Consider the following 56259-nt stretch of genomic DNA (forward strand, 5'->3'; position numbering starts at 1 on the left):
GACGACGAGGGAAAGACGTGGTCGCCCAGCCAGGGTGGCGGTCTCAACTCCGGCGTCGACCACCAGACGGTTGGCGGGGAGCGACGTCAGCGTCGCGGTGCCCGTCACGCTCTGCGCGAGCGGCGCGTACGGCACGACGCGGACGGTGTAGTCGCCGCTCGTCGGCGGCGCCACGATCACCTCGGGGTCGGAGCTGGATGCGGACGAGGCCAGGACGGCACCCTGCTGGTTCAGCAGGTACACGTCGAAGTCCGCAGCGGAGTTGGCCCACCCGACCTTGATGGTCAGCTGATGTCCGTCGCCGTAGCCACTGGGTGTCGAGACATGCAGCGCGAAGTCGTCGCACAGGCCGGGGCCACACGTGACCGCCCCGGTCGTGCCCGTGACGTTCGGTGCGGCGAACGGACCGGCGGTCCACTGCGTGCTCGTGCTGGTGTCGGACAACGATCCGGAGGACGGCGTCGCCGCGAGCGCGGGGGCGGCCGCCGCGACCGCCGCCACAACGGCGGCCGCAGCCAGGACGGGGACAACACGCGAACGTGGTCTTCTGAGCAAGGTGGGCAGCATGCGCGCAGCTCCTGGTTTCAGTGAAGGAGGACACCCCCGAGGCATCCGGTCGAGACCGTGGAGCGACGACAGGCGTCCTCGCTCACCTGGCCAACGACCAACGCAGCACGAAGGCTACGAACTGGCTGGTCAAGAGATCGTCAAGTGACTCTGGGATTTGACTGGGTGTGAGCTGGGGGTATGCCCGGATCCGCAGTGCCCGGCCGCGCCCGGCGTGAGCCATCAGACAGCACCGTTCACCCGGTAGCGGGGCGGTACGGCGCAGTACCGACCTACCCTCGGGTCATGGAGTTCCGCTCCTCACGTGTCGAGCCCTCGACGGCTCACGAGGTCGACCGCATCAGTCCCAACGACCTCACCACGCTGGTCAGCGACCGAGGGCCGGCGCCCATGAACATCGCGGCGGTGCTCGTCGTCGAGGGTGGCGGCCGCCTGCGCACGTCGGACGTCGTGGGCGCCCTCGAGGAGGGCACGCTTGCCGTGCCAAGACTCCGACAGCGACTGCGCTCCTCACCACCGGGGTGTGGTCGACCGTACTGGGCTGACGATCCCCACTTCGACGTGCGCCGCCACCTGACCTTCGCGACGGCCGGTGACGAGGAAGCGCTGCTGACGTGCGCCGCCGAGCAGGTGTGTCTCCGCCTCCCGCCGGACCGGCCATTGTGAACGGCCACCTGGGTGACGGGCCTGTGCGCCGACCGCTCGGCCCTGATCGTCGTCGCCCACCATGTGCTCTCCGACGGCATCGGGGGCCTCGCGGTGCTGGGCGCCCTCACCGACCCGTCCGGCGCCCAGCCCTCCCGCCCGCGTCTTGTCGGCCACCCGACGGAGCCCAGTGTTGCCCTGCTCGCGGCCGACGCCTGGCGCTCTCGGATCCGGGGGTTGGGATCCCTGCCGCGGCGCGCCCGCCTGGCCCGGGCCGGCGTTCGGGCGCTGCGGGGCGCAGGCGACGGCAACGACCCTGATGCACCTGGGCTGGACCTTGGCCGGCGTGAGCGGCTCTGCCCGAGCACGTCGCTCAACCGCCCGACCGGTCCTCGTCGGCGGCTGTCGACCGTAGAGCTGCCGCTGGGAGACGTCGTGAGCGCCGGGCACCGCGTGGGCGTCACGGTGAACGACATGGTGATGTGCGCCGTCGCGCAGGCGGTCGCCGCGACGCTTCACGACCGTGGGGAGTCCGCCGAGTCGATCGTGATGTCGGTGCCGTACTCCGGACGATCGGCTTCCAGCGCGGCCCGGCTCGGCAACGAGACCGGAGTCGTGCCGTTCCGCATCCCCCTCGATCTGGACGACTCGACCCGGCTGCAGGTGGTCGCCCGCCTGTCACGCGACGCCCGGACGCATCCACGTGCGGCGTCGGCGCTCCCCCTCGGGGTCGCCTTCCGTGCGCTGGCGAGGGTGGGACTGCTGCAGTGGTTCGTGGACCACGAGCGACTGGTCAACACGTTCGTGACGAACGTCCGCGGCCCCTCGGAGCCATGGCGCTTATGCGGCTGTGTCGTCAGTCGCGTGGTCCCGGTCGCCGTCACGCCCGGCAACGTGGCGGTCACCTTCGACGTGCTGTCGTATGCCGGTCAGCTGGGCATCACGGTCGTCGCGGACCCCGACGTGGTCCCCGATCACGGGCAGCTCGCGCGCCACCTCCAGGACTTGCTCTCCGGCTTGGTGCATTCGTCGCGCTGACGCACGACCGCCGACACCGGCGCGTGTCGCTCGTGGCCAGCCGCTCGTCACCGTTTCGTGTTCACCAGGGACCGGGCGGCGGCCAGGATCGCGTCAACGGAGATGTCGATGTCATGCTCGGCGGTCGTGGCGTTCGACACCGACACCCGAATGAGGCGCATTCCGTGCCACGTGGTTCCGCCCACCCAGCACGTGCCGTCACGCTGAACGGCCTCGATGACCTCGTCAGTGCGGCTCGGGTCGCCCAGGCTGACGAGGACCTGGTTGAGCACGACGTCGTTGAGGATGGTCGCTCCCCCGGCCTCGAGCCGAGCGGCCATGCGGCGGGCGAGTGCGCAGGAACGGTCGACCAGGTCTGCGACCCCGTCGGACCCGAGCTCACGCAGGGCCGCCCACACTGCGAATCCCCTTGCCCTCCGCGACGACTCGGGCGTCAGGTCGCCCAGGACATGGTCCGAGCCCGCGCCCGACCCCGTGAGGTACGCGGCGGCATACGACATCGTCGCCGCGTGCAGCGTGGCGTCGGCGCAGAAGGCGAGACCGCAGTCATAGGGCACGTTGAGCCACTTGTGCGCGTCCGTGCCCCACGAGTCTGCGAGCTCGATGCCGTCGACGAGGTGGGCCGTGCGCGGACTGGCCGCCGCCCAGAGTCCGAACGCACCGTCGACGTGAACCCAGGCATTGCGTTCCTTGGCCATGGTGGTCGCGGTTCGCAGGTCGTCGCAGGCGCCCGTGTTGACGTTGCCTGACTGCAGACAGACGATCACCGGCCGGTCGCCGAGTCGGTCGAGCGTGGTGCGGACCTGCTCTGTGTCGATGGCGCCCTGATCGTTCGCGGCGACGGGTTGGATGGCGCTCGTGCCGAAACCGAGCAGGCGAGCCGCGCGGTCGATGGTGGCGTGGCGCTCCTCGCTCGCAACGATGGTCACGCGCGGCGCCTCGAAGAGACCGTCGCGTGCGACGTCCCATCCGGCGTCGGCGAGGACCCGCTGGCGGCCGACCGCCAGACCGACGGTGTTCGCGGCCTGGGCGCCGGTCACGAAGCCGACGCTTGCCGTGGGCGGCAGACCCAGCAGCTGCTTCGTCCAGGCGCCCGCTGCTCGCTCGGCTGCGGCGGCGGCCGGCGAGAGCACCTCGTTGTAGGCGCACTGGTCCCAGTCGGTGGCAACGATGTCCGCCGCGGTGGCCGCTGGCGAGGCGCCGCCGATGACGAAGCCGAAGAAGCGCGGCCCCACGGTGCCGACGATCCCGGGCGATGCGGCGGTGACGAGGTCCTCGAGGACACGGTCTGGCGCTGTCGGCTCGGCCGGGAGCGCCCCGCCGAACGCTGCAGCCAACGCCTCCCGGTCCGGCGGCGGATGCACGGGCCTACTCCCGACCCTCTCGCGGTAGTGCGAGGCCTCCTCGGCGGCACGGGCGAAGAGCTGGTGCAGGTCGGCATCCATTCCCGCACGCTCCTCCCCCCGCGTTGCGGGCGCAAGGGTATGGCAGCGCGTGACGGGTCTGCTCGGGAGGGGGCGACCATGGTCGGGGCTGGCACGCTTGTAACGAGCGGCACTGTCTCCCAGAGGAACTCGCCCCAAGCTCCCCTTGACAGTGAAGTCGAACACGTGTTCTACTGGAGCATGGATGAGACACTGGCAGTGAGGAGCTCTCCTTCACGCGACGGCGCCCATTCATCCGATGCCGTGGTGGACCTGGACCACCTCTCCGATCTCTACCGGGCTCGCGTCCAGGGGCGCACCCCGGTGCACCAGCAGGATCTCTCACCGCTCGCACGGGCGCTGCGCAAGCAGGTGGCCGGGGCGGTGCTGACCCACGTGCTGCCCGCGCTCGTCGCCGAGCTGCTGGAGGCGGCCGCCGACGACCTCGCCGCTGCTTCGCCCGACCAGTCGCCGTCGGCGCTCGAGGCGCAGTCCGACGCCGACGTTCGCGTCGTCGAGGCCGTCGAGCGGTGCAAGGCCGTGCTTGACGCAGTGGGTCTGGAGGCGCTGGCCCGGCTGCAGTCGTCCATCGAGTCGAGCGAGCTGGGCCGCTTCGTCGAGCTCGGACGGCCGAAGCCACCGGGCTGGATCGGCAGCGAGGAGCTGACGGCCATGGAGGTGAGCACGGCCACCGGGCTAGGCATGCAGGAGATGCGTGCACGCATCGACCTCGCGACCGCGCGCACGCCCGGGGCCGCCGAGCTGCGCGCCCGCCTTCAGCAGGGCGCCGTGGCCCTCCACCGGGCCCGGACGATCCACGAGGAGCTCCGCACCCTCCCGGCGGAGTGCGGGCCAGCCGTGGTCGACGCGGTGCTACGCCCCAAGGACGGAGCGCCGCCCTCCCCCACGCTCTTCCGCCAACGTCTCACCCGCGCGTGCCTCGCCGCCGACCGCGGGGCGGCCGAGCGGCGGCGATCGGCACGCCGACGTCGAGGTGCGCACGCCCAGATCGACGGGGACGGCCTCGGCGTGCTCACCGTCGTCAACGACGCCGACAAGATCATCGCCGCCATGGAGCGCGCTGACTCCGTCGCCCGAGCGGCACGGCATGCGGGTGATCCACGTGACCTCGACTCGCTGCGCGCAGACGTCATCACCGACACACTGATGTTCGGCTGGCCGGAGACCGGTCTCGCCGGACCGGCAACAGCCTCCCCCCTGACCGGCGCCGCTGACGTATGCCGTTCCGACAGTGAGTGGTTCACCCGCCTCGGCCGGCGGCCGGCAGCCACCGTCACCGTGGTGGTGCCGTTCACGACGGCAGTAGGCCTCACCGACGCGCCGTGCGAGGTGCCGGGCTATGGCTGGGTCGCGGCCGACCATGCGCGGCAGATCATCCTCAACGACGACTCGACGTGGCGGCGCCTCGCGGTCGACGCGGACACCGGCGCCGCCATTCATGTGGAGACCCAGGCCTACCGGCCGACGGCAGCGATGCGCGCCCACGTGGAGGCGGTCGACGGCACGTGTCGGGCTCCCGGTTGCACCGTCTCCGCCGCAGGGTGCGACCTCGACCACGACATCCCATGGCCGCACGGCCCGACCGAAGTCACCAACCTCACCAGCAAGCACCGAGCACACCACAACGCCCACACCCACGGTCACTGGCTCGTGCGTCGTGACGGGGACCGAGTGCGATGGCGCACCAAGGCCGGCCGTGTCTATGACACGTATCCGAAGGACTGGCTCGAAGGAGTGCGTGACTCGACGCGTTCTGCCCCGGCGCACCTTCTTGCCTCGACGTCGCCCGACCAGCAGGTCGATCCCCCGCCGTTCTGAGCACCGCCCATCCGCCAGCCCGAAGCAGCTCGACGAGCACTGCCAGGTCCTTGCCGGGCCGCACGTCGTGCATCAGGATGGGCTGGATTCCGGGGTCCTCGGCATCGTGGGCCATGCAACCGACACACCCGACGGCACGGTCGGCGTCGCCGATGATCACGTCGATGACGTCGGCGGCCACGCGCCGGTTGGTCAGGGGAATCTCACTGGCCCAAGCGGGCAGGTCTCTGGAAGTGATGCCTGCCATGGTGATCCGACCACTTGCCACCTCGTCGAAGTTGTCCCCCGCCGAGGGTCGACGACCTCTTTGGGGAACGCTCAGCTGATCCCGAGCCGACGGGCGACCTGCTCTCCGCCGATCTCGCGGACAAGGCTGGGGTCGCCAACCACGACCAGCTGGTCGGTGGCCCGTGACATGCCGACGTAGAGCATCTCGCGGGCGCGGTCGCTGCTCTTCGCGTTGACGCAGAGCACCACCGCTCGTCGCTCCAAGCCCTTGCACCCGAGGACGTGGCCGTAGAAGACGTCGTCGAGTTCCCAGAAGGACCGCCAGTAGCCGACGTGCCCGTCGGCCTCCTGCCGTTCCACCTGCACCGGGTGGCGTGAGCCCATCGAGAGCAGGGCGACATGCTGCGGTTGCCAGCCCTCCTCGAGAAGGACGTTCACCTGGTCATCGGAACTGTTGATCGCCTCGTCGGTGGCACATGGCACGAAGCGGACGTCGGCCCCCTCTCCTCCTCGCAGGTGCATCCGCATCGGGGCCAGGGGTCCGAAGGCTCTCGCGATCTGCTGGGTGTTGCGGAGGTTGTGGTCGAGCACGAGCGGGACGAGCGGCACCGGGGGCTGGCCGAAACGGGCAAAGATCCTCTGGTTCTCGTCGGAGTAGACGTAGAGGCCACCCTCGTCCTCGTCCCGCAGGGCCTTCATGAGCGGGTGCCACCAGTGGTCGGCGAAGTCCTGGGCCTCGTCGACGATCACCGCGTCGAACTTCTTCCCGTCGGACAGGCCGGCGGCGATGGTGGCCATGCGAGCGGCGAGATCGCGCTCCCAGAAGTCTGCGTCATTGCGGTCGTGCGACGCTGTGTCGATCCCCCACTCGTTGGCGAGGTCTTCGAAGGATCCGACGAACGCCGGCCGGTGGTTGCGCGGCACCCCGGCCAGCTGCCGCTTGAAGTACTGCGAGAGCCCGATCGAGTAGCAGACGAGCGCGACGCGTTGCGCCTTCCGGTCCCCCTGGCCGCGCGTCAGGTCCTTGGCCTGGGTCAGCGCCAGGATCGTCTTCCCGCTTCCTGCGCCGCCGCGGATCTCCATCCGCCTGATGAGCCGTGTGACCGACAGCAGCGTGGCTTGCTCCTGGGTGAGCCGGTCCGCGGCAGCCTCGCGTTCCTCGGCATCATCGGCCCGGTCGTGGACGGGGAAGTTGCGCCCGCTGAGGATCTCGCGGACGAGGTCCACGTCCTCGGCGCTGGGCACGCGTTGAGTGTTCTGCTGCAGCTCGCACACGGCGCGCAGTCGCCCGGCGAGATCGTCCAGGTCACGTCGCCCGCTGATCATCCACCGCGGACATTCTGGCGTCGCGAAGTCGGCAGCGATGTCCGTGTAGGGCACCACGATGGCGTGCCCCCAGCGCACCCGGCTGTGCCGCGCCTTCCATCGCGGATCCTCTTCGACGAAGGCCCGCAAGGCGTACTTCCCGTCACGGCACTGGTCCACGGGTCGGATGCGGCTGCGCCGAGCGCCGCCGCCGGACCACCAACGTCCCTCGTCGTCGACCGAGACGCTGCCGCCCTTGACCTCGACGACGACGATGCCGACCTGAGGCATGATGACGACCACGTCCAGCTCGTGGTCCTTGACCGGCGACGTGAGCCGCATGTTGGGGATGAGCACGGTGTCGTCCGGAGCGGTTCGGCACAGCTGCTCCCAGACCACTCGCTCCGACTCATGCGCGAAGCGCGGCGCCTCCCCCACGACCCTGACCATGCCCAGACCGTAGCGCCGGGCGGTGGAGAACGGGGTAAGGCTGGACCATGAGCGCGGCGGGAGGCCACGCGACGAGGGGAGCGCGCGTGACCAGTGGCGAATCGGGCGGCGGCGACGTGACGTGGCGGGACGGCGTCACCTTCCACGCCGAGGCGGTCCCCGTCTACGACGGGGACCCCACGCTCGCGCACGTGGTCAAGCGAGGAGCCGACATGGCTCACGTCGCGTACCGGCCCTCGCACCCGAACCCGGCGGAGCACGGAGCGCGTGCGGGGCAGGGCACGAGCCGCTGCGTGTGGGTCAGCAGCGAGCAGGGAGCCCAGTCGGAGGGCATCAGCGAGAGCTGCCTGGAAGGGATGATCGACACGTGGCTCGAGCCGGGCGCGAGCATCGGCTGGCACCTGCACGACCGCTCGGAGGAGCTCTACTACCTCATCGCCGGGAACCTCACGGTGACGGTCGAGGACCTCGTCGGGCGGGAGCACGTCCTCCAGCTCGCGCCCGGCGACAGCCACCGCGTCGGCACCGGCATGAGCCACTCCTCGGTTGCGGGTGACGTCGGCGCGCGCTTCCTGTGCGTCATGCTCTCGACCACGGTGGACCACAAGGCATGAGGGCTGCGGTGGTCGGCACGGGCTGGGGGCGAGTCCACATCCGGGCCCTGCGCCAGCACGGCGTCGATGTCGTTGCCGTCTGCGGCTCTCGCCAGGACGCGGACCGCACCCGCGCGGTGGCGACCGAGGCCGGCATCCCGCTGGCCCTCCACGACGCCCGTTCGGTGCTCGACCTCGACGTCGAGCTCGTCTCCGTCGCCACGCCGGCGAGGACGCACGGCGAGCTGCTGGCGCTCTTCCGCGACGTCCCCAAGATCTGCGAGAAGCCCGTGGTGGGTGTTGCCGGCGACCTCCGGGACCTGCCTCAGGGCGGTGCGCCCACCTACGTCAACTACGCCTTCGCCTTCCTCGACACCGCGAGTGTCTTCGCGAAGGCTCTGGAGCGCACCGGCGCCCCAGAGCGCGTCAGCATCGACACGGCATACGACCTGCCCTTGCCGTTCCCGGGGCCCGAGTGGTTCCTCGAGGGCGCCAGCCACCCGCTGTCGTTCGTCGTCCACCTGCTGGGGGCACCGACGCTGGTGGCCGGCCACACCACGGCTGCCCCTCACGACGTCACCGTTCTGCAGCTCACCCTCGGCGCGACGCAGGTCGAGGCCACCTCACGGCACTTGCCCGGCCAGCGGGGCATGCGGCACACCATCCGCGCGAGCACCGCAGCCGGAGAGCTCGAGCTCACAGGAGAGTTCAGAGTCGGGGCGCCCTGGCGCTTCGCACCCGTGCGCCTCGACGGCGTGCCGCGCCAACGCCCGCAGCATCGGAGCGGCGCTCGGGGCGATGGGATACGTTGACGCAGGCGGAAAGCACACAGACACAAGGCTTTTCACGCCCGAGCGTGCTGCGTCGATCGACCGCTGCGTGCAAGAGGCCTTCGTCAGCGACAGGCCGGCCTGAGCGCGCACGCCCAGCGGTCGGCACGCGGCCGCTGTCCCGACGCCGGGACAGCGGCCACGTGCCGCGCGGTCAGGCGACGCGCTGCTGTGGCGCGGTCTCCTTGGTCTTGCCCGGATCCATCTCGACGATGTCGCCGAGCACGTCGTCGATCTTGCTCATGAGCTCCGGCTCGAGCTTGACCCCGGCGGCCTTGACGTTCTCGGCGACCTGCTCGGGGCGCGAGGCACCCACGAGCGCAGCTGCGACGTTGGGGTTCTGAAGCACCCACGCGACGGCGAGCTGGGCCATGGTGAGGTCCGCCTCGTCCGCGATCGGCTCGAGGTTCTGCACGCGCGTCAGCACGTCGTCGTTCATGAAGCGCTTGATCATGTCGGCGCCGCCCTTCTCGTCCGCAGCGCGCGACCCCTCCGGCGGCTGCTGGCCGGGCTGGTACTTGCCCGTCAGAACGCCTTGCGCGATGGGGCTCCACACGATCTGGCTGACGCCGAGCTCCTCACAGGTGGGCACGACCTCGCCCTCGATGACGCGCCACAGCATGGAGTACTGCGGCTGGCTGGAGATGAGCTGGAAGCCGAGCTCCTTGGAGAGCGCGACGCCCTCGCGAATCTGGTCGGCGGTCCACTCGCTGACGCCGATGTACAGCGCCTTGCCCTGGCGCACGATGTCGGCGAAGGCCTGCATCGTCTCCTCGAGCGGCGTCTCGGTGTCATAGCGGTGAGCCTGGTAGAGGTCGACGTAGTCGGTCTGGAGGCGCTGCAGGGAGCCGTTGATCGACTCCATGATGTGCTTGCGCGACAGGCCGGTGTCGTTCTTGCCCGCGGGGCCGGTCGGCCAGTAGACCTTCGTGAAGATCTCGAGGCTCTCGCGCCGCTCCCCCTTGAGCGCCTCGCCGAGGACGGTCTCCGCCTTGGTGTTGGCGTACGTGTCGGCGGTGTCGAAGGTACTGATGCCCGCCTCGAGCGCAGCGCGCACGCATTGGGTCGCAACGTCGTTCTCGACCTGCGAGCCGTGGGTCAGCCAGTTGCCGTAGGTGATCTCCGAGATCTTGAGTCCGCTGTTGCCGAGGTATCGAAAGTTCATCGTTCCACCGTATGCCGCTCGGCCGGCTGCGGAAGACGCGCCCCGTCCGCCGTGAGACAGGTGAATGGGGAACTCGACACGTGGGTACGAACGTTGTCCAGCAGCAGGCACTTGGAGGGTCAGGTGTCGGGAATCCTCAAGTTCACATGAACGTTGAAACGCTTGAGGCACGCGCGTGCAGAGTGCCGCGCTCGGACCCGAAGGGGGTGCACCATGAGGCGACGGAAGTACGAAGAGTTCGAAGAGGACAACGGAACCGTGCTGCGTTATGCCCGCCATGACAACGGGGGCGGCTTCGTCGAGTCGCATGCCCACGTCGACCCGACGGCCTACGTCGGTGAGTTCGCCTACGTCGACCGCGGAGCCGTCGTCGGCGAGGGCGCCCGCATCGCGAGTGGCGCCTGGATCGACCGCGATGCGGTCGTCTACGCCCGTGCCATCGTCGGCACCACGGCGCACGTCGCCACCGGTGCCGTCATCGGGCGGGACGCGAAGGTCGGCGCCCGCGCCAAGATCGGGCCCAACGCCCACGTCTGGGACGGCGTCCGCGTCGACAGCGACGAGCTCATCCCGGAGGCCGCGGTCGTCCGCGCCGGATCACGACGGCGTCACGCCGCCTGAGCGGTCTGCAGATGATGAGCGTCCCGCTGCGACCGAGCTGCCGTGGCGAAATAGCCAGGGACTAGGCGGAGCCGGCGACACTGCACACGGCGGCTGCCACCGCGGGCGCGACGCTGGAGTCGAAGACGCTCGGGATGATGAAGCTGGCGTTGAGCTCCTCGGGCCCGACGGTGTCGGCGATGGCGGTGGCTGCTGCCACCATCATGGCGTCGGTGATCTCGGAGACGTGGGAGTCGAGCAGGCCGCGGAAGAAGCCCGGGAAGACCAGGACGTTGTTGATCTGGTTGGGATGGTCCGAGCGGCCGGTCGCCACGACGGCCGCGTGTTCGCTCGCTGCCAGGGGGTCGACCTCCGGGATCGGGTTGGCGAGGGCGAAGACGATGGCACCCGGGGCCATGGCCGCGATGTCCTCGCCGGTCAACAGGTCAGGAGCCGAGACACCGATGAAGACGTCGGAGCCGACGAGGACCTCGCTCAGCGTGCCGCTCACGCCCCGGGGGTTCGTGTGGTCCGCGATCCACCGCCGGAAGGGTTCCAACCCGCCGTCACCCGACCGCACCGCGCCAGTGCGACCGCAGGCCACGATGTCGCGAGCGCCCTGGGTCAGCAGGAGCCTGATGATCGCCTGACCGGCCGCGCCGACACCGGACACGACGATGCGCACGTCGTCGATCGACTTGCCAACGACCCGCAGCGCGTTCTTCAACGCCGCCAGCACGACGATCGCGGTGCCGTGCTGGTCGTCGTGGAAGACGGGGATGTCGAGCAGCCTCCGAAGGCGCGCCTCGATCTCGAAACACCTCGGCGCAGAGATGTCCTCGAGGTTGATGCCGCCGTAGACCGGCGCGATGGCGCGCACGATCTCGACGATCGCGTCGGGGTCCTGGGTGTCGAGGCAGACGGGCCACGCATCGACGCCCCCGAACTGTTTGAACAGTGCTGCCTTTCCCTCCATGACCGGCAGGGCCGCGAGGGGCCCGATGTTCCCCAGGCCCAGCACGGCCGAGCCGTCGGTGACGACCGCCACGGTGTTGCGCTTGATCGTCAGGCGGCGCGCATCCTCCGGGTGGTCGGCGATCGCCCGGCAGATGCGGGCGACGCCGGGCGTGTAGGCGCGCGACAGGTCGTCGCGATGCTTGAGCGGCACCTTCGGGTTGACCTCGATCTTCCCGCCGAGGTGCAGCAGGAAGGTCTGGTCGCTGACCTTGCGGACGACCGCCCCGGGGATGGCGGCGATCGCATCGGTGATGAGCCGGCCGTGGGCCTCGTCCCTGGTGTCGCACGTGACGTCGACGACGAGTCGGTCCGTGCGGCTCTCAGCGACATCGAGTGCCGTGAGGGCGCCCCCGGTGGAGGCAACAGCTGTGGTCAGGGCCGCGGTGGCGTTGGCCGCCGCGGGCACCTCGACCCGGACGGTGATCGAGTACCCGGGACTCGGAGTGGCCATGACAGTCCTCTCACGCGGCGCGACAGTGCCGACCAGCCCATCCAACACCCGGCGACCCCTCAGCGGGTCGCCTGCGTCAGCGCGAGGAACTCCGCCCGCGAGCGTGGGTCGTCCCTGAGGCTGCCGAGCAGGCTCGAGGTGATGGTGGTGGTTCCCGGGGCCTGGACGCCGCGCAGCGTCATGCACAGGTGCTCGGCCTCGATGACCACCCCGACGCCGACGGGACCGAGCTGGGCGTTCAGCCACTCGGCGACCTGAACGGTCAACCGCTCCTGCACCTGGGGCCGTGACGAGAAGTGCTCGAGCACGCGTGCCAGCTTCGACAGGCCCAGGATGCGGTCGCCGGGGAGGTAGCCGACGTGCGCCGTGCCGACGAACGGCAGCATGTGGTGCTCACAGAGCGAGCGCACGGGGATGCTCCTCGCGACGATCAGCTCGTCGTAGCCACCGTCGTTGGGGAACGTCGTCATCTGGAACGGTCGTGGGCTCATCAGCTCCGCGATGGAGGCCGCCATGCGCTCGGGGGTGCGCCTCAGCGACTCGCTGTCCAGATCGACGCCCATTGCCTCCAAGAGGATTCGGGCCCCGAAGGCCGCGCGGGCCAGGTCGGGTTCGGTGACGGGACCAGTTCCGCTCCAGGTCTTCCGAGGTCGGTCAGGCCGTCCGGCGGGATTCGGTGAGAGGTTCACGCGTTCGTTCCTTCCCGGGCGCTCGCCCGTCGTGGTGGTGGAGGGCCAGGACGCCCACGTCACCCGAGGCCCGGGACGACGTCGAGCGGAGCCAGCGACGCGTGCTCTCGTGGGCCCGTGCCACGAGCGAGGTCGTCTGGCTGAAGTCGGCGGGCGAGACCGTCAGCGGGCAGAGCGGGGGCAGGACGTGCAACTGCGCGTCGCCCACGAAGCCGCGAACCTGCGCCACGAGCTGCCGGTGCAGCAGCAGGCTCAGCGCGGTCAGGACCGAGCCGACCGCCGTCCTCGGACCGGCCCCCGCGCACGGATAGCCGGCGGGCAGCAGGTAGATGTCCGTGACACCCCGGGCCGCCGTGTGGGCGAGCACGTCGAGCTCGCCGATGGCGCCGTCGACGAGCTTCCTGCCTTCGAGCACCACAGGCGGGAGCAGGCCGGGAACAGCCGCGCTCGCCCGCACCACACTCGCCGCATCACCCGCGGCCAGCACGACTCCGTGACCGGTCACAAGGTCCGTGGCGGTGACCTCGACCGGGATCGTGGCGTCCTCGAGGGCGTCGTAGCCCAGGTTGCTCCTGAGGAGGCGGTCGAGGCCTGCGCCGGCGAAGAGCGACGTCCGGGTGCCGCGCGCCGCCCCCAGGCACCGGCGTAGGTCGAGCGCGAAGACGTCCTGACGACGCATCCGCTGCCACAGCAGCACCAGCGTCTGCAGCCGCGCCTCGAAGCTCCCCGGGCCCGCGAGATATGCGGCGTTGACCGCGCCGACCGACGTGCCGACGAGCAGGTCCGGCTCGATCCCGCAGTCGCGCAGCCCCAGCAGCATCCCGACCTGCACCGCGCCGAGGCTGCCGCCGCCGGTCAGCACGAATGCCGTGCTCATCGTCAGTCCTGCCGGATCGGCCAGAGGACGGGCCGGGGGTCGAAGCGCGTGGCGAGCCGCTGCAGGGCCACCGCCGCCATGAGGAGCCCGAAGTCGCGCAGTGCCACGTCGTAGAAGCCGGGCAGGAGCAGGAGGTTGAGGATGATCCCGCCCAGCCAGGCGGCCACGACGATGGCGCCGAGGCGGGGGTGGAGAGCCACGACGAGGCCGGCGACGACCTCGACGACGCCCACGGCATACATGGCCTGGTGTGGTGTCACGGGTAGGGGTCGGGACAGCACGGGGGCAAGGTACTGGTCCCAGTGCACAAGGAGATTCGTGAACTTGTCCAGACCGAAGACGACGGGCGCGACGACGAACGCGGCGCGCAGCACGGCATACGCCTGGTAGGTGGCGTCACCCCTGGGGGGACGTTCGGGGTGCTGGACCCGGGTGGCGGTTGAGCTGGTGCCGATGGTGACCATGTGTGTCCTCCTGGACGGGTGACCGGATGTCCGTCCAGCCGCTCCGGGGACATCCGGCCGACCGGGTGGGACGCTGACGGGGTGTTAGTGCGTCCACGAGTCGCGGTTCTTACCGGGCGAGTCCAGGCCGGTAAGAGATGCGCCGCTGCACACCGCCAACAGGGCATGACCCCGCACCAGGCCCACCCCTCGGCCACGCCGCTCCCCTGCCAGTCCCCGGGACCGCCGCTCGACGTCGTCGAGTGGCGCCTGTGCCGACTGCGGGAGGCAGGCTTCCCGGCGACCTTGGCTCGTCACCTGGCCCGGGAGCACGTCGACCTGCACGCCCTCCTCGAGCTCGTCGACGCTGGTTGCCCGCCGGAGCTCGCGGCCCGCATCCTGTCGCCGGATGACGAGCTTGACGGGGCGAGCCGGTGACCGCCGTGAGCCGGGACGACCCGCGCTCGAACGCGGCCTCCTCGGCACCGGGCCCGGGGGCCGCTGAGTCGACGGACTGGGTTGCAGCGCTCCGCGGCTCCGGCCCCGAGCAGGTCGTGGCCCTGCGCCGGCTCCATTCAATGATGTGCCGGGCAGCCGCCCACCAGGTGTGGCGCATGCGCTCCGCGCTGGCCGATCCCTCGCCCGCCGCGGTCGACGTCCTTGCCAACCAGGCCGCGGACGAGGCGATGACGGCGCTGCTCGGCAAGCTGCACACCTTCGAGGGCCGCAGCCGGTTCACCACGTGGGCGTTCAAGTTCGCCATCCTGCAGGCCGCGACTGAGGTCAGGCGGTTGCAGTGGCAGCACCGCGAGGTCGAGCTGCGTGACTTCGACGTGCCGAGCGCGGCGGTGCAGGAGAGTCCCGAGCTGTATGCGGAGGGCAACGACCTCGCGGCCGCGGTGGCCGACGCCATGCGCCAGGTCCTCACGCCCTACCAGCGGCGCATCGCCATCGCACTGCTCGTCGACGACGTGCCGATCGACGTGCTCGCCGACCGGCTGGGCACCAACCGTGGAGCCCTCTACAAGACCCTGCACGACGTGCGTGTCCGCCTGCGGGCGGAACTCACGGCCACCGGACACCTGACCGTCCACCCAGCCGGTCCCGCTGGCCCGGCGACCACGGACAGCACCCCGCACGTCTCCCCCACTCCCACGGCAGGCACCCGATGAGCACCACACCCCAGCCCCGCCCCAACGCGCCGACCGGCCTGACAGCACGACACGTCGACGCACTCCTGCAGGACACGACCCCCTGGCTCTCGTGCGACGAGTGCTTCGAACGGATGGACACGTATGCCGAGGCGCTCGTTCGCGACCCCCGGCACCGTGAGGAGGCGATGGCCGCCCACCTGCGGGGGTGCGCGGCCTGCGACGAGGAGGCGCGTTCGCTCGTGCAGCTGCTCCAAGGCCGGTGACGGGAGCGCGACAGCGGGCGACGCCCGACCACGCCCCTCGTCATCGTCGACGGGGGGTGTGGTCGGGCCTCCGGGATGCTCAGTGGACCTCGCGGCTCAGGCTGAACCGTGCGGCGACCGCCGAGATCAGCAGCGCCCAGCCCGTCAGCACCAGGGCCGCGACCGTGGGGCTCGGCAGTCCCTGTGCGGCAGAGCCGACGCTCGTCAGGGCGATCGCGGCCCCGGCGGGCAGCCAGTGCGCGACGTCCGGAACGAGGTTGGCCAGGATGCCGACCTCGATGATCATGACCCAGGCGATGGCACCGATGATGGCAGCGACGGTGTTGCGGGTGAGGGCGCCGATCGCCACCCCGACCAGTCCGTAGAGGGCGGTGGCCACGGTCGCGCCGAGCCAGAGCTGTGGCAGGTCGACGGGCAGTGAGTGGACGCCGCGGAAGCCGTAGACGAGGACCGCCTCGGCATACGCGATCCCGAAGGTGACCGCCCCGAGGACGGCCCCGAGGCCGACGACCGTGGCGGCCTTCGCGGCGAGCACGCGTCCGCGGCGCGGCTCGCCGAGGAACGTCTGCGCCATCGTCCCGTGACGGTACTCGCCGGCCGCCACGAGGATCCCGATCGCGAGCATCACCATCGAGGTCAGGGCCGAGATCGAGAGCGTGTGGTTGACGTGGTCGGTGGAGCCGAACGCGGGGCCCCCCGGGCTGGGCACGAGCGCGTTGGACGCGACCGACGCCATGCCCAGGACCAGCGTGATGCCGATGCTGACCCACGCGGCGGGAGTGGTGCGGAGCTTGTACAGCTCAATGGAGACAAGGGTTTTCATGACCAGACTTCCTGGGTGTCGGTGGGGTGGATGAGGGTGTGGAAGACCGTCTCGAGGTCGGTGTCGTCCCCGACGAGGTCGTCGACGGGGCCGGCGGCGGCGAGCGTGCCGCGGTGGATGACGACGACGTCGTCGGCCACGGCTGCAACCTCGCTGAGCAGGTGGCTCGAGAGGAAGACGGTGCCCCCCGCGTCCGCGAAGGACCGCAGGAAGCGGCGCATGTCGCGGATCCCGTCCGGGTCCAGACCGTTGAGCGGCTCGTCGAGGATCAGGGCCGACGGGTCGCCGACCAGCGCAGAGGCGAGGGCGAGACGCTGCTTCATCCCGAGGGAGAAACCGCCCACTCGACGTCCCGCAGCGTCCCCGAGCCCGAAGCGCTCGAGGAGGCTGTCCGCCGTGTCGGTCGGGACGCCCGCCTGCATGGCGGTCAGCCGGAGGTGGTTGCGGGCACTGCGGTTCGGGTGGAAGCCCGGGTCGAGCACCGCACCGACGACTCGCGTCGGGTGCGGCAGGTCGGCGTAGCGCACGCCGTCGATCGTCGCCGTCCCAGTGGTCGGCTCGGCGAGGCCGAGCAGGATCCGCATGGTCGTGGTCTTGCCGGCGCCGTTGACGCCGAGGAAGGCGGTGACGCGGCCGGGCAACGCGGTGGCGGTGAAGCCGTCGAGGACGGTGACGGGTCCGTAGTGCTTGGTGAGCTGGTGGAACGAGAGGGTTGGCATGGTGTGCACTCCTGGGTCGGTGCTGTTCTGGCTGACACCAACGATCCGGCGCAGGGGTGGTTGCCGTCGTCGGCCGGGCGGCCGAGCCTGCAGGCGCACTTCACGGCGGGTCAGGGGCCCGCTCCGGTGCCGGCATACGCCCGTGGGCGTACGCCCCAAAGCCGATCACGCGCGGGCCCGGGCTCCCTACTGTTCAGACATGGACGTGCGCTCGCGCCGACGGACCCCGCGGATCGACCCGCGCGTCCTCGACGCCGTCGTGGCGACCGTGCTGTTCCTGCTGCTGGCGTTCTCCTTCGAGGCCCCGGTGCATCCCGGCCAGCGGCCCGTGGACCCGTGGACATGGGTTCTGGCCATCGGCCTCACCGCCCCGTATGCCGTCCATCGTCGGCGCCCGTGGGTCTCCCTCACCGTGGTGCTGGGATCGCTCGTCGTCTTCTCGCTGCTGCACTACGCGCCCTACCCGGGGCTCAGCGTGTTCGTCCTGATCTTCGGGCTGGCCCTGCACGGCCGTCGCAAGGACTCGCTCGTTGCCCTGGGTGCGACCGCCGTCGTGTTCGCGGTGGCCCTGGTCAGCCAGCCAGCGGGGGTGGTGGCGGTCAGCGACGTCATCTCGACGATGCTCGCGACCGCCGTGGCGTGGCTCCTGGCGGACAACCTGAGACAGCGGCGCCTGCGGTGGGCGGCCATGGAAGACCGCGCACAGCTGCTGGAGCGAGAGCGCGAGGACCGCGACCGCGTCGCCGTGGCGGCCGAACGGCTGCGCATCGCCCGCGAGCTGCACGACGTCGTCGCCCACTCCATGTCGGTCATCGCCGTGCAGGCGGGCATGGGTCGTCATCTCATCGACACCGATGCCGCAGCCGCGCGTGGCGCCCTCGAGGTGATCGAGTCGACGAGCCGGGCGGCGCTGACCGAGATCCGCGGCATGCTGGGGGTGCTGCGCCATGAGGACGAGTCGGCCGCGCTGCACCCGCTGCCCGGGCTGGCCGACATCCCGGCACTCGTCGCGGAGACGCGCCGAGCCGGCCTGGGGGTGACACTCGACGCGACGGGAGCGCACGGCGACCTGCCCACGGGCGTCGACCTGGCGGCATACCGAGTGGTGCAGGAGGCGCTGACGAATGTCCTCCGGCACGGCGGCCCCGTCGCGCACGTGCGGGTGACCTGTGCAGCTGAGCGCGTGGAGCTCGAGGTCGTCGACGAGGGGCGCCCGAACGGTGGACGCCCGAACGGTGGACGCCCGGGCGGTCGCCACCTGGACGGTGCGCCGGCGGCGGTCCCGGGGTCCAGGCACGGACTGCTCGGGATGCGCGAGCGGGTCGAGGTCTACGGCGGCAGCTTCGCCGCCGGCCCGCGCCCCGGCGGCGGCTACCGGGTGCACGCGGTGCTGCCGTATGCCGGGGGGCCGCGATGAGCGAGGTCGTGCGTGTCGTCGTGGTGGACGACCAGGCGCTCGTGCGGGGCGCCTTCCGCCTGCTCGTCGACTCGGCTCCCGACCTCGAGGTCGTCGGTGAGGGCCAGAACGGCGCCGAGGCCATGGCCCTGGTGCGTGAGCTCGAGCCCGACGTGGTGCTCATGGACATCCGGATGCCCGTCATGGACGGTCTCGAGGCGACCCGCGCCATCGCCGGACTGGGCGTCGCCACACGGGTCCTCGTGCTCACCACGTTCGACCTCGACGAGTACGTCTTCGGGGCCCTGCGGGCCGGCGCCAGCGGCTTCCTGCTCAAGGACACTCCCCCGGCGCAGCTGCTCGACGGGATCCGCGTCGTCGCCCACGGCGAGTCCCTCCTGACACCCAGTGTGACCCGGCAGCTGATCGAGGAGTTCGTGCGGCAGGCGCCGGCCGGTGCGGCGGGTCGAGCCGAGGCCCCGGCATCCCTGACGACGCTGACCGAGCGCGAGACGGAGGTGCTGGTCCTCGTCGCCCGCGGACTGTCCAACCACGAGATCGCCGAGGAGCTGTTCGTCACCCCGGCCACGGCGAAGACCCACGTGAGCCGGCTGCTCATGAAGCTGGGAGCCCGTGACCGCACCCAGCTCGTCGTCACGGCATACGAGAGCGGGCTGGTCCAGCCGCGCGCCCACTGAGCGCCGACACGGCGGCCAGTTCGGGGTCCCGGGTCGTGGGGGCGTGGCAAGCTGCGCGCCATGACCAGCGACGGGGGAAGCCTTGCCGAGGGCCTCTACGAGAGTCTCATCACCGCCCACCTCCAGAGACGGCTCGAGGCCGCGGGCGACATCAGCGCGCCCCGCGGACCGGTCGCGGACGCGGACGAGCCCGAGATCCTCAGCCGGCACGTCGCCCAGGCAGTCACGCGCGTCCTGCGCAAGGAGCGCGACCCGGGTGTCCGTGTCGACCTCGTCAACCGCGTCCTCGGCCTGCTGGGCTCGGACGAGGACGTCATCGTCGACGCCTCGCGGCAGCTGCTGTCGGTCTACTACACCGGCGGCCACGGGCCGGTCCGGTCAACGGGTCGCCCGGCAACGCCGCTGTCAGACGCGGCCCTGCTGACCAACGCGTCCGGGGAGCCGGGCATCGGGCACGAGCTCCGCGCCGAGCTGCCCACCGCGGACCGCGTCGACGTCATCATGGCCTTCGTGAAGTGGCACGGGATCCGTGTCATCGAGAGCCAGCTGCGCCAGCTGCGGGACCGCGGTGTGCCCTTCCGTCTCATCACCACGACTTACATGGGCGCCACGGAGCGTGCCGCGCTCGACCGCCTCGTCACCGAGTTCGGCGCGCAAGCCCGGGTGCAGTACGACGCGCAGCGGACGCGGCTGCACGCGAAGGCGTGGCTGTTTCGTCGCCACACCGGATTCGACACGGCCTACGTCGGATCCAGCAACCTCTCGCGTGCGGCACTGCTGGACGGCGTCGAGTGGAACGTTCGCCTCTCGTCCGTGGCGACGCCGTCGCTGATCGATAAGTTCCAGGCCACGTTCGACAGCTACTGGCACGACGCGACCTTCGAGGCGTACGACCCGGAGCGAGATCGCGACCGCCTGGACGACGCCCTTGCCGAGGCGTCGGGGCGCCGGCCGCACGACCGGGTGACCCTGTCGCTCTCGGGGCTCGAGGTGCGGGCCTACCCGCACCAGGCCGAGATGCTCGAGCAGCTCGACGTCGAGCGCGTCGTCCACGGCCGGCACCGGAACCTCGTCGTCGCGGCGACCGGCACCGGCAAGACCGTCGTCGCCGCGCTCGACTACCGGCGGCTCTGCGAGCGGTCGGGCAGCCGACCGACCCTGCTCTTCGTGGCCCACCGCCGCGAGATCCTCGAACAGTCGCTGCGCACGTACCGGGAGGTGCTGGGCGATGCCGACTTCGGCGAGCTCTACGTCGGTGGAGCACGCCCCGAGCGATGGGGCCACGTCTTCGCGTCGGTCCAGTCGCTCACGGCCTACGGCATCGCCAACCTGCCTCCGGACGCGTATGCCGTGGTCGTCATCGACGAGTTCCACCACGCCGAGGCGCGCACCTACCGGTCCCTGCTGGACCACCTCCGCCCGGAGGAGCTGCTCGGCCTCACCGCGACTCCGGAACGTGGCGACGGCACCGACGTCCGGGCCTTCTTCGACGGCCGCGTGGCCGCGGAGCTGCGGCTGTGGGACGCCCTCAAGGCCGAGCTGCTGACGCCCTTTCACTACTTCGCCGTCGCGGACGGCACCGACCTGCGTGCCGTCGACTGGGCCAACGGGGCGTATGCCGTCCAGTCCCTCTCGCAACTCTTCACCGGCAACGACGCGCGAGCACGCTTGATCCTCAAGGCGCTTCGCGACAAGGTCATCGATCTCGGGAGCATGCGCGCCCTCTGCTTCTGCGTCAGCCGCGACCATGCGCGCTACATGGCCGACGTCTTCAACCGCGCCGGCATCTCATCAGCGGCGGTCCTCGGCGACACACCCGCCGTTGAACGCGAACGCCACGTGACGGACCTGCGAAACGGCCGCCTCCAGGCCCTCTTCACCGTCGACGTCTTCAACGAGGGTGTCGACGTCCCGGCCATCAACACCGTGCTCTTCCTGCGACCCACCGAGAGCTCGACGGTGTTCCTCCAGCAGCTCGGCCGAGGCCTTCGCCGGGCTCCGGGCAAGGCCGTCCTCACCGCCATGGACTTCGTGGGCCACCACCGCCGGGAGTTCCGCTTCGACCAGAGGTTTCGGGCCATGACCGGCGCCACCCGCACGCAGCTGGGACGCGAGATCGAGCGGGGCTTCCCGTTCCTGCCGGCGGGCACGCAGATCATGCTGGACCGCCTCAGCGAGGAGCTCGTCCTGCGCAACATCCGAGAGCAGGTGTCGGACCGGTGGGCCACCATCGCCGCCGAGCTGCGCAGGCACCCGACAGACGACCTGCGCGTCTTCCTCGAGGAGTCGGGCGTCGAGCTCGCCGACGTGCTTCGCTCAGACCGCTCGTGGGCACGGCTGCGACGGGAGGCCGGGGTGGGAGCGGCGGACGGAGGACCCCGAGAAGCCAAGCTGCTCAAGCGAGTTCGGGCCCTGGCGCATGTCGACGACCCGTATCGAGCTGCGGCCTACCGCGCGTGGCTCGCCGGCGACGGACCTTCGTACGCAGACAGTGATGCCGCAATGCAGGCATACGCCCGGATGCTCTTCTTCTCGCTGTTCCCTGACGGAGGCGGCTTCTCCACCTACGAGGACGGGCTGAGCGCTCTTCGTCGTGAGCGCGCTGTCGTCGAGGACCTACGCGCCGTCCTCGACGTGGCCTTGTCCAGCGCGCCACACGTGACTCGTCCACTCGACGGCGAGCTGGCGAGGCGGCCACTACGGGTGCACGGCCGCTACACCCGTGAGGAGGCGGTGGCAGCGCTCGACTACGTCGACATCGAGGGCCGCAAGCCCAACAGCTTCCGGGAGGGCGTGCTCTTCTCGGCGGCAGCCAACACCGATGCCTTCTTCGTCACGCTCAACAAGTCGGAGTCGGACTACTCACCCACCACGATGTACCGCGACTACGCCATCAGCCCCACGCTCTTCCACTGGGAGACGCAGTCGGGCACGACGGTGGCCTCGCGGACCGGTCAGCGCTACCTCAACCACGAGCGAGAGGGCAGCCACGTGCTGCTGTTCGTCAGGGAGGCCAAGACGACCGAGTTCGGCGGCGGTGCGCCGTACCTCTTCCTCGGCGAGGCGACCTACGTCGAGCACCGTGGCGAGCGGCCGATCGCCATCACCTGGAAGCTGCGGAACCCCATGCCGGCAGACCATTTCGCCGTCGCCAGCGTCGTCGCCTGACCCACCCCTGCGCGTCCGCCGCCGCCGCACGGCTACACCGTCGGAGCCGGCGACGAGCTTCGCGCCACCTGGCACGTCAGCGGCGAGTGCGGGCGCTGTCCAGCGGACCATCAGCGTGCTCTCAGGCTCGGGAAGCGTTGCCGCTCCACCCCGGTCCGGGTGCTGGGCGGAGGTACGAAGCGCGTGAACAAGGCGCTACCGTCTATGGGTCGAATTTTTACCAAAAGAAGGGAAACGAGCCATGGTGACGATTCACCGGTCTCGAATGATCGCGGCTCTGGTCGCGCTGCTGCTGGCATTGGTCGGCTTCGTGCTCACTCAGTCGGCCACCGCCAGCGCCACGGGGCAGCCCGTCGCCGCGGGCACTCCCTGTCACGGGAAGGGCCCGAAGGTCTGTCCCGCGACCTCCACCCCTCCGCCGACGAGCTCCTCCGCGACCACGTCGTCCACCTCTACGAGCACGACGAGCACGACGAGCACGACGAGCACCACTACGAGCGTGCCGGCGACGACGACCGCCACCACGACGACCTCGCCGGCTGGGCAGGTCTGCACGAACCCGTACGTCACCACCTCGGACCCCAACGGCGGCGTGTCTGACGGCGGCTACTACGTCCACAACAACCTGTGGAACGCCTCCAACTACCCGGGCACGAAGGGCACGACGCAGGTCTGCTCGTACCACTCGTGGAACCACCTGGGCTATGCGGCCAACACGGGCGACGGCGGCGTCAAGACCTACCCGAACGTTCACAAGGACTTCTCCGGGCGCTCCATCTCGTCGTTCACGACCCTGTCGTCCCAGTTCGCGCACGTCTCCCCAGGTGCCGGGATCTACGACGTCGCGTACGACCTGTGGCTCAACGGCGTCCCGAACGACGAGGTGATGATCTGGACCGACAACCTGCGACAGACGCCCGCCGGTTCACGGTTCGCCTCCAACGTGTCCTTGTCCGGGTACTCCTGGGACGTGTACGCCACGTCCGGGAACGGGTACATCGCGTTCGTCCCGAGCAACGGCGCGCGAATCACGTCCGGCTCGATCGACCTGAAGGCGATGCTGAACTACCTGGTCTCGACGGGTCGCCGCGCCGCCTCCGACACCGTGGACCAGATCGGCTACGGCGTCGAGATCGTCGACACGGCCGGCGCGCAACAGAAGTGGAGCTTCACGAACTTCAACATCACGGCGCAGTAGTGGAGGCGTGACAAACGGCCCCCGACTGGGCGGCGCCCCTCGGGCGCAGACGACGGCCCGGTCCTTCGGAAGGAGGGCCGGGCCGGTCATCACGACCGTGCGTGGCCACGCCGGCCCCCTCAACGATGGCGCTCAGGCGTGTTGGCGGCTGCCTCCATCGCGCCCTCGACGGCGCTCGGGAGGCGCGTCTCGAAGCCGAGCACAGCCCACCCAGTCGGGACGAACCGGGTCATGTTAGTCGCGATCGCTCGCAGGTTGCCCAACCAAGCCTGGGCCGGCTCCTCGCCGAGGGTGCGACGACGTGGACGCGACAACGGCCTCGTACCGCGCGCCGGTGTCGGGCTCAGTGGCCGCGTCAACACAGGTGGACGGCGTGTGGCTGGAACCGCCTCACCACCTGCACAGACGCGGCAGAGCGGCCGGCACGTAGCGGCGGGACCCGGGTCGGCCCGAAAGCGCTCACGGAACGAGGAAGTACTCTTCCTGCCATGGCACCCCTTTAGGTCAAGGCATGGCGGTGACCTGGGCCCTACGCTGAGGTGGCGGGTTCGGGAAGAGGCTTGTCCGAAGAGCCGGTGTGGGGTTGCGAGCCGGTCGCGCTGGAGTCAGAGTTCGTTGCCCTGGTGCCCTCCCGGGCCCGTCACCGGGCATGCCTGCTGCAGTCGTTCGCGGCGCGGTCGGTCGTGCTGGACGAGCGGGGTGTCGCCGGACTCTGCTCGCTGTTTGGGGAACAAGCGGCCCCTGCCCCGGCGTTCGAACGGGGCTTCGTGTTCCCCGAACTCACCGGTAACGCCTGCATCTAGTGCGGACTCTCCTCAGGAAGGCGTCTCCAACGCCCCTCGGACACCACCTGGGCCACCCCGTCGACCACCCGGATCGCAGACTGGTCGTCGAGGACGTATGCCGGCCCGCCGATCTCGGCAGCCCACTTCTCGGCATCGGCCATGGTGTTCTCCGGGAACACATCGAGATGGGGAAAGATCGAGAAGTCGACGAGGCCGAGCGTGCGGTCGTCGGGCGCTCCCGGCCACTGTACGAAGTCGGCACCGATCCGCGGCGTCATCACCATGCTGCCGGCGCTCACGCCCACCCAGACCGTGTCGGACAGCGACGGCAGGAGGGCCGCCAGCCCGGACTCCTTCATCCAGTGGCACAGGTATGTGGCCTCGCCACCGTCGACGAGGAGCACGTCGGCCGCGTCGATCCACGGCGCCCAGCGTTCCTCGCCGATCGTCGCCAGCGCGGTCAGCTCGAGCAGGCCCAGGGAGTTCCACGACATCGAGGTCATCCCGCCCCACGGCGGCAGACCAGCGACAAACCCGCGCGCCGAGACCGGCCCGCACATCGGATGACCCCACTGTGCGGTGGGGATGCAGAGCGCCGTTGCCTCGTCGACCGGCTTGCCCAGCAGGTCGACGAGCGCCTCATGAATGCTCGGGTTCGTGACTCCCCCGGACGTGAGTAGCAATTTCACGATGCCCACTGAACCACATGGAAGGTCCGCCATCCGTGGTCGGATGGCGGTGTTTGCTGACCATCCTGTCCCAGTCTGCCGCCGCGCCAAACCGCGAGCCCACGCGCGCTCCAGACAGCGTCCGGATATGCCGCGACGCGTCTGATCGTGCCGATGTGCGCGCCTATGTGGCCACCTCCCGGAGACTGTCAGCATGGAGACGCGGCGCCTCATCGGCTTCTGGCGGAGTGAGCAGCATCCCGAGTATCCGGACCGCCGGGCCCTCGTGGATGACGCGTGGGACGTCGACGAGCGGCACCTCGTGTAGGCCTACCTCAGCTCCGGGACCATGGCGGCCCGACATGCAACAGGCCTGTCGCGTTGCAGGCTCTGTGGCAAGGACAACGGGTCGTCGGAGTTCACCGACGGGACCATCAGTGGCCCGAAGGCTTGGCTCACTACGTGAGCGACCACAGCGTCCGGCTCCCCCGCGAGCTGGTCGAGCACGCAACGCGAACGACCGCTGCAATCGAGGCTGTTTCGCCGAACCTCGAATGGTGGTTGGTGCGGACGCCAGAGGCCCTAGCTGACCGCACGACTATGCCGCGACGGGTCCGCGGCCATCCCGATGAGCGGACCGGCCGGTCGGACTCACCCTTGGGGGCCGTCTCCCGTTCGAGTCAAGCCCTCGCGACTCAGATACCTCACCGGCTTGCCGAGCGACTCCGCGTAGGCGATCTCCCGTCGGGTTGACTCACCTACGTAGCCGCCCGGATCCACGATGTAAACCTCGTCAGCCATGCGAATCTTTTGGAAGTGCACGCCACCGAGCCGCCCCCTCAGGTCCGAGATGTCGGCTGCCCAGTCGTAGTCCGGCAAATCGGGGAGGCTGAACGTTCCTAGGCTGATGACGACGCAACCTTCCATCGTGAGCCGCTGGTTGACCTCCGCGAACTCAGCCTCGAACTTGGTCGAGCCGCAGAGGGTGATGACCTTCCCCTCACCCTCGGCCGACTGCGGCGCCTGCTGGTCCTCCATGAGGGTCATGATCGCTGAACGGCAGGACGGGTCTATCGCCGCCCCCTCGACGTCGGCTTCTGCCGCGACCCGTTCGCCGCCCAGACAGTGACGGCGCTCAACTGACTCTGGCATGGCTTCCTAGCACGCTGGCGGAGTGCCCAACGCGATCGAACCACCCAACTCTGTCGTCCTATTGGTCAGTCGCGAAGAGCTCACCGCCGCCGCCATCATTCGCGGGCCATACCGTTCGGCGACGGCAGACTGCGTGTCCGTCGGTGTGCCCTCGGTGGATGACGGCGCCACGACCGTAGAGCGCGGACCGGCGCCACAGGTCCCGGGCTCGAGTTCACTCGGCGAGTTCCGTCTGGAGACGGATGGGCAGGTGTCGATCCGGGACGTCCACAACCGCGAGTACGAGGTTCTCCCGGTCGAGCCAGGTCGATGCGTGGTGACCGTGTGGGGAAATCACCTCGTGGAGCCGGACGTGGTCGCCTTTGACGTGCGACTCGCGGTCAACTGACCCTCCCGACATCACCGGATTTGCCGCCGATCGGTCGTACCGGTGAGCGGTTGGTATTGCCGAGTGATGGATTCGGTTAGTTCCGGGTGCGGTGATGGCCTGGGGTCAGGTCAAGCAGAGTCGCGGACGCCGGTACCTGGGACGAGCTCGGATTGTCGTTCGTGGTGATGCAGCATGCATCGGTGCAGTCGTCAGCGCCGCCGGTGCAGCCGCATGTGCTCTGGTCGTTGGGGTCGTCGTGGCGTTGCGCAGGGCCGCAGCATCCTTCTCCTCGCCAGGCGTCCCGGCCTTCCTTGACGGCGACCGCGGCGATGACGAGGCCAGCGATGGGGTCGGCCCATGACCAGCCCAGCGTGGCATTGAGCACGAGCCCGCCCAGCAGCACTGCGGACAGGTAGGTGCACAGCAGCGTCTGGGTGGAGTCGGCAACCACGGCGTTGGAGCCGAGGGCTTTCCCGGTGCGGCGCTGAGCCCAGGACAGGAACGGCATGATGGCCAGCGAGGCGATCGCCAAGGCGATGCCGACCGGAGAGCGGTCGGGGTGGTGCTCGCCGACCAGTGCACGCACCGACTCGAAGCCGACGTAGGCGGCCAGGGCGAAGAATGACAGGGCCATGAGCCGCAGCGCCTGCTGTTCGCGGCTCTCGGGCAGTCGGTGTCGGAACTGCCACAGGATGATGGCGCCGCTGGACACCTCGACCACTGAGTCGAGCCCGAACCCGACCAGTGCCACCGAGCCGGCGACCAGACCGGCAATGATGGCGATGACCGCCTCCACGATGTTGTAGGTCACGGACGTTGCGGCAAGGAGTTGAGCCCGCCGTCCCAGGCGCAGCCTGTCTTCGGCGGTCAGTCCGCCCGACGGGTACACGCGCGAGGTCATCGGGCGGCCGAAGGCGTGCTGGTGCCGAAGTTCGGGCACAGCGTGACAGCGTCACCGGTCAACCCGAGCAACCGCTCCGCCGCAGCAAGCAGATCAAGCACCGCCGACTCGTGGGTGAGGGAGAACACCGATGCCCGGCCCCGCGGCTGAGAGCTCACGAGCCCACAGTCCTTCAGACAGGCGAGGTGCTTCGACACCGTGGACTGCGCCAGCCCCAAGTGCTCCATCAGGTCCACCACCCGGTGCTCCCCGAGGGCCAGGTGGCGCAAGATGACGAGCCGACTCGAGTCGCTGAAGCCGTGGAACAAACAGGCCGCCGCCTCCAGTGCGGCCACTTCCACTCGAATGCCTGCCGGCGCCGACGGCTCCGCCGCTGATATCGCCATAGAGCGATGATAGCGGCGCTCCGGCGCTTCCCGGCCGCCGCAAAGGACCCACCGAAGTACCGTGCATCATGCACATTCGCGAGGTTGACGAGAGGGACAGCTCCTGGGAAGACCACAACCCCGTGTTCCGTGTGTACACCTTCCGGGGTGGAGAGCGGCATGACGCGTCCTGGACCACCTGGACCTACGACGTTGACGATACGGACCTGATCGACGTGGCGCAGTGGGCTCAAGGAGAGGTTGGCGGCTCCGGCCTCTACGCCGGGGCGCTCGTCAGCCACGCCTCGGCTGCGCCGGACGAACCCCTTCGTAAGGGGCTTGTGTGGCTCATCGGGAACGATGCGAACGGCGAACCTCTTAGCCCGCGGGAGGGGGCCGCTCAGAAGCGAATGAATGATCTTCGGGGAAAGAGCATCACCTTCGGCCGATGGCTCCACAGGCGTTCGCCTACCGCCGTCGCGGCAGGAATGGGCATGTCAAACGGGCCGGCCTCGTCCGCGTCTACGGCGTGTGTCCCGGAGGACCAGGTCGGCTCCGCGTCGGGTGTCTCCAACATGGCACGCTACGTCGGCGCCGCCGTCGCCAGTGCGCTGGCCGCGAGCGTCTACGGCAGCGTCATCGCGGACCGAACGGCAGATCTGCGTCCGCTGCCGCGGCCGGAGCGTTCGCCCTGCGCACGACGGCCAGCGGCGGCGTCCTAGACAGCACCGCCACGGACGCCTGACCTCGCTGCGCGGCGTACGTTCGGGCGGCGGCCGGCAGGTCCGACTGCCGCAGTCCTCAAGGCGTTTCAGCGCCGCAGTTCTAGCGATGCTTGGGTTCTAGGTCTTGTCGCAATGCTCCGGTAGGAGAGGTGCCTGCAGATGGGACGAGGAGGCCGGAAGTTGCAGTTGGCGGTTGAGGACGAGTACTGGGGGCTGATCCTGTCCGGGGTTGGCACGGTGGCCGCGTGTGAGCAGGTCGGGATCACCCGTAAGAGGGGATACCGATGCGGGCCGAGCGCGGCGGCCTGCCCCGCTGCGACTGCCGGAGTCAGAGCGCGGCTCGCCGTACCTGTCGCTGCTCGAGCGCCAGCGCATCAGCACGCTCCCAAGGGGTCCACGTTCAGCCGCCGTCGACAGAGCCCGCGATGGGCCTGACCCCGCAGCACCACGCTGAGCCCGAAGCGCGGGGTCATGTGCCCTGCGACGCATAGTGGCGCCAGCAAGCACGCTCCGGTGAGATCCGCGCCGCCGCGGGCATGCGCCGCGTAGGTCTGCCTCCTGCAGAGGAGGATGTCGACATGCCTCATGAACATGTGCCGCTCGGAGCCAGCTCCTGAACGGCACCTGACCGAGCGACGCTCGGATCGCTCGATGCGCTCGTGCGGGTCGTCGTTTCGGCTCGCTCGGATGTCGGGCCGTGGGACCGTTCGATGGTGACTCGACCCCGATCAGAATGAGGCACCGAGATGGCGAGTGACCTGGCTGGCAACCATGCGCTGAGCGAGACGACAGGTGAGACGGCGACGCAGGACGCTACGGCGGTAGCACCGGCACCGGGTCGTGTCCGCGGGCTGCTGCACTTCACGCTTCCTGGGTCCTACGGTGCCGTCCTGTTCGCGGCCATGTCGTTCACCCCATCCCTGCTCCCGCGAGGCGGTTTCATCCAGGGCCTCATCTGTGGCATCACCGCAGCCATCGGCTACGGCCTCGGCGTCCTCGCCGCATGGCTGTGGCGCGCCTTTGCCGATCGGGAGCCTCGCCACCCGAAGCGCTCTTCCTGGCGCACCTTCTTCATCGCTACGGGAGTGCTGCTGATCGGCGCCTTCGGCCTCGGTCAGTACTGGCAGCACGAGATCCGTGGGTTGATGGGGGTGACGGAGTACAACCTCCCCTTGGTGGTGGCGTCGCCGTTCGTCGCGGTGTTCTTCTTCTCCCTCTTCCTGCTCATCGGGCGGGGCATCCGCCGGATCTACCGCTGGGTCGCGGACCTGCTCGCTCGCCGGTTCGGACGGCGGGCAGCGGAGGCCACCGGCTGGGTCCTGGTGACGGCGACCGTCTACCTCGTCGTCAGCGGGGTCCTACTCGACGGGCTCGTGAGCGCCCTGGACGAGAGCTTCTCGGTCGCAAACACCGTCACCCAGGAGGGAGTGGCCCAGCCCACGACCGGCCTCCGCTCAGGCGGCCCCGGCTCGATGGTCTCGTGGGACTCGCTCGGCCGTGAAGGCCGCACATTCGCCGCAACAGGTCCGACCGCGAGCGACATCGAGGTGATCGTCCGCCACCCTGCGAAGGAGCCGATCCGCAGCTACGCGGGACTCGACTCGGCCGACGACACGGAGCAGCGGGCCGCCCTAGCCGTCGACGACCTGCAGCGTGCCGGCGGCTTCCGGCGGGCAAACCTGCTCGTCGTGACGACGACGGGCAGCGGCTGGGTCGACCCGGCGCTCGTGGCCCCCTTCGAGTACCTGACCGGCGGCGACGCGGCCACCGTGGCGATCCAGTACTCCTACCTGCCGTCGTGGCTCTCGTTCCTCGTCGACCAGTCGAAGGCCCGGGAGGCCGGTCGCGCCCTCTTCGACGCGGTCTATGACCGGTGGTCGAAGCTGCCCCCGGACCAGCGCCCGAAGCTGTACGTCTCGGGTGAGAGCCTCGGCACGTTCGGCGGTGAGACCGCCTTCAGCGGTGAGTACGACGTCCGCAACCGCACCGCCGGGACCGTGTGGGCGGGCCCCCCCAACTTCAACACGCTGTTCCGCGACTTCAGCGACCACCGCGATCCGGGCAGCCCCGAGATCCAGCCGGTCTACAAGAACGGCCGGACGGTGCGGTTCGCAACGGATGCGGCCAGCTCGATCCCGCCCGCAGGCCAGCCGTGGGACGGCACCCGGGTCGTCTACCTCATGCACCCCTCCGACCCGATCGTCTGGTGGACCCCGCAGCTTGTCTTCAACGAGCCAGACTGGATCGGCGAAGCCGCCGGCAGGGACGTGCTCGAGGGCATGTTCTGGATGCCGTTCGTGACCTTCTGGCAGGTCACGGCCGACTTGCCGTTCTCCACGGGGGTCCCTGCCGGCCACGGGCACAAGTACACGACGGAGTACGTCGACGGCTGGTATGCCGTGATGCGTCCCGTCGGCCTCAGCGCGGCTGACCTGACCGCACTGAGGACTGCGATCGCGGCCCTCGACATCCCTTGACCGGCGCGCGCACCGCCCGGGCACTGCACCACCAGCTCAACCGGCGCGCGAGCGGGCGCACCTGGTGATGGCCGGCCGCTGCCGCCGGTGGGATCTCCAGCAGCCGCCGGCCGACGGTTGACCGCCGCACAAGTGGCCGAGCGTCTTCGTCCGAGCCAGAGCCAGGTTCACCGGCTCGCCAGAAACGGGGACCGTCCGCGCAGCGGGCGGCACGGTGGCCGCGGCGCCGTCTGGTGGCACCCGGCCGGCGTCGAGGAGGGCGCTGTCACCACGGCCACCCCCGCGCACATCGACGAAGGGGAGCCCCCAGCGCTTCTTGCTCCCAACGACGGCCGGCCCGGCCCTACGTGTAGGGACCGGGCCGGCGTCATTGCCGATCAGCCAACGTCATCAGACCAATCTGCTGACATTGCTGACCAACCGAATGTCACTCGTGACTACGTCGCTCGTGACATCTCCTGACCGTTGACATCAGCTGCAACCGCTGGTGCTTCCGCAACCCTCGCAGACGTAGCACGAGCCAGCGGGGCGCATCTTCGTGCCGCAGGTCATGCAGATCGGCGCGTCGGCCGTGATGCCACCGAACTTCTCGAGCAGCTCGGCCGAGCTGTGGACGTCCGAGGACGTCTCGCGTGCCGAGGCTGCGCCGGCGCCGGACTTGACCTCCGAGGCGTCGAGCTCACCCTTGGCCGACTCGTCAGCCTTCGGCTCGGCCTTCTTCGAGACCGGGGCCGACTGCTGGAGTGACTCGAGCTCGTCCTCGAGCTCCTCGTCGGACTCGTCGGTCTCGGTGGCCTCGTAGGAGCCGGTCTCGACCTGACGCGCCCGCTCGGCAGCCGTGTGGATGCCCATGAAGGAGCGGGTGTCGAAGTCGAGGTAGTCCAGCGCCAGGCGGCGGAAGACATAGTCCATGATCGACTGCGCCATGCGCACGTCCGGGTCGTCCGTGAGGCCGGCCGGCTCGAAGCGCAGGTTGGTGAACTTCTCGACGAACGTCTCGAGCGGCACGCCGTACTGCAGACCGATGGACACCGCGATCGAGAAGGCGTCCATCACGCCGGCCAGCGTCGAGCCCTGCTTGCCGAACTTGAGGAAGATCTCGCCGAGCTGCTGGTCGTCGTAGGTCCCGGCCGTGAGGTAGCCCTCGGCGCCACCGACGGCGAACGACGTCGTCTGCGAGTTGCGGCGCTTGGGCAGGCGGCGACGGACCGGGCGGTACTCGATGACCTTCTCGACCTTGACCTCGGCGGCAGCAGCGTCGGCGGCGGCCTTGTTGTCCTTGGCCGTCGAGCCACCGTCGGACAGCGGCTGACCGACCTTGCAGTTGTCGCGGTAGATCGCCAGCGCCTTGATGCCGAGCTTCCAGCCCTGCATGTAGACGTCCTGGATCTCCTCGACAGTGGCCGTCTCGGGGAGGTTGACCGTCTTGGAGATGGCACCCGAGAGGAACGGCTGCGTAGCGGCCATCATCCGCACGTGGCCCATGGCCGAGATCGAGCGCGCGCCCATGGCGGTGTCGAAGACCTCGTAGTGCTCGGGCTTGAGTCCGGGGGCGTCGATGACGTGACCCTTGTCGGCGATGTACTCGACGATGGCCTCGATCGACTCCTGCTGGTAGCCGAGCTTCTTCAGGGCCCTCGGGATCGTCAGGTTGACGATCTGCATCGAGCCGCCACCGACGAGCTTCTTGAACTTGACCAGCGAGAAGTCCGGCTCGATGCCGGTCGTGTCACAGTCCATCATGAAGCCGATGGTGCCGGTGGGCGCGAGCACCGACGCCTGGGCGTTGCGGTAGCCGTACTTCTCACCGAGCTTGACGACGTCGTCCCACGCCTTGGTGGCGAGCTTGTGGACGTCGGAGTCCATCGCGTCGAGCGTCTTGATGTTGTCGTTGGCGGCCTGGTGCTTGCGCATGACGCGCTTGTGGGCGTCGGAGTTGCGGGCGTAGCCGGCGTAGGCGCCGACGACCGCAGCCATCTCGGCGGACCGCTTGTAGGCGGCGCCGGTCAGCAGTGAGGTGATGGACGCGGCGAGCGCGCGACCACCCTCGGAGTCGTAGCCGTGGCCGGTCGCCATCAGCAGCGCGCCGAGGTTGGCATAGCCGATGCCGAGCTGGCGGTAGTTGCGCGTCGTCTCGCCGATCGGCTCGGTGGGGAAGTCCGCGAAGCAGATCGAGATGTCCATCGCGGTGATGACGAGCTCGACGACCTTCTGGAACGTGGCGGCGTCGAAGGTGTCGTCGTCGCGCAGGAACTTCAGCAGGTTGAGCGAGGCGAGGTTGCACGAGGAGTTGTCGAGCGACATGTACTCCGAGCACGGGTTGGACGCCGTGATGCGGCCCGTCTCGGGGTTGGTGTGCCAGGCGTTGATGGTGTCGTCGTACTGGATGCCCGGGTCGGCGCACTCCCACGCGGCCTTGGCGATCTTGCCGAAGAGCTCACGCGCGTCGATCTCCTCGATGACGGAGCCGTCCTGACGCGAGCGCAGCCCGAACTTCGTGCCGTCCTCGACGGCCTTCATGAACTCGTCGTTGACGCGGACGGAGTTGTTGGCGTTCTGGTACTGGACGGAGACGATGTCCTTGCCACCGAGGTCCATGTCGAAGCCGGCGTCGCGCAGGGCGCGGATCTTGTCCTCCTCGCGCGCCTTCGTCTCGACGAACTCCTCGATGTCCGGGTGGTCGACGTCGAGCACGACCATCTTGGCGGCGCGGCGCGTGGCGCCCCCCGACTTGATGGTGCCGGCGGACGCGTCGGCGCCGCGCATGAACGACACGGGCCCCGAGGCGGTGCCGCCGGAGGAGAGCAGCTCCTTGGAGGAGCGGATGCGTGAGAGGTTGAGGCCGGCGCCGGAGCCGCCCTGGAAGATCTTCCCCTCCTCCTTGTACCAGTTGAGGATCGAGTCCATCGAGTCGTCGACCGAGAGGATGAAGCAGGCGGAGACCTGCTGGGGGCTCTTGGTGCCGACGTTGAACCAGACCGGCGAGTTGAACGAGAAGACCTGGTGCAGCAGCGCGTGGGTGAGCTCGTGCTCGAAGATCTCGGCGTCGTCGGGCGAGGCGAAGTAGCCGTTGCTCTTGCCGGCGGCGACGTAGGTCAGCACGACGCGGTCGATCAGCTGCTTGAGCGAGACCTCACGCGCGGCCGTGCCGACGGCGCCGCGGAAGTACTTGGTCGTGACGATCGTGCTGGCGTTGACCGACCAGAAGTCGGGGAACTCGACCCCGCGCTGCTCGAAGATCGTCTCACCGGTCTTCCAGTTCTGCTGGACGACGTCGCGCTTCTCCCACGTGACCTGGTCGTACGGGTGAACGCCGGGCGTGGTGTAGATGCGCTCGATCTTGACGCCCTTGGCGCCTGTCTTCGAGCGTGAGCTGCGGTTACCGATCTCCGTCATGTCGTGCGGCCTCCCTGACCGAATCTGCTGATGGGAATGAGTCTTGCGCGGAGCACCGACAGGGTGGGTGCTCCAGTGTTGTGGAGGGTGGTTACCGCTGGGCGTCGAACCGGGCGGGAGCCGTGGGCTCCTCCCCCAGCGCGTCGCGCTCGGCCCGGAGGAGCGCGATGGCTGCCTCGAAGTCCTCGAGGCTCTCCCACGCCTGGTAGACGCTGGCGAACCTGAGGTACGCGACCTCGTCGAGCTCGCGGAGCGGTTCGAGGACGGCCATGCCGACCTCGTGCGCCTCGATCTCGGCGTTTCCCTGCGACCGGATGGTCTCCTCGACCTTCTGGGCGAGGAGGGCCAGGTCGTCTTCGCTGACCGGGCGCCCCTGGCATGCCTTGCGCACGCCGGAGAGGACCTTGGCCCGGCTGAACGGCTCGGACGCCCCAGACCGCTTGATCACGTTGAGGCTCGAGGTCTCGATCGTGGTGAAGCGGCGGTTGCACTCCGGGCACTGGCGACGGCGGCGTATGGAGGTGCCGTCATCGGTCGTGCGCGAGTCGATCACCCGCGAGTCGGTGTGACGACAGAACGGACAGTGCACGTCTGGTCACCTTCCTTCCCGAGACCCAGTTGTTCAACACGCGCGAACCACCCCGTATGCCGTCCGCGCCCCTCCTCAGGTCCGTGTCGGTGTTCGTGGGACCGACCTGGTCTGGGGATGGGTCTGGGGACGACGTGGGGATGACCTGTGCGTAACCCCCGTTTGGTTGGGGACTACATGTGGACGTCTTACATCCATGTAACTACTAGATGTAGGGGTAACTCTAGGCATGGTGTGACCGAACCGCAAGCAAACGCCGCAGGTCCGGCGCGTCGCGTCGCTGACCTGCGCAAATGCCGTCAGCGCCCGCTCACGGGCCGTCTGCGCGCCGTGTGCGGGCGGGTCGGCGGACTGTTACCGAAGCGTGGAGAAGCGGAGGAACGCGCGTTCCCGGCCCGTGGGTCTCGCCCTCCTAGCGTTCTTCTCAACACCAGGAACAACCACACAGCCACCGCCGAGGCAGCTCGGCAGCACCGGAAGAGAGACCGACATGATCGCCAACCGCCGCAAGGCCATCGTCCCCCTCGCCACCCTGCTCGCCGCTGCGGCCGTCGCCGTCGGCTCGGGTGCCACCTTCACGTCGACCACGTCCAACTCGACGAGCGCCGTCACCACCGGCACGTTGACGCAGTCGAACAGCAAGGCCAACGCTGCCATCTTCAACCTCACGAACGTCAAGCCCGGCGACACCGTGACCGGCAACCTCAAGATCACGAACACCGGCACGCTGCCCGCCGCCTTCAGCCTCACCGAGACCAGCTCGGCCAACGCCTTCGGCCCGACCGCCACCCCCGGGTCCAACCTGAACCTGAAGATCACGAACACCACGACCAGCACGGTCGTCTTCGACGGCACCTTCGGCGGCCTCGAGGACAACAAGAAGAACGCCCTCGGCACGATCGCACCGGGCGTCGCCAACGACTTCACCTTCGTCGTGACGCTCGCCGGCACGGCCGACAACACCGACCAGGCGAAGACCGCTTCCGCGGCCTACCAGTGGGACTCCGTCCAGCTCTCCGGTGAGACCTTCACCCAGTGATCCACCTCAGGGGAGCCGGCCCGGCTCCCCCTGAGCCGTCACGCCAACGGACGTGACGGCATACGCCCCCAGTCCTGACCAGCACGACCCGAACGGGAGCCGAGCAGACATGAGCACCTCGACCGGCCGCCGCGGCGGCATCCTGCGCCGCCTGCCCCGCCTTGTCGGCAACCTCACGATGACCGTGGTGCTGCTGCTCTGCCTCGCGTGGGTGGTCAGCGGCGTGCTCGGCTACAGCCGCTACGTCATCACCGGCGGCTCCATGTCGGGGACGTTCGAGAAGGGCTCGATCGCCTTCGAGCAGCAGGTGCCGGTGGGCGACCTGCGGGTCGGCGACGTCATCACCTACCAGCCGCCGGCCGGGTCCGACGTGCACAACCTCGTCACGCACCGGCTCGTGTCGATCACCTCGACACCAGGCAAGCCCACGTCGTACCGGACCAAGGGGGACGCGAACGCGAGCGTCGACCCGTGGAAGTTCGCCCTGGACCAGGGCAGCCAGCCGGTCGTCCGGTTCACCGTGCCCTCCGTCGGCTACGCGTTCGTCGCCCTGTCGCACCGGGAGACGCGCATGCTGTTCATCGGCGTGCCGGCCGCGCTCATCGGCCTCATCTCGCTGGCGGAGCTCTTCCGCCTGGGACGCAAGAGGCGCGACGAGCCTGCCGAGGAGAGCAACGACGCCGCAGGTGCCGCCGAGCCGGCGCCCGCCGAGGCCCTCGTCCTGACAGGCCCTCTGCGCTGAGGTGTGCCACGCCGACGAGCCGCCCGGCTCGTCGGCCCAGAAACCACCGGGTCCGCGCCGCTTCCCTGGGCGCGCGGGCCCGGTGCCTCGTTCTGGCGGCCGGTGTCCGCGGCGGCCCGCCGTTACCGAACTGTGGATCTCGCGAGGACGCGGCGTTGACCACGCCTGCACCGCACCTCCCTAGCGTGGAGGTCACACCATCACGGAGAAGGACCCATGCGCCGCACACCGCTCGCCCTCATCGCCCTGGCCCTCGTGGCCGCGGTGCTGGGCCTCGGGATGCCGGGCTTCTCCACCGCAGCCTTCACCTCGAGCAGCCGGTCGACCGGATCCGTCACAGCCGCGGCCGACTGGACGCCGCCGACGGTCTCGATGAACGCCGTCCCGACGCCGCTGACCGGGACCGCCACGGTCACCGCCACGGCGAGCGACGGCGAGACCGGCGTCGCGAACGTCGTCGTGCAGTACCTCGCCAACGGCGGCAGCTCCTGGGCGACCATCTGCACCGCCACCTTCGCGCCCTACAGCTGCGCGTGGAACACCAGGAACGTCGCCGACGGCGGCTACGACCTGCGCGCCGTCGCGACCGACAACGCCGGCTACGCCACCACGTCGGCCACGGTCACCACGATCGTCGCCAACAACCTGCTCGTCGTCCTCTCCTCCCCCGGCGACATCGTGCGCGGGTCGGTGCCCCTGCAGACGACCCTCTACAACGCCGGCTCCGTCCTCTACACGGTGCGCGTGGAGTATGCCGTCGCCGGGTCCGGGAAGTGGACGACCCTCTGCACCGGGCTGGTCGCCCCCTACCCCTGCACCTGGGCCACGACCGGCGTGGCCGCCGGATACTACGACCTGCGCTCGTCCGCCATCTTCGGCACGACGACGACCTACTCCGCCGTGGTCCCCGACGTGCTCGTCGACAATGCGGCGCCGACCACGACGATGAGCGACCCGGGGACCCCGCTGCGCGGCACCGTGACGCTCTCGGCCACCGCGGCCGACGCCGACTCCGGCATCGCGTCGCTGAAGATCCAGATGGCCGTCTCAGGGTCGAGCACGTGGAGCGACGTGTGCACGAACGCCAGCTCGCCGGCCTCGTGCCGCTACGACACGACGAAGATCGCCGACGGCACGTATGCGTTCCGTTCGGTGGCGACCGACGCCGCCGGCAACGCCACGACGTCCAACGCCGTGACCGGCCGGGTCGTCGACAACACCGTCTCGTCGATCTCCATGGAGGACCCGGGTGCCTACCTGAGCGGCTCGGTGACCCTCAACGCCACCGCAAGCTCCTCCGCCGGCGTCGTGTCGGTCCGCATCCAGCGTGCCGCCAACGGCACGTCGACCTGGACCGACGTCTGCACCGACACGACCTCGCCCTACACCTGTACCTTCGACACCACGGCAGTCACGGACGGGGCCTACGACTTCCGCGCCACCCTGCTCGACGGCAAGTCGGTGCAGGCCACCTCGTTGGTCGTCAGTGCGCGACGGGTCGACAACACCCCCCTGCGCGGCGCCGACGTCCAGGCCGCCAACGGCGGCACGACCGTGGGGCGCCTGGAGTCCGGTGACACGCTGGTGCTCACCTACAACGACCTCATCACCCTCGACTCTGTCACCCCGGGGTGGACCGGGACGTCCACGGCCGTCACCGTGCGACTGCGTGACGGCAACCTGCTGGGCCTGGGCAACACCGGCGACACCGTGGACGTGCTGAAGGGCCAGTCGGCCGTGAACCTCGGGTCGGTCAACCTCAAGCAGGAGTACGTCAAGGCGAGCAAGACGGTGAACGTCGCCGCCACCATGACCGCCGCGACCGTGAAGGTCAACGGTGTGGACGCCACCCAGGTGACCCTGACGCTCGGCGCCGTCACGGGCAACAGCTCGCTGCGCAACTCCACCACCGCGGCCACGATGGTGTGGACCCCCTCGACGTCCGTCCTCGACCGACTCGGCCGCGCCGGCTCCGGCGTGCCGGTCAGCGAGACCGGCACCCTCGACCGAGACTTCTGACCGGCGGACACGATGGACGCCCTCAGCCCCGGCAACCGTGCAGCTCGCACGGGCGACCCTATGCTCACCCAAATGGTGGCCCAACTGCTCATCGTGGAGGACGACGACGGCATCGCGATGCCCCTGACCCGAACCCTGGAGCGGGAGGGGTATGCCGTCCAGCGGGTCGACAACGGCACCGAGGCCATCGCGCGTGTCGGCACCGACCACGTCGACCTCGTCATCCTCGACCTGGGCCTGCCCGACCTCGACGGGCTCGAGGTCTGCCGCACCGTGCGCGCCGCCGGCTACCACGGGGGCATCCTCATCCTCACCGCCCGGGGCGGCGAGCTCGACCGTGTCGTCGGGCTCGACGTCGGCGCGGACGACTACCTCTCCAAGCCCTTCGGCCTCTCGGAGCTGCTGGCGCGCGCCCGCGCCCTGCTTCGTCGGACCAACCGCGACGTGCGCGGTGCCGACGCGGCTCCCCTCTTCCCCTCGAGGTCGGGCCCTGCCGCGCCCGCGGACCCTGCTGCACCCCCCGTCCAGGAGGGCACCGCCGAGCCAGTTGCCGCCTACCTGCCGGGTGACCGCGCTCCTTTGTCGTCCGGCGCGCTCGAGCCCCTGCGCGTGGATCCTTCCTCGCGCCGCGCCTGGGTGAGTGGGGATGAGATCTTCCTGACCTCCAAGGAGTTCGACGTGCTCGCCCTGCTCGACTCCGAGCGAGGGTCGGTCTTCACCCGCGAGCGCCTGATGGACGAGGTGTGGGACGAGAACTGGTTCGGCTCGACCAAGACGCTCGACGTGACGGTCGGCCGCCTGCGACAGAAGCTGGCCGACGACTCCTCCTCGGTCCGTGTGGTCAGCGTGCGGGGTGTGGGCTTCCGACTCGAGGCCGGAACCACCGATGCGTAGGCGTCTCGTCGCCTCCTTCGTCGGGCTGACCGCCCTGGTGATCGTGCTCTACGGCGTGCCTCGTGCCTGGTTCGTCGCCGACCTCGTCGGGGCATCCCAGCAGGAGCTGCTCGAGCGCACCGCCGACCTCACAGGCCTGCTCCTCGACGAGCACCAGACGCACGACCCCGCCGCCACGGCCGCCCTGCTGGCGCGGGCCGTCTCGCCGGGTGACGTGGCCCTCTACACAGCCGTCGACGGCACGACCGTGCGCGCCGGCGACGCCCCCGACACCGAGGGCGACTCCCTCTCGGCCACGCGCCCCGTCGCCAGCGGCGGCACCCTGGTCCTCCTGCGGTCACAGGCCGCGCTGAGGGCGCGTGTCCTCGGGGCGTTGACGCCGCTGCTCATCATCGGAGTCGCCCTGCTCGTTGCGGCAGCCGGTGCGGGTCTGGTGCTGGCCCGGCGGCTGTCCCGGCCCTTCCAGTCGCTCGCCGTCGCCGCCGGCGGCCTCGGACGGGGCGACTTCCGAATCCCTCCCGCGCGCTCGTCGGTGCCTGAGGCCGATGCCATCGCACAGGCGCTGCAGGACAGCGGCCAACGCCTCGAGGTGATGCTGGCGCGGGAGCGCAGCTTCGCCGAGGTCGCCTCGCACGAGCTGCGGACACCGCTCACGGCGCTGCGGCTCGACTTGGAGGACCTCACGCTCTGGCGCGAGACACCGCCCGCAGTGGCAGTCCAGCTGCGCTCGTCGCTCGCGGAGGTCGACCGGCTCTCGGCGGCCATCACCGCGCTGCTCGAGCGCTCGGACCTCGAGCGCACGAGGGACGCCCAGGATCTCGACCTCGAGGCCGTGGTGGCGCAGGCAGTCAAGCGCTGGCAGCCGGCGACCGGCGAACCGCACGTCGTGCACACCCCCTCGGGCACGGTGCCGGTGCATCTACCGCGTGTCGCACTGGAGCAGACACTCGACGCCCTCATCTCGGGCGCACTGGGCGCAGTCGAGCGCCCGACCGGCGGCGGGGACCGCCCCGGACGGGTCCGGTTGACCACCATCGACGCCGGGTCCCACGCGCGCATCGAGGTGACCTGTGAGGGCGGCGGGGGCCAGACCGCCTGGGGCGCCGACGTGGCCGGGGCTCGGGAGCTGGCCAGCCTCTTCGACGGGCGGGTCGTCACCGCCACCGACCACCGCGCGGCGGTCAGCCTGATCGTGCCGGTGGGTGAGCCGGCCGCCTCGTCGCCGCGGGCCTCCGCCTGACGACACGCCTGACCGCCCCCGCCCGCACTCCTGGGCCACGGCTGCCTCGCGGCAGTTCGAGACGGTCAAAAAGCGTCGATCTGTCACAATGCGGTCAAACCGACAGGGGGCAACGATCATGGAAGACCTGCGCGAGGCCGTGCGGCCGGCGTCGAGGGTGAGGAGCAACCCCGATCCGAGCCGGGAGGAACAGCTGCGACGCTACGACGTCCTCGGGCACGCGCCAGGTCGCGACCTGCAGGCGCTCGTCGACCTCGCCGCACAGATCTGCGAGGTCCCCAACGCCGCCATCAACCTGATCAGCGCCACCGAGCAGCACCAGATCGCCACGGCCGGCTTCGAACCCTCGATCTGTGCACGCGCCGACTCCATGTGCGCCGCCCTGCTCGAGGACAGCAACGTCGTGCTGGTCCCCGACGCCAGCGCAGACCACCGCTTCCAGGACAACCCCTTCGTGACCGGTCGCATCGGCGAGGTCCGCTTCTACGCCTCGGCGCCCCTCATCACGCCGCAGGACGTCGTCATCGGCCGGCTCTGCGTCTTCGACGACCGGCCGCGCACCCTCTCACCGGAGCGGGAGGCCACCCTCACCGTCCTGGCCGAACGCGTCGTCGACATCCTCGAGCTGCGCCTGCGCGAGCGGGAGCTGGAGGCCTCGCTCGCGGCCCTGACCGCCGCCCGTGACGACCTGCACCGGTCCAACGAGCTCCTCTCGCTCTTCGCCGGTCAGATCAGCCACGACCTGCGCACCCCGCTGTCGGCGATCATGGCCAGCGCCGAGCTGCTCTCCCAGGAGCCCGCGGTCGCCCAGGACCCCGCCCTCGAGCGTCTTGCCCTGACGGCCTTTCGGGCCTCCGGCCGGATGGCCGGCATGATCGACGCCATCCTCGACTTCGCCCTCGTCGGCGCCAAGCTGCAGATTGAGGAGGCTGACCTCAACGACGTGCTCGGGGGCGTGCTCGAGGACCTGACGCCGATGCTCCGAGCCCAGCGCGCCCGAGTCCGGCCGGACGACCTGCCTGTCGTGCAGGTGGACCAACAGCAGCTGTATGCCGTCCTGCTCAACCTGCTGACGAACGCCGTGAAGTTCGCGCGGCCGGCCGTTGACCCGGTCATCGAGGTCAGCTCGCGTCGTGAGAAGACGGGGTGGCGGGTGAGTGTGCGCGACAACGGGATCGGCATCGCACCCGAGCACCGCGACAAGGCGTTCGCGCTGTTCGGACGTGTGGGCGGCTCCGTCGAGGGCAGCGGCGTCGGGCTCGCCACCGCGAGGCGGATCGTCGAGGCGCACGGCGGGGCGATGGGGATCGAGCAGGCCGATCCGCACGGAACCATTGTCTGGTTCACCCTTCCGGAGCGCGACCTCGCCCCGAGCCGCCACTGAGCCGGTCCTGTACCGGCGAGGGCGCCGACGATGACGATGACGACGGCGTCTGCGCAGCGGCGATCCACAGTGCAACGAGGGCGACGACGAAGGCGATCGGCGCCCGCAGGTCGATGACGACTGCCCGGAGGAGCATCGCGGCGACGGACCACTCGAGCGACCCGTCGTTCATCGATGCCCGGAAGCCGGCCGCGCCCGAGGCGGCCGCACCGTCGAGCACCAGTGCGACGGCGAGGACCCCGACGTGGGCCAGCGCTGCGCCGGCGGCCCACCTCAGCCGGTCCAGCGTCCGGACCGGTGGCGGACATCGGATCACCGCCACGGCCAGCACCGCGCCGAACGCCGCCACCGCGAGGAGCACCGGCGACGCCAGCCCGACGAGCAGGCCGTCGGCGGCGGCCCTGCCTCCGTCCGAAACCCACCCCACGGCCATGAGAGGCACAGTCTGAAGCACCAGGAGCGTGAGCCCGGCCGCAATGACGATCCGTTCACGGCGGCTCACGGGACGAGCCTGGGCCAGCGCAGCGGGTCGGTGCCCAGGCTCGGGCCCGTCGTGTGGCAGGCGCGCTCATCCGCGCCCTGCAGGACCCGCAGGTCCGGCCGACCCGCCGCGATGACGACGAGGTTGCGCGCGCTGTCGGTGCCGGCTCGGAGGTAGTCGGAGTGGCCGGTGGAGGTGCGGCCGGCGTCGACGAACTCCGATCTCGGGTGCAGCCAGTGGTTGCACCCCGAGCCGGTCTGCTTGAGCGCGAACGTCGACAGGCGGGTGGCCCCACGGACGTCGGCGGCGCGGGTGCCGTGGACCATCCAGCCGTAGCTGAAGACGTCGTCGCCCACGGCGCCGAGGACGTTGAGGGCACCGGGCTTGAGCGCCGTCCGCGACACGTCGGAGAAGGGAAGCCCCGGCGCGCCGAAGACGGCAACGTCGTCCACGGCGCTGGTGCGCAACGAGGCGAACCCGGCGAGAGTGGCGCCGTAGGAGTGGGCCCACACCGTCTGGTGGGCGGGACGGTCGCGGGCTGCCTCCAGGCCGGTCACGAAGTCGGCGAGGGCGCCGGCATTGTCGCGAGCGATCGTGGCGTTGAGCACGCTCCGGTCGACGGGCCCGATGATCTCGTGGACCTGAGGCGCGTCGTAGCCCATCCACGTCACGACGGCGACATCGTCGCCACCCGCCACCGCCCTCGCCTCACCGCGCATCCGCACGAAGGTGTCGTCGTAGCGCCGCAGGTCGGTGCCGACCATCGTCGAAAGCCCTCCGACGAACGTCACGACGTGCTCCGCCCGGTCGACGTCGCCGAGCGACACCACCGCCTTGACGTCGAGCCCGCTGGTGTCCAGGAGCATCAGCCGTCGCTGTCCTCCGTCACGCCGGGCGAGGACCTCGCGAACAGCCTGCAGGGCGGCGACGTGCTCCGCCGCCCGCGTGCGCTCCGCGGCATTGGTCGGCGACGCGGCACGCTCCGCCGCCAGGGCGCGCGCCTGGGCGGCCCTCTCCGCTCGCGCCAGCAACGTGAGGTTGGCCTCGTGTCGAGCCGAGGCGGGCACGCCGTCGCGCGCCCCCACCCACTCCGGACGGTCGCGAATAACCGTTCGCCGCTCCTCCTGCGTGAGCGAACGCCACCAGGCCGCGGACGCGAAGACGAGAGACCCCGGGCCGCCAGCGCCGGAGACCGGAGGACGCGAGAGATCTGGCACCGCGCGGGCTGCGACGTCCTCGGCGCCCGGCGCGCCTCGCGCCGCCGACAGCAGCGCGCGCAGCAGCTGTGCGTCGGTTTCGCCGGCGGCGTCGAGGGCCTGGGCCAGACACGCGTGGACCTCTTGCCTGAGCAGCGCGTCGAGCCGTGTCCGGTGCGCTTGCGCCAGGGGGTCCTCGAGAGTGGACCGGACCGGAAGGAACAGCTGTCCGTCATCGTCCACCCACGCTCCCTCCGAGGCAGCCCGCCGATCTGCGCGGTGCACCAGGTCGATCGCGGACTGAAGCCGGCCGGCGGCGCTGCCGACGGCGTGCCCACTCTGCGCGAGGCTGGCCGCGAGGTCACCGAGACCCGCGGCGACGAGCCCGTAGCGATCGGCTGCGGCCGAGGAGGCAGCACCAGTCCAGCGCGGGGCGGCGGCACGACGCCAGAGGACTACCTGCGCCAGGCCGAGGACGCGGCGCCGCCGGTCCTCCAGTCGCCGGCTCACCTCGAGAAGGGCCTGCGGGCGGCTGGCGCGGAGGCTCCGGACCGACATGGTGGTCGCAGCTGCGAGCGCGGTCACGCCGAGCCTCCGCCAGCACCGGACACTACCTGACGAGCCGAGCGCTCCACGGCCTGGTACGCGTCGGCCGCGACGACGAGGGAACGTCCGAGCTCCTTCAGAACCCAGCGCGTCCCGGCGAGCCGAGCCTCCCAGGCAGCTGCGACCTGGGCGAGTCCGGCCGCGGTGCGGCCGCCCGGTACAGCCGCCGCGATCGCGCGGAGGTCGTCGGTCAGCGCGAGGCGCTGCACCTGCGCCAATGCCTCGTCCACGGATGTTGCGGCGTCTCGCAGCGCCGCTGTGTCCACCTCATACCGCATCCCCTGCTCCTTCCGAGAACAGCACGGTAGGACGCTGGATCGCGGCTCGATGCCCGTCGTCCACAGGGCTCGTCGGGGGCGGCGCCGCCTCCCGGGCCCCAACCCCGTAGGGCCACCCCGACAAGCAGAACGCCGCACCCCTGTCAGGAGTGCGGCGCTCTGGGCCGTAGCGGCGGGGTCGAAGCGCCGCTACCGCCAGCCGCTGGAGGTGGAGCCAACGCGGCCGTTTGGGGGTCAGGGGGACGCGGCCGCGTGTCGCGCCTGCGTCCGGTGCACCGACCCGATGATCGATGGGTCAGGGTGACGGCACCACGAGCTGCTGGCCGGCGTGCACCTGGGACGAGCTGAGGGCGTTGGCCACCTGGATCTGGACGACGCCTTCGGAGACCGGCAACCCGGGGAGCTCTCGAGCCGCGATGCCCGACAGCGTCTGCCCCTGCCCGACGGTGACGACGCGCGGATCGCCGCTGGCCGACGCGAGCTGGCCGGCGAGACCGACGCCGAGCAGGGCGATGACCATGGCGACGAGCAGGGTCACCGTGAGACGCCCGAACCGGGTGAGGCGCATCGGGGGCTGGGCCGCCCGAGCGGCACGAACTGCCCTGGGGCCCGTGGGCACCAGCACGAGGTGAGGGCGCTCGTCGACACGTGGGTGTGCCGGCCCCTCGGTGTGCGGCTGTCGAACGGCCTCGAGGACGATGGCGCTCATGATGACCTCCCCTTGCTCCAGATCCGGCGAACATGTGTTCGATAGAACGTCTGTACGATTTTTAGCACGGATGTGCGATGAAGTCGAGACACGCCTCGAACACGTGTTTGGCAACTGTGTTCGAACCTCGTAGTCTTTCCTCACACCACAGACCTCACCAGCCACCACTGACACTGGCCGTGCACGCCGGCGACGGAGGGGACCTGACGAGCCGACGAGAGGGACACCATGGGCGTCACCGAGCTTCCCGACCGTGAGACCGGAGACGGGCTCACCGTGCGCCAGCGGCGCGTGCTCGAGGTCATCCGCAACTCCGTCGACCGCCGGGGATACCCGCCGAGCATGCGCGAGATCGGCGACGCCGTGGGGCTGGCCAGCCCGTCGAGCGTCTCCCACCAGCTCAACGCCCTGGTCGCCAAGGGCTACCTGCGGCGCGACCCCAACCGGCCGCGCGCCCTCGAGGTCGTGTCCCCGGACGCCAAGGCCGAGGAGCTCGGCTACCGCGGCGGCGACGCGACGCCTCCGCGTCCGCGCGGCGACCAGTACGACACCGAGACCGGCTCCGGTGACGCACGCCCCGAGGCGTCCTACGTGCCGGTGCTCGGCCAGATCGCCGCCGGTGTGCCGATCACGGCCGAGGAGGTCGTCGAGGACGTCTTCCCGCTGCCCAAGCAGCTCGTCGGCGAGGGAGACCTGTTCCTGCTCAAGGTCAACGGCGACTCCATGGTCGAGGCCGCCATCTGTGACGGCGACTGGGTCGTCGTGCGCCAGCAGCAACACGCCGACAACGGCGACGTCGTCGCCGCCATGCTCGACAACGAGGCAACCGTCAAGACGTTCAAGCGCACAGACGGGCACGTGTGGCTGATGCCGCACAACCCCGACTTCTCCCCCATCGACGGTGACCATGCCACGATCCTCGGCAAGGTGACGGCGGTCCTGCGCCGCATCTGAGCGACCCCAAGCCCCCGACGACCGACGACGTATGCCGCCCGCGCCCGTTCGCGCCGCCGGCTTCGGCGTTCCTCCGGCGGGCGTATCGGGCGGGACGACTGCAGACTCTGACCAGTGAGTCCTGCGAAGGAGAGCGCCATGGCACCCGGGCGAACCCGAGACGTCGTCTTCACCTACCGCTATCTGCGCGGGGCGATGATCGCCCTGCTCCTCATGCTGCTGCTCTCCGTCGGCTACGAGTGGTGGTGGGAGACCGCCCACTCGTGCTGGCTCGGTTCCATCAGCGCCTACTACTACACGCCCGCACGCACCGTCTTCGTCGGCTCGCTCTGCGCGCTCGGGGCCAACCTGATCGCCTACAAGGGCCATTCCCCCGAGGAGGACGTGCTGCTCGACTTCTCGGGCTTGATGGCCTTCGTCGTCGCCATGGTGCCGACGGTGCCGGACGGACGGTGCGGGCCGAACGCGTACACCCAGACGCCTGCCGAGATCGCGGCGGCCGTGCGCAACAACGTCTGGTCGCTCGTCGTCGTGGCGGTCGTCGCCGCCATCGTGGTCACCTGGCTCAAGCATGGCGATTCGGTGCGCGACCGGTCCGAGCGGCCCACCGTGCGCTCGATGGTCGTCACGGCCACCTGCGGCGCGGTGCTGCTCGGCGAGCTCGCCCTCTTCCTCGTCCTACGTGATCGCTTCATCGCGGTGAGCCACGGCATCGCCGCCGGCACGATGGTGGCCGGCGTCATCGCCGTCATGGTCTTCAGCGCGCTGCGCGCCGGGGAACGGCACGCAGGGGCCGCCGGTCGGGACGGCGCCACCTACAAGCGCATCTACATCGCGATCGCGCTCGCGCTGGCCGTCGCGCTCGGCGTGAGCGTGGTGACTGCCGTCACGGTGAGCGGCTTCGACCACCTCGTCCTCATCGCGGAGGTCATCATCATCGTGCTCTTCGCCGTCTACTGGGCAGTGCAGACCAAGGAGCTCTGGGACCTCCGCGACGATGACGGCACCGAGGCTCGACCGACCCGGTCCGTCGCCCAGTAGCCCCAGGACAGGGGTGTTTCGCCACCCAGCGCAGGGACGGGGCCGCCCCCGGACTGCCGAGGGGCGGCATACCAGGGCTTCTCAGTGACCGAGCGCGTCGCGCAGCTCTCTCAGCGTCGGACCGAGGGGCGCGTGCAGGCGCAGCGTCGCCTCCGCGTCACCTCGCGTGGCCGATCGTGTGACGATGGCGACGGGCACGTCGCGCTGGTGGGCGCGGCGGACGAAGCGGTAGCCGCTCATCACCGACAGGGACGATCCCAGCACGAGCACGGCCCCGGCGTCCTCCACGAGGGAGAAGCACCGCTCGACAAGCACCTTGGGCACCGACTCGCCGAAGAAGACGACATCAGGCTTGACCGTGTCCTCGCCGCAGACGAGGCACCGCGGCGCGTGGAAGGACTCGACGAGCGCGTCGGCCAGCACGATGTCGCCGTCGGGCCGCACCTGCTCCCCCCACTGCGAGCCGACAGCCTGAGCTGCCTCGGCGAACCGCTCCATGAACCCCGGATTCGCCTCGGTCATCCTCTCGTGCAGCCCGATCCGCGAGGTGTACTCCCCGCAGGTCAGGCAGACGGCGCGGTCGAGGGAGCCGTGCAGCTCGATGACGTCCGTCGCGCCCGAAGCCTGGTGCAGGCCGTCGACGTTCTGCGTGATGATGGGCCCGACGTAACCGGCGCGCTGCAGGTCGGTGACGACCCGGTGGCCCTCATTGGGTGCCGCCGCGTTGAACCGCTGCCACCCGATGTAGCTGCGCGCCCAGTACCGTCGCCGGGCGTCGCTGGAGCCGGCGAACTCGCCGTACGTCATGGGCTCGACGCGACGGGTGCCGTCAGGACCGCGGTAGTCGGGGATGCCGGAGTCGGTGGAGATCCCGGCACCCGACAGGACGACGACGCCCCCACCGCTGACCAGGTCGACGAGCTCGTCGAAGCTCCCGAGGTCGTGGGTGTCGAGGGGCAGGGTGCGCGAGGTCGCCAGGCGAGTCGTCGCCGCCGACTGTGGGGGTATGCCGTTCGGCTGGTGCACCGGACTAGCCTACGTGCCGCGCAATCCGCTTCTGGTACTGCAGCTTCCCCGGCAAACCATAATCAGCAGTTATGCTGAGGGCATGATCGACGCTGCAGGACTACGGGTCATGAAGGCCATCGCCGACGAGGGCAGCTTCACCAGCGCCGCCAACGCGCTCGGCTTCACCCAGCCGGCCATCTCCCAGATGGTCCGACGCCTCGAGCAGCGCACCGGCACCGTGCTCGTCGAGCGTTACGGCCGCCAGGTTCGCCTGACCGAGGCAGGACAGGTTCTCGCCCGCCACGCGGTCGGTGTCCTCGCGGCGCTCGACGCCGCCGAGGAGGAGATCACGGCCATCGCGGGGCTGCGGGCCGGACGGGTGCGCCTCCAGGCGTTCCCCAGCTCCTCCGCCACGCTCGTGCCGAAGACGCTCGCCATCCTGAAGGCGCGCCACCCCGACATCACCGTGACCTTCACCGAGGCCGAGCCGCCCCAGTCCCTCGCCGCGCTGCGCAACGGCGACTGCGACGTCGCGGTGGCCTTCGCCTACGAGGGGCGCGGCCTCGGCGAGCTCGAGGAGGACCTCTCCCTCCTCGTCACCCGCCGGCTCATGGACGACGAGGTCCGCCTCGTCGTCCCTCGAAGCCATCCGCACGCCGGCGACGAGGCCGCAACCCTGACCGACTTCTCGGGTGAGGAGTGGATTGCCGGGTGTCCCCGCTGCCGCGGCCACCTGCTCTCCCTGGCCGACACCGCCGGGTTCAGACCGAACGTCGCCTTCGAGACCGAGGACTATGTCGCCCAGCTCGGGCTCGTCACCGCCGGCCTCGGCGTCGCCCTCGTGCCCGACCTCATCCTCAACGCTGCCAAGCACGACGAGGTCGCGACCCTGCCGCTGTCACCCGCGTCGCGGCGCCAGATCCTGGCCGTCACCACGCCGGACCTGCAGCGCGTCCCCGCCGTCGCCGCGGCGCTCGACGCCCTGTGCGAGGCCGCCGGCGCCGACCCCAAGGCCTCGGCCGCCGAGCTCGTCGGCGCCAGGGCCTGAGGCACCGGGCCGACCCCACCAGGTACGGCACGTCACCGGGGGGCGCCCGGGCACCACGCGGCATACGGTGGCCCCATGGGTGATCCCGAGCGCATCTCCTACCTGCCCGTGCCGGAGCGGCCCGACGTCCCCGAGGGCGTGAGCCGCCTCTGGGACAGGGCGCAGGAGGCGTTCGGCTTCGTGCCCAACGTCTTCCGCGCCCAAGCCGTCAACGGTGAGCAGTTCCTGGCGTGGTGGGGCTACTTCAACCTCCTGCTCAACAAGGAGGGCCACCTGTCCCCGGCCGACCGCGAGCTGCTCGCCGTCGTCGTCAGCAGCGTGAACCGGTGCACGTACTGCGAGGTCAGCCACGGCGCCGCGCTGCGCGAGCACACCGGCGACGCCGTCACCTCCGACCTCGTCGCGTCGAACTGGCGGCAGGCAGGGCTGGCCGAGCGGGAGTACGCCATGGCGGCCTACGCCGAGAAGCTGACGCTGCACCCTGCAGAGGTCACCGAGGAGGACCTCGGGCCGCTACGCGTCGTGGGGCTGGGCGACCACCAGGTGGTCGAGCTCGTCCAGGTGGTGGGGATGTTCGACCTCACCAACCGCGTCTCGACGGCGCTCGGTCTCGTGCCGAACCCGGAGTACCACTCGATGGCCAGGGCCACGACATGACCCGCGTAGCCCTCGCCGCTCCCAGCCCGGCCGCGCTCGAGGCCGGTCTCGAGGCCGCTGCCGACGGCGGCAACGCCGTCGACGCCGCCATTGCTGCAGCACTGGTGGCCATGAGCACCGAGCCGGGGGTCGTCAGCCTGATGGGCGGCGCGTTCGTCAACGTGTGGCCGGCGGGGCAGGACCCCGTCGTCATCGACGGCAACGTGGAGATGCCGGGTCGCGGGCTCGACCGCGCGGCCTTCGGACGAGGCGTGCGGCACGTCCCCACGGAGTACGGCGGCGGCGTCACGATCGGCGCGGGCCACGGGTCGGTCGCGAACTCAGGCGCACTGCAAGCGCTCTCGCTCACGAGAGACCGGTTTGCGCTTCTGCCGTGGCGTCGCCTCGTTGAGCCTTCCGCTCGCGCCTGCCGGGAGGGCTACCGCGTCGGGGCCTCCGCCGCTCTCTACCTCGGCATCGTCCGGGACGCGCTCTTCGGAGCGGACCCCGAGGCTCACGCGCTCGTCACCGGCGCGGACGGCGGCCCGCTCGAGCCGGGCGAGACGTCGCTCAACGTCGACCTCGCTGAGATCCTGGACCTCCTTGCCGCACAAGGTGTCTCCCTCTTCACGACCGGGGCCGTGGCACGGGTTCTCGTCGACGACATGGCAGCGAACGGTGGCCTCATCACCCGGGCCGACCTCACGGCATACGAGCCCGTCGAGCGCACCCCCACGATGCGGACGATGGGCACCTGGTCCATCGCCCTCAACCCACCGCCCTCCGTCGGTGGTCCCATGCTGGCAGCCATGCTCGGGCAGCTCGCGCGGCACGAGCACTGGACGTGGGCGGAGGTCATCGACATCCAGCGCCGGGTCCTGGCCTATCGGCTGACGGTCCACGACCGGTCGAACGACCTCGACGCCGAGGGGCACGCGCTGCTCGAGACCGTCGAGCGCCATGGGCTCGCAGGCCTGCCGACCTCGGCCTCCACGGCACACGTCTCGGTCGTCGACGAGGACGGAACTGCCTGTGCCGTCACGATGTCCGCCGGTTACGGCGCCGGCATGGTGATCCCGGGCACCGGCATCATGCTCAACAACGCCCTGGGCGAGCCGGAGCTCAACCGGCTCGGTCTGCACGCGGTCGCGCCCGGTACACGACTCGCGTCCAACATGGCCCCGACGACGGGACGCAGCGCGACCGGTGCAGCCCTCGCCGTGGGGTCGCCGGGTGCCGACCGGATCACCACGGCGCTCATGCAGGTCCTCGGTCGGGGGTTGCTGCTCGGTGACGACCTGCAGCACTCCATCGACGCGCCGCGGCTGCACGTGCGCTTCATGGACGACGGGTCGCCGCGGGTGGAGCACGAGCCGTCCGACGACATCGCGGCCGCCGCCGAGGCGAGCGGGCTCGCGGTGCACCGCTATCCGGGCCCGCACATGTACTTCGGCGGGGTGGGCGCCGCGGTGCTCGGCCCGGACGGGCTGGTGGCCGCGGGGGACGCCCGGCGGGAAGCGGCCGTCGGGGTGTCGGCCTGAGGCCTCCGGAGGGGGTCCCATCCGCGACGCCGTCTGCGCCGAACCACGTGGAGTCGACCGAACGAGCGGCCGGCCCATGTCCATGACCGACGCCCGTCCCCACGCCGCCGCGTCCTCCGCGGCGTCGTCACGCCCGAACGGCATCGCTGCTCGGCTGGCGGCCGTCGTCGAACCACTCTCGGTGGTGATCTGCCCGTCCGCCTCAGGGCCTGGGACGGGGACCGTGGCAGGACCCGCCGCCCCGACTCACCAAGGCCGGAAGGGCGGTTCGGGGCGCCCCGGGACGGGAATGATGGGTGCATGCGCCCAGCTCTCGCAGACCTCCTCGACCTGCAGCCCCACCCCGAGGGAGGGTGGTACCGCCAGACGTGGGCCTCACCCGAGTCGGTGATCCTCCCCGACGGGCGCGAGCGCGCCCTGGCGACCCTCATCCACTTCCTCCTACCGGCGGGCGAGTCCTCGAGCTGGCACCGGGTGGCCTCGGAGGAGGTGTGGCTCGTGCACCGCGGCTCGGTGGTGCTGGAGCTCGGCGGGGACGGCCAGGCGCCCGCCGTCGACTCCGTCGAGACCACCGTGCTGGGGGCTGACCTCGCTCCCGGGGAGGTTGCCCAGGCGGTGGTGCCGGCGCACGTGTGGCAGCGCACGGTGCCCGGGCCGGTCGATGCCCTCGTCAGCTGCCTGGTCTCCCCCGGTTTCGACTTCGACGACTTCGAGCTCTCGGCGCAGGACGGCGACCGGGCGGTGCAGCGAGCTCCGGCCGGACCCGACGAGTCGCCGGTCGACCCGTCGGCGCCGACCAACCCCGCCTGATCTCCACCGTCCCCCTGCACACCAACGGCCCCCTTCTGCCCGAGCCGGTCACTGGGAGAGAGCCCGGACGTCGTCGCCGTCACGCGCCACGATCGCGACGTCGCCCTCCAGATCCGTGCGGTGAACCTGGAAACCCCTGTCCTGCAGTGCTTTCATGGTCGCCGGTGCCGGGTGACCGTAGTCGTTGCCGGCACCGACGCTGATGAGCGCCAACCGGCCGTCGACGTGGTCGAGGATTCGGTCGTCACGGTTGCTCGACCCGTGGTGCGCCACCTTGAGGACATCGATCCGACCCCATCGGAGCGGATCGCGCTGCAGCTCACCCAGCACCTGGGCCGCCGCCTCCCGCTCGATGTCACCCGCCAGCAGCACGCTGACCCCACGCAGGTGCATGGTCAGCACCACCGAGCCGTTGTTCGGCACGGACCCGGCGTCGATGCGGCGCGCAGGCCACCACACGTCTGCGCTGACCCCGCCCACGGTGAGTTGTTCGCCGGCTCGGAGCTCGCCCACGGGTATGCGTGCGGCTGCCGCCAGCCGTGCGACGCGGGCCGCCTCGTCAGGCGGGTCGAGGACGGGTGACGCGCGGATCTCGGCGACGGGCCTCTCGAGCACCGCGGCGAGGCCGCCGACGTGGTCGGCGTGGTAGTGCGTCAGCACGAGGAGGTCGACGGCCGTGGCCCCGACGCGGTCGAGGCACGCACGCATCGGCTCGGGGTCCGGCCCGGTGTCGATGACGACGACGTGCCCACCGCCGTTGTCGGCGACGAGGCCGTCACCCTGGCCGACGTCGCAGGCGATGAGCACCCAGTCCGGCGGAGGCCACGCGATCGGGGTGGTCGGCGCGCCCAGCCCGGCCGCCAGCACCACCACCGCGACGGCCACGGTGGGTCGGTGTCGCGTCCGGTGCCACGCCCAGGGGGCCGCGGCGATGATGCCCACGGTGAGGACGGCGAGCAGCAGCGCGGCGCCCGCCGAGTCACCCCATTCGATGCTGCCGAAGGGCAGTTCGGCGCACCAGCGGGCCACCGCGGCGATGGCCTGGGCCGGCAGCGCCGCTGCCCATGCCAGCCAGCTTGCCCCGGCGACCCAGACGACCGACACGACGGCGACGACCACGCCCCCTACGGTCGTCGGCGCCACGAACGGCGCGGCGAGCAGGTTGGCCAGCACCGCGACCAGCGACACGCTCCCCTGCAGCGGCACGACCACGGGAGCGCAGACCGCCTGGGCCGCGACGGGGATCGCGAGCACGGGACCCAGCGGCTTCAACGGTCCCGGCAGCCTGCGGGCGACGGCGCGCCCCCATGGCTGTGCGAGCACGAGCAGACCGAGGGTGGCGATGCTCGACAGGGCGAACCCGTACGAGCGCGAGAGCCACGGGTCCCAGACGAGGAGAAGCGCGATCGCCGCGGCGAGTGCCGGGATCCCAGCCCGGCGTCGGGACGTCGACAGCGCGAGCAGCCCGACGAGTCCCATGACGGCGGCGCGCACGACGCTGGGCTCGGGCCGCGCCAGGACGACGAAGCCCGCCAGACCGAGCGCGGCGATCACGGGACGCCAGCGCCGTGGGACTCCGGCGAGGCCGCAGACCCAGACCATTGCCGCCAGGACGAACGTCACGTTGCTGCCCGAGACGGCGCTGAGGTGGCTGAGCCCGGTCGCCAGCATGACCACGGTGAGGTCGGGCGGCGTCTGGGAGGTGTCCCCGACGACGAGCGCCGGCACGAGGCCTCGCGCGTCGGGCCAGAGTGACCCGGTGGCAGCGCGGAAGCGTGCCCGCACCGTGTCGGCCGCGTCGAACACGCCTCCCGGCCCTTGGAGGACTCGGACAGATCCCTTCGGGGTGGCGATCGCCACCACGTCGTCGCCGGGCTCGGCCGCACCGAGCCGCAGCACTGCCTCGACCTCGTCGTGCCACCGAAGGGCCGACCACTGCGCTCCCCGGCCGATGACGAGCACCGGCGCGCTCACCGCGGCGGTCCGCCCCCGCCCGACGACCTGTGTCACCTCGAGACGGACCAGACTGACCACCGGACCGCTCGACCGGTCCTCTGCGGCAGAGGAGCCCTGCACCGCTCGAGGATCGGCTGCGACCGTGGCGCGGACGGTGACCACCGCACGCTGGGCTGTGAGCCCGTCGACCGGTCCGGCCGAGCGCACCGCGCGGTGGCCCGCAGCGGCGCCGAGCAGCAGCGCGAGCACGGCGCAACTCACGGCGATGCCCCTCAGGGCGACCATCGAGAGCACGCCGGCCGCGAGAGCGACCACTGCCACCGCGGCGACCAGCCAGACCGGTGCCACCAGGCCCCAGAACGCCACGATAGGCCAGACGAGCACCACCGGCACGAGCAGGCGTAGGTCAAGGCGTTGAGGCGACCGCGGGCGGACGCGGCGCAGGGTCTCCCGACCCGTCAGCACGACCAAGGACGGTCCCCGGGGCACCTGTTCCCGCTCCCGCGGTGGGTCCAGTGGCCTCGCCTTCACAGTGTCACCCGCGGCCGGAGCTGCGCCATCAGCTTGTCCCCGATGCCGCTCACCTCCCCCAGCTCGTCGACAGAGGTGAAGCGACCGTGCTCGGTGCGCCAGTCGACGATCCGCTGGGCGAGCACCGGCCCGACCCCCGGCAGCCCGTCGAGGGCAGCGACGTCAGCCGAGTTGAGGCTCACAGCCGGGCCGGTGGCCCCGGCCGAACCGGGGCCTGACGATCCTGACCCACCGGGCGCGCCCACCCCTCTGGCAGCCGCAGTCGGCTCCCCCGGCTTGGGGACCCGGATCTGCTCGCCGTCGACGACCAGTCGTGCCAGGTTGAGGGCCGCGACGTCCGCGCCGGCACGCGTGCCACCCGCGGCCGAGATCGCATCGGCGACCCGAGCGCCGGGCCTCAGGCGCACGAGCCCGGGCCGCGCCACCTGCCCCACCACGTGGACGACCAGCTCGGCGCCGGTCGCGGGTGGGGCGGCCCCCGACGTGACCGGGCCGGACGGCGACGACACCGACGAGACGGGCGAAGGTGCGCTGCGACCGTTCGGCGCGGGGACCGTCGCCGCCACCGCCGTGCCCCCGCCCACCTGGACGGAGCGCGTCACTCCGGGCGCGAGGTCCGGGGCAGGGGCCGACCGCTCGGCCCAGAGCACCCGCAGCACGAACGCGCAGCAGACGGCGACGACCAGCGCGAGCAGCGCGACGACGGCCGCGCTGCTCAGCCCGCGACGTGCCGTGCGCAGCTCGTCGGGAACCGTCAGCAGGGCAGGTCGGCGGGCACGGCGCAGGTCCGCGTCGAGCCGCGCGACCTCGTCGTCGTCGGTCGCCCGCAGGGTCAGCCGGCGGACCGCGGACGCGACGCCACCGCCGGAGCTGCTCCCGCCGCCGCCGGCGCTGCCGTCCTCGACGTCGTCCGGCGCGTGCTCCGTCGGCGCTCGAGGCGGGGACGGCAACCAGCCTCCGAGGTCGTCGTCCTCGCCTTTCTCGACTGCGGGAGGAGTGGCCGACCGGCGGGCGGATCCCGAGCCGAGGATCCGGGCCACCCGCTCGAGGTCCGGGGTTCTGCGGGCGGGTCGCAACGGCATACCCCGACGGTAGGAAGCCGGGCGTCCGGCCACGGCGCTCCCGGCGCTCGCTGGGG

The 56259-nt window shown here is 70.6% G+C and carries 50 protein-coding genes and 1 pseudogene; 27 read left to right on the forward strand and 24 right to left on the reverse strand.

Annotated features, from left to right (window positions below):
• The coding region (locus tag AC3WRT_RS13710; protein ID WP_492722764.1) for a pre-peptidase C-terminal domain-containing protein at nucleotides 1–567 on the reverse strand (567 nt) is incomplete at its 3' end.
• Nucleotides 568–852: 285 nt separating this feature from the next.
• On the opposite strand from AC3WRT_RS13710, the pseudogene AC3WRT_RS13715 reads away from it, so the two are divergent.
• Together AC3WRT_RS13715 and AC3WRT_RS13720 are read left to right on the forward strand one after the other, a co-directional pair.
• Nucleotides 853–1680 (forward strand): annotated as a pseudogene (locus AC3WRT_RS13715) (wax ester/triacylglycerol synthase domain-containing protein); the annotation flags it as partial.
• Nucleotides 1681–1761: 81 nt separating this feature from the next.
• Entirely contained in the window at nucleotides 1762–2250 is a 489-nt protein-coding gene (locus tag AC3WRT_RS13720) for a WS/DGAT domain-containing protein (protein ID WP_492722897.1), read from the forward strand.
• A gap of 47 nt (nucleotides 2251–2297) precedes the next feature.
• On the opposite strand, the gene AC3WRT_RS13725 is transcribed toward AC3WRT_RS13720, so the two are convergent.
• A complete protein-coding gene (locus AC3WRT_RS13725) occupies nucleotides 2298–3695 on the reverse strand; it encodes a pyridoxal phosphate-dependent decarboxylase family protein (protein WP_492722766.1) in 1398 nt (465 codons plus the stop codon).
• Between the two features lie 246 nt (nucleotides 3696–3941).
• On the opposite strand from AC3WRT_RS13725, the gene AC3WRT_RS13730 reads away from it, so the two are divergent.
• Nucleotides 3942–5513, forward strand: a complete 1572-nt coding sequence (locus AC3WRT_RS13730) for an HNH endonuclease signature motif containing protein (RefSeq protein ID WP_492722768.1) — start codon at nucleotides 3942–3944, stop codon at nucleotides 5511–5513.
• Nucleotides 5514–5831: 318 nt separating this feature from the next.
• Here the strand turns inward: AC3WRT_RS13730 and AC3WRT_RS13735 are convergent, their stop codons facing one another.
• Entirely contained in the window at nucleotides 5832–7496 is a 1665-nt protein-coding gene (locus AC3WRT_RS13735) for a nuclease-related domain-containing DEAD/DEAH box helicase (RefSeq protein WP_492722770.1), read from the reverse strand.
• Nucleotides 7497–7582: 86 nt separating this feature from the next.
• Between AC3WRT_RS13735 and AC3WRT_RS13740 the strand changes: the two genes are divergently transcribed.
• Together AC3WRT_RS13740 and AC3WRT_RS13745 are read left to right on the forward strand one after the other, a co-directional pair.
• A complete protein-coding gene (locus AC3WRT_RS13740; RefSeq protein ID WP_492722772.1) occupies nucleotides 7583–8110 on the forward strand; it encodes a cupin domain-containing protein in 528 nt (175 codons plus the stop codon).
• Complete coding sequence (locus tag AC3WRT_RS13745) at nucleotides 8107–8901, forward strand: Gfo/Idh/MocA family protein (protein ID WP_492722774.1); 795 nt, start codon at nucleotides 8107–8109, stop codon at nucleotides 8899–8901. The genes AC3WRT_RS13740 and AC3WRT_RS13745 overlap by 4 nt, the downstream gene beginning before the upstream one ends.
• A 172-nt stretch (nucleotides 8902–9073) precedes the next feature.
• Here the strand turns inward: AC3WRT_RS13745 and AC3WRT_RS13750 are convergent, their stop codons facing one another.
• Entirely contained in the window at nucleotides 9074–10084 is a 1011-nt protein-coding gene (locus AC3WRT_RS13750) for an aldo/keto reductase family protein (protein WP_492722777.1), read from the reverse strand.
• 213 nt (nucleotides 10085–10297) lie between these two features.
• Between AC3WRT_RS13750 and AC3WRT_RS13755 the strand changes: the two genes are divergently transcribed.
• The gene (locus AC3WRT_RS13755) at nucleotides 10298–10705 is read left to right on the forward strand and encodes a transferase (protein WP_492722779.1); all 408 of its coding nucleotides are present in this window, start codon (nucleotides 10298–10300) and stop codon (nucleotides 10703–10705) included.
• A 61-nt stretch (nucleotides 10706–10766) separates the two neighbouring features.
• On the opposite strand, the gene AC3WRT_RS13760 is transcribed toward AC3WRT_RS13755, so the two are convergent.
• The 4 genes from AC3WRT_RS13760 to AC3WRT_RS13775 are packed head-to-tail and all read right to left on the reverse strand — an operon-like array spanning nucleotide 10767 to nucleotide 14182.
• Nucleotides 10767–12152 (reverse strand): NAD-dependent malic enzyme, encoded by a 1386-nt coding sequence (locus AC3WRT_RS13760; RefSeq protein ID WP_492722781.1) that lies wholly within the window; start codon nucleotides 12150–12152, stop codon nucleotides 10767–10769.
• A gap of 59 nt (nucleotides 12153–12211) precedes the next feature.
• Complete coding sequence (gene folE, locus AC3WRT_RS13765) at nucleotides 12212–12841, reverse strand: GTP cyclohydrolase I FolE (RefSeq protein WP_492722783.1); 630 nt, start codon at nucleotides 12839–12841, stop codon at nucleotides 12212–12214.
• The gene (locus tag AC3WRT_RS13770; protein WP_492722785.1) at nucleotides 12807–13718 is read right to left on the reverse strand and encodes a patatin-like phospholipase family protein; all 912 of its coding nucleotides are present in this window, start codon (nucleotides 13716–13718) and stop codon (nucleotides 12807–12809) included. The genes folE and AC3WRT_RS13770 overlap by 35 nt, the downstream gene beginning before the upstream one ends.
• Before the next feature lie 2 nt (nucleotides 13719–13720).
• Entirely contained in the window at nucleotides 13721–14182 is a 462-nt protein-coding gene (locus AC3WRT_RS13775) for a hypothetical protein (RefSeq protein WP_492722786.1), read from the reverse strand.
• Between the two features lie 165 nt (nucleotides 14183–14347).
• Here AC3WRT_RS13775 and AC3WRT_RS13780 point away from each other — a divergent pair, with 165 nt between their 5' ends.
• Genes AC3WRT_RS13780 through AC3WRT_RS13790 form a run of 3 tightly spaced genes read left to right on the forward strand, consistent with a single transcriptional unit; the run spans nucleotide 14348 to nucleotide 15578 of the window.
• Entirely contained in the window at nucleotides 14348–14599 is a 252-nt protein-coding gene (locus AC3WRT_RS13780) for a hypothetical protein (protein ID WP_492722789.1), read from the forward strand.
• Nucleotides 14596–15333 carry an RNA polymerase sigma factor gene (locus AC3WRT_RS13785; protein ID WP_492722790.1) on the forward strand — a complete coding sequence of 246 codons (738 nt, stop codon included), beginning with the start codon at nucleotides 14596–14598 and terminating at the stop codon, nucleotides 15331–15333. Before AC3WRT_RS13780 ends, AC3WRT_RS13785 begins: the two co-directional genes overlap by 4 nt.
• Nucleotides 15330–15578, forward strand: a complete 249-nt coding sequence (locus AC3WRT_RS13790; protein ID WP_492722791.1) for a hypothetical protein — start codon at nucleotides 15330–15332, stop codon at nucleotides 15576–15578. The genes AC3WRT_RS13785 and AC3WRT_RS13790 overlap by 4 nt, the downstream gene beginning before the upstream one ends.
• Before the next feature lie 79 nt (nucleotides 15579–15657).
• On the opposite strand, the gene AC3WRT_RS13795 is transcribed toward AC3WRT_RS13790, so the two are convergent.
• Nucleotides 15658–16401, reverse strand: coding sequence for an ABC transporter permease (locus tag AC3WRT_RS13795; RefSeq protein ID WP_492722793.1), 744 nt, complete (start codon nucleotides 16399–16401; stop codon nucleotides 15658–15660).
• Nucleotides 16398–17120 carry an ABC transporter ATP-binding protein gene (locus AC3WRT_RS13800; protein WP_492722794.1) on the reverse strand — a complete coding sequence of 241 codons (723 nt, stop codon included), beginning with the start codon at nucleotides 17118–17120 and terminating at the stop codon, nucleotides 16398–16400. The genes AC3WRT_RS13795 and AC3WRT_RS13800 overlap by 4 nt, the downstream gene beginning before the upstream one ends.
• 199 nt (nucleotides 17121–17319) lie before the next feature.
• On the opposite strand from AC3WRT_RS13800, the gene AC3WRT_RS13805 reads away from it, so the two are divergent.
• Genes AC3WRT_RS13805 through AC3WRT_RS13815 form a run of 3 tightly spaced genes read left to right on the forward strand, consistent with a single transcriptional unit; the run spans nucleotide 17320 to nucleotide 22382 of the window.
• Entirely contained in the window at nucleotides 17320–18537 is a 1218-nt protein-coding gene (locus tag AC3WRT_RS13805) for a sensor histidine kinase (protein ID WP_492722795.1), read from the forward strand.
• Complete coding sequence (locus AC3WRT_RS13810; RefSeq protein ID WP_492722797.1) at nucleotides 18534–19214, forward strand: response regulator; 681 nt, start codon at nucleotides 18534–18536, stop codon at nucleotides 19212–19214. Before AC3WRT_RS13805 ends, AC3WRT_RS13810 begins: the two co-directional genes overlap by 4 nt.
• Before the next feature lie 60 nt (nucleotides 19215–19274).
• Nucleotides 19275–22382: a DEAD/DEAH box helicase gene (locus AC3WRT_RS13815; protein WP_492722798.1), complete on the forward strand. Its 3108-nt coding sequence runs from the start codon at nucleotides 19275–19277 to the stop codon at nucleotides 22380–22382.
• Nucleotides 22383–22754: 372 nt separating this feature from the next.
• Here the strand turns inward: AC3WRT_RS13815 and AC3WRT_RS13820 are convergent, their stop codons facing one another.
• Nucleotides 22755–22955 carry a hypothetical protein gene (locus AC3WRT_RS13820; RefSeq protein ID WP_492722799.1) on the reverse strand — a complete coding sequence of 67 codons (201 nt, stop codon included), beginning with the start codon at nucleotides 22953–22955 and terminating at the stop codon, nucleotides 22755–22757.
• Between the two features lie 19 nt (nucleotides 22956–22974).
• Here AC3WRT_RS13820 and AC3WRT_RS13825 point away from each other — a divergent pair, with 19 nt between their 5' ends.
• Nucleotides 22975–23580, forward strand: a complete 606-nt coding sequence (locus AC3WRT_RS13825) for a GH12 family glycosyl hydrolase domain-containing protein (protein WP_492722800.1) — start codon at nucleotides 22975–22977, stop codon at nucleotides 23578–23580.
• A 799-nt stretch (nucleotides 23581–24379) separates the two neighbouring features.
• Here AC3WRT_RS13825 and AC3WRT_RS13830 read toward each other — a convergent pair.
• Both AC3WRT_RS13830 and AC3WRT_RS13835 read right to left on the reverse strand, forming a co-directional pair.
• On the reverse strand, nucleotides 24380–25054 hold the full coding sequence (locus tag AC3WRT_RS13830) for a Type 1 glutamine amidotransferase-like domain-containing protein (protein WP_492722802.1): 675 nt from the start codon (nucleotides 25052–25054) through the stop codon (nucleotides 24380–24382).
• Nucleotides 25055–25684: 630 nt separating this feature from the next.
• Complete coding sequence (locus tag AC3WRT_RS13835; protein WP_492722804.1) at nucleotides 25685–26071, reverse strand: hypothetical protein; 387 nt, start codon at nucleotides 26069–26071, stop codon at nucleotides 25685–25687.
• A 136-nt stretch (nucleotides 26072–26207) separates the two neighbouring features.
• Between AC3WRT_RS13835 and AC3WRT_RS13840 the strand changes: the two genes are divergently transcribed.
• Complete coding sequence (locus tag AC3WRT_RS13840; protein WP_492722806.1) at nucleotides 26208–26573, forward strand: hypothetical protein; 366 nt, start codon at nucleotides 26208–26210, stop codon at nucleotides 26571–26573.
• Between the two features lie 76 nt (nucleotides 26574–26649).
• Here AC3WRT_RS13840 and AC3WRT_RS13845 read toward each other — a convergent pair whose 3' ends face one another.
• Both AC3WRT_RS13845 and AC3WRT_RS13850 read right to left on the reverse strand, forming a co-directional pair.
• A complete protein-coding gene (locus tag AC3WRT_RS13845) occupies nucleotides 26650–27366 on the reverse strand; it encodes a cation diffusion facilitator family transporter (protein WP_492722808.1) in 717 nt (238 codons plus the stop codon).
• Between the two features lie 86 nt (nucleotides 27367–27452).
• Entirely contained in the window at nucleotides 27453–27842 is a 390-nt protein-coding gene (locus AC3WRT_RS13850; protein WP_492722810.1) for an ArsR/SmtB family transcription factor, read from the reverse strand.
• Nucleotides 27843–29292: 1450 nt separating this feature from the next.
• Here AC3WRT_RS13850 and AC3WRT_RS13855 point away from each other — a divergent pair.
• Nucleotides 29293–31023 (forward strand): alpha/beta hydrolase, encoded by a 1731-nt coding sequence (locus AC3WRT_RS13855; protein WP_492722811.1) that lies wholly within the window; start codon nucleotides 29293–29295, stop codon nucleotides 31021–31023.
• Nucleotides 31024–31494: 471 nt separating this feature from the next.
• On the opposite strand, the gene AC3WRT_RS13860 is transcribed toward AC3WRT_RS13855, so the two are convergent.
• Entirely contained in the window at nucleotides 31495–34419 is a 2925-nt protein-coding gene (locus AC3WRT_RS13860) for a vitamin B12-dependent ribonucleotide reductase (RefSeq protein WP_492722813.1), read from the reverse strand.
• A gap of 91 nt (nucleotides 34420–34510) precedes the next feature.
• Nucleotides 34511–35008: a transcriptional regulator NrdR gene (gene nrdR / locus AC3WRT_RS13865; protein ID WP_492722815.1), complete on the reverse strand. Its 498-nt coding sequence runs from the start codon at nucleotides 35006–35008 to the stop codon at nucleotides 34511–34513.
• Between the two features lie 490 nt (nucleotides 35009–35498).
• On the opposite strand from nrdR, the gene AC3WRT_RS13870 reads away from it, so the two are divergent.
• The 6 genes from AC3WRT_RS13870 (at nucleotide 35499) to AC3WRT_RS13895 (ending at nucleotide 42326) form a co-directional block, all read left to right on the forward strand.
• Nucleotides 35499–36047, forward strand: a complete 549-nt coding sequence (locus AC3WRT_RS13870; protein WP_492722817.1) for a TasA family protein — start codon at nucleotides 35499–35501, stop codon at nucleotides 36045–36047.
• Between the two features lie 109 nt (nucleotides 36048–36156).
• Complete coding sequence (locus AC3WRT_RS13875; protein WP_492722819.1) at nucleotides 36157–36789, forward strand: signal peptidase I; 633 nt, start codon at nucleotides 36157–36159, stop codon at nucleotides 36787–36789.
• Nucleotides 36790–37005: 216 nt separating this feature from the next.
• On the forward strand, nucleotides 37006–38808 hold the full coding sequence (locus tag AC3WRT_RS13880; protein WP_492722821.1) for an Ig-like domain-containing protein: 1803 nt from the start codon (nucleotides 37006–37008) through the stop codon (nucleotides 38806–38808).
• A gap of 72 nt (nucleotides 38809–38880) precedes the next feature.
• On the forward strand, nucleotides 38881–39702 hold the full coding sequence (locus AC3WRT_RS13885) for a response regulator transcription factor (protein WP_492722823.1): 822 nt from the start codon (nucleotides 38881–38883) through the stop codon (nucleotides 39700–39702).
• Nucleotides 39695–40942 carry a sensor histidine kinase gene (locus AC3WRT_RS13890; RefSeq protein WP_492722825.1) on the forward strand — a complete coding sequence of 416 codons (1248 nt, stop codon included), beginning with the start codon at nucleotides 39695–39697 and terminating at the stop codon, nucleotides 40940–40942. The genes AC3WRT_RS13885 and AC3WRT_RS13890 overlap by 8 nt, the downstream gene beginning before the upstream one ends.
• A gap of 118 nt (nucleotides 40943–41060) precedes the next feature.
• On the forward strand, nucleotides 41061–42326 hold the full coding sequence (locus AC3WRT_RS13895) for a sensor histidine kinase (RefSeq protein ID WP_492722827.1): 1266 nt from the start codon (nucleotides 41061–41063) through the stop codon (nucleotides 42324–42326).
• Here the strand turns inward: AC3WRT_RS13895 and AC3WRT_RS13900 are convergent.
• The 4 genes from AC3WRT_RS13900 to AC3WRT_RS13915 form a co-directional block, all read right to left on the reverse strand.
• A complete protein-coding gene (locus AC3WRT_RS13900) occupies nucleotides 42286–42828 on the reverse strand; it encodes a hypothetical protein (protein WP_492722829.1) in 543 nt (180 codons plus the stop codon). The genes AC3WRT_RS13895 and AC3WRT_RS13900 overlap by 41 nt on opposite strands.
• Nucleotides 42825–44588 carry an alpha/beta hydrolase gene (locus tag AC3WRT_RS13905; protein WP_492722831.1) on the reverse strand — a complete coding sequence of 588 codons (1764 nt, stop codon included), beginning with the start codon at nucleotides 44586–44588 and terminating at the stop codon, nucleotides 42825–42827. The genes AC3WRT_RS13900 and AC3WRT_RS13905 overlap by 4 nt, the downstream gene beginning before the upstream one ends.
• Nucleotides 44585–44887 carry a hypothetical protein gene (locus AC3WRT_RS13910; protein WP_492722833.1) on the reverse strand — a complete coding sequence of 101 codons (303 nt, stop codon included), beginning with the start codon at nucleotides 44885–44887 and terminating at the stop codon, nucleotides 44585–44587. Before AC3WRT_RS13910 ends, AC3WRT_RS13905 begins: the two co-directional genes overlap by 4 nt.
• A gap of 295 nt (nucleotides 44888–45182) precedes the next feature.
• A complete protein-coding gene (locus tag AC3WRT_RS13915) occupies nucleotides 45183–45596 on the reverse strand; it encodes a LysM peptidoglycan-binding domain-containing protein (protein WP_492722835.1) in 414 nt (137 codons plus the stop codon).
• A gap of 228 nt (nucleotides 45597–45824) precedes the next feature.
• Between AC3WRT_RS13915 and lexA the strand changes: the two genes are divergently transcribed.
• Nucleotides 45825–46550 carry a transcriptional repressor LexA gene (gene lexA / locus AC3WRT_RS13920; RefSeq protein ID WP_492722837.1) on the forward strand — a complete coding sequence of 242 codons (726 nt, stop codon included), beginning with the start codon at nucleotides 45825–45827 and terminating at the stop codon, nucleotides 46548–46550.
• Between the two features lie 138 nt (nucleotides 46551–46688).
• Nucleotides 46689–47591, forward strand: coding sequence for a hypothetical protein (locus AC3WRT_RS13925; protein ID WP_492722839.1), 903 nt, complete (start codon nucleotides 46689–46691; stop codon nucleotides 47589–47591).
• A gap of 81 nt (nucleotides 47592–47672) precedes the next feature.
• Here AC3WRT_RS13925 and AC3WRT_RS13930 read toward each other — a convergent pair whose 3' ends face one another.
• The gene (locus tag AC3WRT_RS13930; RefSeq protein ID WP_492722841.1) at nucleotides 47673–48617 is read right to left on the reverse strand and encodes a Sir2 family NAD-dependent protein deacetylase; all 945 of its coding nucleotides are present in this window, start codon (nucleotides 48615–48617) and stop codon (nucleotides 47673–47675) included.
• An 82-nt stretch (nucleotides 48618–48699) separates the two neighbouring features.
• On the opposite strand from AC3WRT_RS13930, the gene AC3WRT_RS13935 reads away from it, so the two are divergent.
• From AC3WRT_RS13935 to AC3WRT_RS13950, 4 genes are all read left to right on the forward strand, one after another.
• Complete coding sequence (locus tag AC3WRT_RS13935) at nucleotides 48700–49647, forward strand: LysR family transcriptional regulator (RefSeq protein WP_492722843.1); 948 nt, start codon at nucleotides 48700–48702, stop codon at nucleotides 49645–49647.
• A gap of 75 nt (nucleotides 49648–49722) precedes the next feature.
• Entirely contained in the window at nucleotides 49723–50304 is a 582-nt protein-coding gene (locus AC3WRT_RS13940; protein ID WP_492722845.1) for a peroxidase-related enzyme, read from the forward strand.
• Entirely contained in the window at nucleotides 50301–51824 is a 1524-nt protein-coding gene (locus AC3WRT_RS13945; RefSeq protein WP_492722846.1) for a gamma-glutamyltransferase, read from the forward strand. The genes AC3WRT_RS13940 and AC3WRT_RS13945 overlap by 4 nt, the downstream gene beginning before the upstream one ends.
• A 300-nt stretch (nucleotides 51825–52124) precedes the next feature.
• Nucleotides 52125–52634 (forward strand): cupin domain-containing protein, encoded by a 510-nt coding sequence (locus AC3WRT_RS13950; RefSeq protein ID WP_492722848.1) that lies wholly within the window; start codon nucleotides 52125–52127, stop codon nucleotides 52632–52634.
• 48 nt (nucleotides 52635–52682) lie between these two features.
• Here the strand turns inward: AC3WRT_RS13950 and AC3WRT_RS13955 are convergent, their stop codons facing one another.
• Entirely contained in the window at nucleotides 52683–54974 is a 2292-nt protein-coding gene (locus AC3WRT_RS13955) for a ComEC/Rec2 family competence protein (RefSeq protein WP_492722849.1), read from the reverse strand.
• A gap of 143 nt (nucleotides 54975–55117) precedes the next feature.
• A complete protein-coding gene (locus tag AC3WRT_RS13960; protein WP_492722850.1) occupies nucleotides 55118–56203 on the reverse strand; it encodes a helix-hairpin-helix domain-containing protein in 1086 nt (361 codons plus the stop codon).
• Between the last annotated feature and the right edge of the window lie 56 nt (nucleotides 56204–56259).

The sequence above is a fragment of the Terrabacter sp. FW104-15G4B genome (assembly GCF_058790095.1).

What these genes read in the sequence shown, in the direction of transcription:
- AC3WRT_RS13720 (WP_492722897.1), top strand. Translation starts at nt 1,762, where the DNA reads ATGTCGGTGCCGTACTCCGGACGATCGGCTTCCAGCGCGGCCCGGCTC.
- AC3WRT_RS13725 (WP_492722766.1), bottom strand. Translation starts at nt 3,695, where the DNA reads ATGGATGCCGACCTGCACCAGCTCTTCGCCCGTGCCGCCGAGGAGGCC.
- AC3WRT_RS13735 (WP_492722770.1), bottom strand. Translation starts at nt 7,496, where the DNA reads ATGGTCAGGGTCGTGGGGGAGGCGCCGCGCTTCGCGCATGAGTCGGAG.
- AC3WRT_RS13745 (WP_492722774.1), top strand. Translation starts at nt 8,107, where the DNA reads ATGAGGGCTGCGGTGGTCGGCACGGGCTGGGGGCGAGTCCACATCCGG.
- AC3WRT_RS13750 (WP_492722777.1), bottom strand. Translation starts at nt 10,084, where the DNA reads ATGAACTTTCGATACCTCGGCAACAGCGGACTCAAGATCTCGGAGATC.
- AC3WRT_RS13755 (WP_492722779.1), top strand. Translation starts at nt 10,298, where the DNA reads ATGAGGCGACGGAAGTACGAAGAGTTCGAAGAGGACAACGGAACCGTG.
- AC3WRT_RS13760 (WP_492722781.1), bottom strand. Translation starts at nt 12,152, where the DNA reads ATGGCCACTCCGAGTCCCGGGTACTCGATCACCGTCCGGGTCGAGGTG.
- AC3WRT_RS13770 (WP_492722785.1), bottom strand. Translation starts at nt 13,718, where the DNA reads ATGAGCACGGCATTCGTGCTGACCGGCGGCGGCAGCCTCGGCGCGGTG.
- AC3WRT_RS13775 (WP_492722786.1), bottom strand. Translation starts at nt 14,182, where the DNA reads ATGGTCACCATCGGCACCAGCTCAACCGCCACCCGGGTCCAGCACCCC.
- AC3WRT_RS13780 (WP_492722789.1), top strand. Translation starts at nt 14,348, where the DNA reads ATGACCCCGCACCAGGCCCACCCCTCGGCCACGCCGCTCCCCTGCCAG.
- AC3WRT_RS13790 (WP_492722791.1), top strand. Translation starts at nt 15,330, where the DNA reads ATGAGCACCACACCCCAGCCCCGCCCCAACGCGCCGACCGGCCTGACA.
- AC3WRT_RS13795 (WP_492722793.1), bottom strand. Translation starts at nt 16,401, where the DNA reads ATGAAAACCCTTGTCTCCATTGAGCTGTACAAGCTCCGCACCACTCCC.
- AC3WRT_RS13800 (WP_492722794.1), bottom strand. Translation starts at nt 17,120, where the DNA reads ATGCCAACCCTCTCGTTCCACCAGCTCACCAAGCACTACGGACCCGTC.
- AC3WRT_RS13805 (WP_492722795.1), top strand. Translation starts at nt 17,320, where the DNA reads ATGGACGTGCGCTCGCGCCGACGGACCCCGCGGATCGACCCGCGCGTC.
- AC3WRT_RS13810 (WP_492722797.1), top strand. Translation starts at nt 18,534, where the DNA reads ATGAGCGAGGTCGTGCGTGTCGTCGTGGTGGACGACCAGGCGCTCGTG.
- AC3WRT_RS13815 (WP_492722798.1), top strand. Translation starts at nt 19,275, where the DNA reads ATGACCAGCGACGGGGGAAGCCTTGCCGAGGGCCTCTACGAGAGTCTC.
- AC3WRT_RS13835 (WP_492722804.1), bottom strand. Translation starts at nt 26,071, where the DNA reads ATGGAGGACCAGCAGGCGCCGCAGTCGGCCGAGGGTGAGGGGAAGGTC.
- AC3WRT_RS13850 (WP_492722810.1), bottom strand. Translation starts at nt 27,842, where the DNA reads ATGGCGATATCAGCGGCGGAGCCGTCGGCGCCGGCAGGCATTCGAGTG.
- AC3WRT_RS13855 (WP_492722811.1), top strand. Translation starts at nt 29,293, where the DNA reads ATGGCGAGTGACCTGGCTGGCAACCATGCGCTGAGCGAGACGACAGGT.
- AC3WRT_RS13860 (WP_492722813.1), bottom strand. Translation starts at nt 34,419, where the DNA reads ATGACGGAGATCGGTAACCGCAGCTCACGCTCGAAGACAGGCGCCAAG.
- AC3WRT_RS13870 (WP_492722817.1), top strand. Translation starts at nt 35,499, where the DNA reads ATGATCGCCAACCGCCGCAAGGCCATCGTCCCCCTCGCCACCCTGCTC.
- AC3WRT_RS13875 (WP_492722819.1), top strand. Translation starts at nt 36,157, where the DNA reads ATGAGCACCTCGACCGGCCGCCGCGGCGGCATCCTGCGCCGCCTGCCC.
- AC3WRT_RS13880 (WP_492722821.1), top strand. Translation starts at nt 37,006, where the DNA reads ATGCGCCGCACACCGCTCGCCCTCATCGCCCTGGCCCTCGTGGCCGCG.
- AC3WRT_RS13885 (WP_492722823.1), top strand. Translation starts at nt 38,881, where the DNA reads ATGGTGGCCCAACTGCTCATCGTGGAGGACGACGACGGCATCGCGATG.
- AC3WRT_RS13890 (WP_492722825.1), top strand. Translation starts at nt 39,695, where the DNA reads ATGCGTAGGCGTCTCGTCGCCTCCTTCGTCGGGCTGACCGCCCTGGTG.
- AC3WRT_RS13895 (WP_492722827.1), top strand. Translation starts at nt 41,061, where the DNA reads ATGGAAGACCTGCGCGAGGCCGTGCGGCCGGCGTCGAGGGTGAGGAGC.
- AC3WRT_RS13910 (WP_492722833.1), bottom strand. Translation starts at nt 44,887, where the DNA reads ATGCGGTATGAGGTGGACACAGCGGCGCTGCGAGACGCCGCAACATCC.
- AC3WRT_RS13915 (WP_492722835.1), bottom strand. Translation starts at nt 45,596, where the DNA reads ATGAGCGCCATCGTCCTCGAGGCCGTTCGACAGCCGCACACCGAGGGG.
- lexA (WP_492722837.1), top strand. Translation starts at nt 45,825, where the DNA reads ATGGGCGTCACCGAGCTTCCCGACCGTGAGACCGGAGACGGGCTCACC.
- AC3WRT_RS13925 (WP_492722839.1), top strand. Translation starts at nt 46,689, where the DNA reads ATGGCACCCGGGCGAACCCGAGACGTCGTCTTCACCTACCGCTATCTG.
- AC3WRT_RS13935 (WP_492722843.1), top strand. Translation starts at nt 48,700, where the DNA reads ATGATCGACGCTGCAGGACTACGGGTCATGAAGGCCATCGCCGACGAG.
- AC3WRT_RS13940 (WP_492722845.1), top strand. Translation starts at nt 49,723, where the DNA reads ATGGGTGATCCCGAGCGCATCTCCTACCTGCCCGTGCCGGAGCGGCCC.
- AC3WRT_RS13945 (WP_492722846.1), top strand. Translation starts at nt 50,301, where the DNA reads ATGACCCGCGTAGCCCTCGCCGCTCCCAGCCCGGCCGCGCTCGAGGCC.
- AC3WRT_RS13950 (WP_492722848.1), top strand. Translation starts at nt 52,125, where the DNA reads ATGCGCCCAGCTCTCGCAGACCTCCTCGACCTGCAGCCCCACCCCGAG.
- AC3WRT_RS13960 (WP_492722850.1), bottom strand. Translation starts at nt 56,203, where the DNA reads ATGCCGTTGCGACCCGCCCGCAGAACCCCGGACCTCGAGCGGGTGGCC.